At 30.6% G+C, this 57,671-nt stretch carries 51 protein-coding genes, 1 riboswitch and 1 other annotated feature (2 of these 53 only partly in view); of the genes, 28 read left to right on the top strand and 23 right to left on the bottom strand.

Annotated features, from left to right (window positions below):
• From mocA to ACWJJ2_RS10020, 4 genes are all read left to right on the top strand, one after another.
• On the top strand, positions 1-171 hold the final stretch of the coding sequence (gene mocA / locus ACWJJ2_RS10035) for a molybdenum cofactor cytidylyltransferase (RefSeq protein WP_216304261.1). The gene continues 423 nt to the left of window position 1, outside the view; 171 of the gene's 594 nt are visible here — the last part of the coding sequence; the start codon falls outside the window, past its left edge; its stop codon occupies positions 169-171.
• Positions 164-973: a selenium-dependent molybdenum cofactor biosynthesis protein YqeB gene (gene yqeB / locus ACWJJ2_RS10030; protein ID WP_462953212.1), complete on the top strand. Its 810-nt coding sequence runs from the start codon at positions 164-166 to the stop codon at positions 971-973. Before mocA ends, yqeB begins: the two co-directional genes overlap by 8 nt.
• Positions 974-1,116: 143 nt before the next feature.
• Complete coding sequence (locus ACWJJ2_RS10025; protein WP_462954330.1) at positions 1,117-2,139, top strand: molybdopterin-binding protein; 1,023 nt, start codon at positions 1,117-1,119, stop codon at positions 2,137-2,139.
• 170 nt (positions 2,140-2,309) lie between these two features.
• Entirely contained in the window at positions 2,310-3,770 is a 1,461-nt protein-coding gene (locus ACWJJ2_RS10020; protein WP_268064015.1) for an IS1182 family transposase, read from the top strand.
• 279 nt (positions 3,771-4,049) lie between these two features.
• Here the strand turns inward: ACWJJ2_RS10020 and ACWJJ2_RS10015 are convergent, their stop codons facing one another.
• The 3 genes from ACWJJ2_RS10015 to ACWJJ2_RS10005 form a co-directional block, all read right to left on the bottom strand.
• Complete coding sequence (locus tag ACWJJ2_RS10015; protein ID WP_462953211.1) at positions 4,050-5,516, bottom strand: DUF7852 domain-containing protein; 1,467 nt, start codon at positions 5,514-5,516, stop codon at positions 4,050-4,052.
• A gap of 199 nt (positions 5,517-5,715) precedes the next feature.
• Positions 5,716-6,468, bottom strand: coding sequence for a CsxC family protein (locus ACWJJ2_RS10010; RefSeq protein ID WP_216302674.1), 753 nt, complete (start codon positions 6,466-6,468; stop codon positions 5,716-5,718).
• Positions 6,469-6,623: 155 nt separating this feature from the next.
• Complete coding sequence (locus ACWJJ2_RS10005) at positions 6,624-7,430, bottom strand: CsxC family protein (RefSeq protein WP_462953210.1); 807 nt, start codon at positions 7,428-7,430, stop codon at positions 6,624-6,626.
• A gap of 278 nt (positions 7,431-7,708) precedes the next feature.
• Between ACWJJ2_RS10005 and ACWJJ2_RS10000 the strand changes: the two genes are divergently transcribed.
• Both ACWJJ2_RS10000 and clpA read left to right on the top strand, forming a co-directional pair.
• A complete protein-coding gene (locus ACWJJ2_RS10000) occupies positions 7,709-8,026 on the top strand; it encodes an ATP-dependent Clp protease adaptor ClpS (protein WP_216302676.1) in 318 nt (105 codons plus the stop codon).
• Between the two features lie 2 nt (positions 8,027-8,028).
• A complete protein-coding gene (gene clpA, locus ACWJJ2_RS09995; RefSeq protein ID WP_462953209.1) occupies positions 8,029-10,326 on the top strand; it encodes an ATP-dependent Clp protease ATP-binding subunit ClpA in 2,298 nt (765 codons plus the stop codon).
• Positions 10,327-10,386: 60 nt separating this feature from the next.
• On the opposite strand, the gene ACWJJ2_RS09990 is transcribed toward clpA, so the two are convergent.
• Positions 10,387-10,755, bottom strand: coding sequence for a VOC family protein (locus tag ACWJJ2_RS09990; RefSeq protein WP_462953208.1), 369 nt, complete (start codon positions 10,753-10,755; stop codon positions 10,387-10,389).
• 204 nt (positions 10,756-10,959) lie between these two features.
• Here ACWJJ2_RS09990 and ACWJJ2_RS09985 point away from each other — a divergent pair, with 204 nt between their 5' ends.
• The 4 genes from ACWJJ2_RS09985 to asnS all read left to right on the top strand — a co-directional run bounded on the left by ACWJJ2_RS09985 (position 10,960) and on the right by asnS (position 15,052).
• The gene (locus tag ACWJJ2_RS09985; RefSeq protein ID WP_462953207.1) at positions 10,960-11,709 is read left to right on the top strand and encodes an MBL fold metallo-hydrolase; all 750 of its coding nucleotides are present in this window, start codon (positions 10,960-10,962) and stop codon (positions 11,707-11,709) included.
• Between the two features lie 239 nt (positions 11,710-11,948).
• A complete protein-coding gene (locus tag ACWJJ2_RS09980; RefSeq protein ID WP_220286467.1) occupies positions 11,949-12,812 on the top strand; it encodes a YitT family protein in 864 nt (287 codons plus the stop codon).
• Between the two features lie 84 nt (positions 12,813-12,896).
• Entirely contained in the window at positions 12,897-13,130 is a 234-nt protein-coding gene (locus tag ACWJJ2_RS09975) for a hypothetical protein (protein WP_216302681.1), read from the top strand.
• A gap of 188 nt (positions 13,131-13,318) precedes the next feature.
• Positions 13,319-13,594 (top strand) — a binding site (T-box leader).
• Between the two features lie 66 nt (positions 13,595-13,660).
• Positions 13,661-15,052 (top strand): asparagine--tRNA ligase, encoded by a 1,392-nt coding sequence (asnS, locus tag ACWJJ2_RS09970; RefSeq protein ID WP_216302682.1) that lies wholly within the window; start codon positions 13,661-13,663, stop codon positions 15,050-15,052.
• Between the two features lie 348 nt (positions 15,053-15,400).
• Here asnS and ACWJJ2_RS09965 read toward each other — a convergent pair whose 3' ends face one another.
• The 4 genes from ACWJJ2_RS09965 to ACWJJ2_RS09950 form a co-directional block, all read right to left on the bottom strand.
• Positions 15,401-15,571, bottom strand: a complete 171-nt coding sequence (locus ACWJJ2_RS09965) for a DUF362 domain-containing protein (protein ID WP_165414303.1) — start codon at positions 15,569-15,571, stop codon at positions 15,401-15,403.
• A gap of 135 nt (positions 15,572-15,706) precedes the next feature.
• Positions 15,707-16,750: an IS30 family transposase gene (locus ACWJJ2_RS09960; protein WP_462953206.1), complete on the bottom strand. Its 1,044-nt coding sequence runs from the start codon at positions 16,748-16,750 to the stop codon at positions 15,707-15,709.
• Positions 16,751-17,201: 451 nt separating this feature from the next.
• Positions 17,202-19,193 (bottom strand): transketolase, encoded by a 1,992-nt coding sequence (gene tkt, locus ACWJJ2_RS09955; protein ID WP_216302683.1) that lies wholly within the window; start codon positions 19,191-19,193, stop codon positions 17,202-17,204.
• 150 nt (positions 19,194-19,343) lie between these two features.
• The gene (locus tag ACWJJ2_RS09950; protein WP_216302684.1) at positions 19,344-20,075 is read right to left on the bottom strand and encodes a YesL family protein; all 732 of its coding nucleotides are present in this window, start codon (positions 20,073-20,075) and stop codon (positions 19,344-19,346) included.
• A 272-nt stretch (positions 20,076-20,347) separates the two neighbouring features.
• Between ACWJJ2_RS09950 and ymfI the strand changes: the two genes are divergently transcribed.
• From ymfI to cysS, 4 genes are all read left to right on the top strand, one after another.
• Positions 20,348-21,088 (top strand): elongation factor P 5-aminopentanone reductase, encoded by a 741-nt coding sequence (gene ymfI, locus ACWJJ2_RS09945; protein ID WP_462953205.1) that lies wholly within the window; start codon positions 20,348-20,350, stop codon positions 21,086-21,088.
• 126 nt (positions 21,089-21,214) lie between these two features.
• The gene (locus ACWJJ2_RS09940) at positions 21,215-21,544 is read left to right on the top strand and encodes a hypothetical protein (protein WP_216302686.1); all 330 of its coding nucleotides are present in this window, start codon (positions 21,215-21,217) and stop codon (positions 21,542-21,544) included.
• 198 nt (positions 21,545-21,742) lie between these two features.
• Positions 21,743-21,874 carry a hypothetical protein gene (locus ACWJJ2_RS09935; RefSeq protein ID WP_258280570.1) on the top strand — a complete coding sequence of 44 codons (132 nt, stop codon included), beginning with the start codon at positions 21,743-21,745 and terminating at the stop codon, positions 21,872-21,874.
• A 370-nt stretch (positions 21,875-22,244) separates the two neighbouring features.
• Positions 22,245-23,651, top strand: a complete 1,407-nt coding sequence (gene cysS, locus ACWJJ2_RS09930; RefSeq protein WP_220286465.1) for a cysteine--tRNA ligase — start codon at positions 22,245-22,247, stop codon at positions 23,649-23,651.
• 82 nt (positions 23,652-23,733) lie between these two features.
• Here cysS and ACWJJ2_RS09925 read toward each other — a convergent pair whose 3' ends face one another.
• Positions 23,734-23,877, bottom strand: a complete 144-nt coding sequence (locus tag ACWJJ2_RS09925; RefSeq protein ID WP_165413030.1) for a hypothetical protein — start codon at positions 23,875-23,877, stop codon at positions 23,734-23,736.
• 240 nt (positions 23,878-24,117) lie between these two features.
• Between ACWJJ2_RS09925 and ACWJJ2_RS09920 the strand changes: the two genes are divergently transcribed.
• From ACWJJ2_RS09920 to ACWJJ2_RS09910, 3 genes are all read left to right on the top strand, one after another.
• A complete protein-coding gene (locus ACWJJ2_RS09920) occupies positions 24,118-24,612 on the top strand; it encodes a hypothetical protein (RefSeq protein WP_462953204.1) in 495 nt (164 codons plus the stop codon).
• 20 nt (positions 24,613-24,632) lie between these two features.
• Entirely contained in the window at positions 24,633-25,463 is an 831-nt protein-coding gene (locus ACWJJ2_RS09915; RefSeq protein WP_462953203.1) for a type I phosphomannose isomerase catalytic subunit, read from the top strand.
• Positions 25,464-25,632: 169 nt separating this feature from the next.
• Positions 25,633-26,328 carry a peptidylprolyl isomerase gene (locus tag ACWJJ2_RS09910; RefSeq protein ID WP_253198144.1) on the top strand — a complete coding sequence of 232 codons (696 nt, stop codon included), beginning with the start codon at positions 25,633-25,635 and terminating at the stop codon, positions 26,326-26,328.
• Between the two features lie 74 nt (positions 26,329-26,402).
• Here ACWJJ2_RS09910 and ACWJJ2_RS09905 read toward each other — a convergent pair whose 3' ends face one another.
• Positions 26,403-26,849 (bottom strand): hypothetical protein, encoded by a 447-nt coding sequence (locus ACWJJ2_RS09905; protein WP_220319907.1) that lies wholly within the window; start codon positions 26,847-26,849, stop codon positions 26,403-26,405.
• 65 nt (positions 26,850-26,914) lie between these two features.
• Positions 26,915-27,355, bottom strand: coding sequence for a cell wall hydrolase (locus ACWJJ2_RS09900; protein ID WP_216302691.1), 441 nt, complete (start codon positions 27,353-27,355; stop codon positions 26,915-26,917).
• 486 nt (positions 27,356-27,841) lie between these two features.
• Here ACWJJ2_RS09900 and ACWJJ2_RS09895 point away from each other — a divergent pair, with 486 nt between their 5' ends.
• Together ACWJJ2_RS09895 and ACWJJ2_RS09890 are read left to right on the top strand one after the other, a co-directional pair.
• A complete protein-coding gene (locus ACWJJ2_RS09895) occupies positions 27,842-29,050 on the top strand; it encodes a serine/threonine-protein kinase (protein ID WP_462953202.1) in 1,209 nt (402 codons plus the stop codon).
• Between the two features lie 193 nt (positions 29,051-29,243).
• A complete protein-coding gene (locus tag ACWJJ2_RS09890) occupies positions 29,244-30,482 on the top strand; it encodes a C40 family peptidase (protein ID WP_462953201.1) in 1,239 nt (412 codons plus the stop codon).
• A gap of 102 nt (positions 30,483-30,584) precedes the next feature.
• Here the strand turns inward: ACWJJ2_RS09890 and ACWJJ2_RS09885 are convergent, their stop codons facing one another.
• The 9 genes from ACWJJ2_RS09885 to ACWJJ2_RS09845 form a co-directional block, all read right to left on the bottom strand.
• Positions 30,585-31,679, bottom strand: a complete 1,095-nt coding sequence (locus tag ACWJJ2_RS09885) for a DUF3810 domain-containing protein (RefSeq protein ID WP_462953200.1) — start codon at positions 31,677-31,679, stop codon at positions 30,585-30,587.
• Positions 31,680-31,801: 122 nt separating this feature from the next.
• Positions 31,802-32,197: a large-conductance mechanosensitive channel protein MscL gene (gene mscL / locus ACWJJ2_RS09880; RefSeq protein WP_462953199.1), complete on the bottom strand. Its 396-nt coding sequence runs from the start codon at positions 32,195-32,197 to the stop codon at positions 31,802-31,804.
• 142 nt (positions 32,198-32,339) lie between these two features.
• Positions 32,340-33,440 carry a GerAB/ArcD/ProY family transporter gene (locus ACWJJ2_RS09875; RefSeq protein ID WP_462953198.1) on the bottom strand — a complete coding sequence of 367 codons (1,101 nt, stop codon included), beginning with the start codon at positions 33,438-33,440 and terminating at the stop codon, positions 32,340-32,342.
• Positions 33,441-33,485: 45 nt separating this feature from the next.
• Complete coding sequence (locus ACWJJ2_RS09870; protein WP_462953197.1) at positions 33,486-33,701, bottom strand: hypothetical protein; 216 nt, start codon at positions 33,699-33,701, stop codon at positions 33,486-33,488.
• Between the two features lie 18 nt (positions 33,702-33,719).
• Positions 33,720-34,874 carry a Ger(x)C family spore germination protein gene (locus ACWJJ2_RS09865; RefSeq protein ID WP_462953196.1) on the bottom strand — a complete coding sequence of 385 codons (1,155 nt, stop codon included), beginning with the start codon at positions 34,872-34,874 and terminating at the stop codon, positions 33,720-33,722.
• Entirely contained in the window at positions 34,871-36,370 is a 1,500-nt protein-coding gene (locus ACWJJ2_RS09860) for a spore germination protein (RefSeq protein ID WP_462953195.1), read from the bottom strand. Before ACWJJ2_RS09860 ends, ACWJJ2_RS09865 begins: the two co-directional genes overlap by 4 nt.
• A gap of 204 nt (positions 36,371-36,574) precedes the next feature.
• A complete protein-coding gene (locus tag ACWJJ2_RS09855) occupies positions 36,575-38,521 on the bottom strand; it encodes a DUF6449 domain-containing protein (RefSeq protein ID WP_462953194.1) in 1,947 nt (648 codons plus the stop codon).
• Positions 38,496-39,395, bottom strand: coding sequence for an ABC transporter ATP-binding protein (locus tag ACWJJ2_RS09850; protein ID WP_462953193.1), 900 nt, complete (start codon positions 39,393-39,395; stop codon positions 38,496-38,498). Before ACWJJ2_RS09850 ends, ACWJJ2_RS09855 begins: the two co-directional genes overlap by 26 nt.
• A gap of 2 nt (positions 39,396-39,397) precedes the next feature.
• On the bottom strand, positions 39,398-39,775 hold the full coding sequence (locus ACWJJ2_RS09845) for a GntR family transcriptional regulator (protein WP_462953192.1): 378 nt from the start codon (positions 39,773-39,775) through the stop codon (positions 39,398-39,400).
• A gap of 340 nt (positions 39,776-40,115) precedes the next feature.
• Between ACWJJ2_RS09845 and ACWJJ2_RS09840 the strand changes: the two genes are divergently transcribed.
• Positions 40,116-40,280, top strand: a complete 165-nt coding sequence (locus ACWJJ2_RS09840; protein WP_165413014.1) for a zinc-ribbon domain-containing protein — start codon at positions 40,116-40,118, stop codon at positions 40,278-40,280.
• Positions 40,281-40,365: 85 nt separating this feature from the next.
• Here the strand turns inward: ACWJJ2_RS09840 and ACWJJ2_RS09835 are convergent, their stop codons facing one another.
• Entirely contained in the window at positions 40,366-42,894 is a 2,529-nt protein-coding gene (locus ACWJJ2_RS09835; RefSeq protein WP_462953191.1) for a cation-translocating P-type ATPase, read from the bottom strand.
• A 402-nt stretch (positions 42,895-43,296) separates the two neighbouring features.
• On the bottom strand, positions 43,297-43,911 hold the full coding sequence (gene ytaF / locus ACWJJ2_RS09830) for a sporulation membrane protein YtaF (protein ID WP_462953190.1): 615 nt from the start codon (positions 43,909-43,911) through the stop codon (positions 43,297-43,299).
• A gap of 338 nt (positions 43,912-44,249) precedes the next feature.
• Positions 44,250-44,439, top strand: a riboswitch (M-box (ykoK) riboswitch).
• Positions 44,440-44,905: 466 nt separating this feature from the next.
• Here ytaF and ltrA point away from each other — a divergent pair.
• The 4 genes from ltrA (at position 44,906) to ACWJJ2_RS09810 (ending at position 50,729) form a co-directional block, all read left to right on the top strand.
• Positions 44,906-46,315, top strand: a complete 1,410-nt coding sequence (ltrA, locus tag ACWJJ2_RS09825) for a group II intron reverse transcriptase/maturase (protein WP_462952630.1) — start codon at positions 44,906-44,908, stop codon at positions 46,313-46,315.
• Between the two features lie 463 nt (positions 46,316-46,778).
• Positions 46,779-48,497: an ABC transporter permease gene (locus ACWJJ2_RS09820; protein ID WP_462953189.1), complete on the top strand. Its 1,719-nt coding sequence runs from the start codon at positions 46,779-46,781 to the stop codon at positions 48,495-48,497.
• Between the two features lie 23 nt (positions 48,498-48,520).
• Positions 48,521-49,837, top strand: a complete 1,317-nt coding sequence (locus ACWJJ2_RS09815; protein WP_462953188.1) for an ABC transporter ATP-binding protein — start codon at positions 48,521-48,523, stop codon at positions 49,835-49,837.
• 304 nt (positions 49,838-50,141) lie between these two features.
• On the top strand, positions 50,142-50,729 hold the full coding sequence (locus tag ACWJJ2_RS09810; RefSeq protein ID WP_462953187.1) for a phosphatase PAP2 family protein: 588 nt from the start codon (positions 50,142-50,144) through the stop codon (positions 50,727-50,729).
• A gap of 127 nt (positions 50,730-50,856) precedes the next feature.
• On the opposite strand, the gene ACWJJ2_RS09805 is transcribed toward ACWJJ2_RS09810, so the two are convergent.
• The gene (locus ACWJJ2_RS09805) at positions 50,857-52,077 is read right to left on the bottom strand and encodes an amidase domain-containing protein (RefSeq protein WP_462953186.1); all 1,221 of its coding nucleotides are present in this window, start codon (positions 52,075-52,077) and stop codon (positions 50,857-50,859) included.
• A 187-nt stretch (positions 52,078-52,264) separates the two neighbouring features.
• Between ACWJJ2_RS09805 and ACWJJ2_RS09800 the strand changes: the two genes are divergently transcribed.
• The 4 genes from ACWJJ2_RS09800 to yfcC form a co-directional block, all read left to right on the top strand.
• A complete protein-coding gene (locus ACWJJ2_RS09800) occupies positions 52,265-53,623 on the top strand; it encodes an MATE family efflux transporter (protein WP_462953185.1) in 1,359 nt (452 codons plus the stop codon).
• Positions 53,624-53,827: 204 nt separating this feature from the next.
• The gene (locus tag ACWJJ2_RS09795) at positions 53,828-54,562 is read left to right on the top strand and encodes a polysaccharide deacetylase family protein (RefSeq protein ID WP_462953184.1); all 735 of its coding nucleotides are present in this window, start codon (positions 53,828-53,830) and stop codon (positions 54,560-54,562) included.
• 174 nt (positions 54,563-54,736) lie between these two features.
• On the top strand, positions 54,737-56,764 hold the full coding sequence (locus tag ACWJJ2_RS09790; protein WP_462953183.1) for a sigma 54-interacting transcriptional regulator: 2,028 nt from the start codon (positions 54,737-54,739) through the stop codon (positions 56,762-56,764).
• Between the two features lie 214 nt (positions 56,765-56,978).
• A protein-coding gene (yfcC, locus tag ACWJJ2_RS09785) for a putative basic amino acid antiporter YfcC (RefSeq protein ID WP_258280750.1) crosses the window boundary here: on the top strand, positions 56,979-57,671 show its beginning. The gene runs 978 nt beyond the window's last position; the window shows 693 of its 1,671 coding nt (coding positions 1-693); the start codon lies at positions 56,979-56,981; its stop codon lies off the right edge, out of view.

Raw genomic sequence — 57,671 nt, 5'->3', positions numbered from 1 at the left:
GAAGACTTTTTGAAGTTAGAAGGGGATGTTGGTGGGAAAATAATAATAAATAAGAATTTAGAGAAAGTTAAGTTTGTAGAAATACATAATAGTACAAAATTATTTGATATTGATACTAATGAAGATTATGAGTATATTCTAAAACTAGAGGAGAATAATGAGCATGTTTAATGAGATTGTCATTGTACGTGGCGGAGGAGATTTAGCATCTGGAACAATTCAAAAATTGCATAGAAGTGGATTTAGGGTATTAGTTCTAGAAGCATCAAAACCGACTGCTATTAGACGGAAGATTTCTTTTAGTGAAGTGGTATATGAAAGTGAAGTAGAGGTAGAAGGAATTAGGGCTGTACATGTATTCAGTTTAAGTGAAATAGAAAATGCTTGGAGCAATAAAAAAGTTCCAGTAATTATAGATGAAGAAGGAAAATATATTAAAGAAATAAAGCCTAAAATTGTAATTGATGCTATTATTGCTAAGAAAAATATGGGAACAACAAAGGATATGGCAGATATAACTATTGCTGTTGGTCCAGGATTTACAGCAGGTAAAGATGTAGATGTTGTAATAGAGACGGCTAGAGGGCACAATCTAGGTAGACTTATTTTTAGTGGACAAGCTGCGGAAAACACAGGAGTTCCAGGAAATATTAGGGGGTACTCTAAAGAAAGAGTTATACATTCGATATGCGCTGGAGTAATGAAGGATGTTCTAGATATTGGTGCTGTGGTTGAAAAAGATGAAGTTATTGCCTATATAGGAGAGACACCAATAAAAGCAACAATATCAGGACTGTTAAGAGGAATTATACGTAGTGGAAGTACTGTAAAAGAGGGATTTAAGATTGCGGATATCGATCCGAGGGTGTCAGAAAAAATGAATTGTTATACTATTTCTGATAAAGCAAGAAATATAGCAGGCGGAGTATTAGAAGCAGTATTTTATTTAATGGCATCTCAGAATGAGGATTAATGGTATGGAAAAGAGAATTCTAAAAGGGATTTAAGAAAGTTTAAGAATCGAGGTCTATAGATTGTTTAATGGATGCAATGCTTTCACGTGGAGTGTGGTATTAAATAAAACTTATTTTAAAATACGAGTTAGAGGTGATTGATATAAAAAAAATACCTGTGAGAGACGCAGTTGGATCCGTTTTATGTCATGATATTACTCAAATTGTTCCAGGAGTAGTAAAAGATATAGCATTTAAAAAAGGACATATAATTAAAGAAGAAGATATACAATTATTACTTTCATTGGGAAAAGACAACATATATGTATGGGAGGAGAAACAAGGATATCTTCATGAAAATGATGCAGCAGAACGTTTGAGAGCCCTTACAGCAGGAACAGGACTTACATTTAGTGAAGTAAAAGAAGGTAAAATTAATTTTATAGCAGAGTACGATGGACTTCTTATAATTAATACAAGGTTGTTATATGGACTTAATTCATTAGGTGAGATAATTTTAGCTACATTACATGATAACTATCCTGTAAAAAAGGGACAGAAGGTAGCGGGAACAAGAGTTATTCCACTTGTAATTGAGGAGGATAAGATAAAAAAAGCAGAGGATTTAATCGGCGATGCGAAAATTGTAAGCATAATACCGTATGCACCAATGAAAGTAGGAATTGTTACTACAGGCAGTGAAGTATATCATGGCAGAATAAAGGATGCGTTTGGTCCTGTAATAAGAAGCAAAGTTACGGAATATGGTTGTGAAATACTTGGACAAACTATACTTTCAGATGATGGGAATAAGATAACGGAGGCTGTAGACGCATGGATAGAGCAGGGGGCTGGAATGGTAATCTGTACTGGCGGAATGTCAGTAGATCCTGATGACGTTACCCCTGTAGCAATTCAAAATACAGGGGCAGAAATTGTAACATATGGATCACCCGTGCTTCCAGGTGCAATGTTCTTGCTAGCTTATAAAGGAAATATTCCAATCTTAGGACTTCCGGGATGTGTAATGTACTCTAAGAGAACTATATTTGATTTGGTATTACCAAGGGTACTCGCAAAGGAAAAATTGAGTTTTGCTGATATAGCAGCATATGGTCATGGGGGACTTTGTATGGAGTGTGAGGAATGTAGGTATCCTGATTGTACATTTGGAAAGGGAGTATAATAATAGTAAAAAACCCCAAGCTACCTTGAGGCCACTGAAAAACTATATGAAAAATCGTCATCTAATTAAAGATGGCGATTTTTTTATATAAAAGACTAAAAAACAAAAAGGAATTTTAAAAGATATGTCGAATTAGTATAGTAGAATAAAATAAAAGGGGCTAAACTATTATGCTAAAAGGACAATTGGAAATAAAAATAAATACATACCATAGCTTATATTCGTTAATTATTCCGAAAGATAACATTTTAAAGCAAATTAATGACCTTGTTGACTTTTCATTTGTTTATGACGAATTGATGATTAACTATAGTTCATCTATGGGTAGAGGTGCTATTAACCCCATAATGCTATTTAAATATTTACTTTTGAAAGTAATATATGAATTGTCTGATGAAGATGTTGTTGAAAGAACTCTTTATGACATGTCCTTTAAATATTTTCTAAATTTAGCCCCAGAAGAAACAAATTTAATAAACTCAAGTACACTAACTAAATTTAGAAAGCTTCGCCTTAAAGACATGAATTTATTGGATTTATTAATAAACAAGACTGTAGAACTTGCTATAAAAGAGGGAGTTTTAAAAAGTAAAGCAATAATAGTTGATGCTACGCATACCAAGTCACGTTATAACCAAAAGTCAGCAAGCGAGGAATTATTGAAACGTGCAAAAAACTTAAGAAAAACATTGTACGGAGTACATCCTGGTATTAAAGAAGAGTTACCTAATAAAGTTACAACTGGAGTACTTGAAGATATTCTTGAGTACTGCAAATTATTAATTGATACCATAAACGAGAAGCCAGAAACTGCAGCAAATCCAGCTGTGAAAACTAAATTAAACTACTTAATTGAAGCTATTAATGATGACTTAGAAAATCTAAAAATATCAAAAGATGAGGATGCAAAAGTGGGGCATAAAACTGAGGATAGTTCTTTTTTTGGATATAAATCACACCTTGCTATGAGTGAAGAACGTTTAATTACAGCAGCTGTTATTACAACTGGCGAAAAAAGTGATGGAAAGGAGCTCATAACCTTAATAGAAAAAAGCCGTGAGGCTGGTATAGATGTAAATGAAGTAATTGGAGATACAGCTTATTCTGAAAAGAAAAACCTAGAATATACAAAAGAAAATAAAATTGCATTAATTTCAAGACTAAATCCTGTAATTTCACAAGGAATGCGAAAAAAAGAAGATGAATTTGAGTTTAATAAAGATGCTGGTTTATTTGTATGTCCGGCAGGTCATATGGCTATTAAAAAAGCAAAACAGGGAAAGAAGAATGTTGGTAAAAATCAAGTGCTAACCTACTATTTTAATGTAGAAAAGTGTAAAAATTGTGTTCATAAAGATGGGTGTTATAAAGAAGGCGCTAAATCTAAAACTTATTCAGTTTCAATAAAGTCAAATACTCACAAAGATCAAATAGAGTTCGAAAAAAGTGAATATTTTAAAAAACGAGCTAGGGAACGTTATATGATAGAGGCTAAAAACAGTGAACTTAAGCACCAACATAGCTATGATGTAGCAATATCGTCAGGCTTAATTAGTATGCAAATTCAAGGTGCATTATCAATCTTCACTGTGAATCTAAAGAGAATAATTAAGTTGAAAAGCATGAAATAGGGCTTTTAAAACTTAATTATAAAATAAAAAGCATGAGATATCCAAAATATGAATATCTCATGCTTTTTCTATTCAAGCTTGAAAACTCTACTAAATAAAGAGTGCTTTTTTCAGCGGCCTCGCTACCTTGGGGGTTTTACTGTTTAAGGTTTTTAGAGAATATGATCTAGTATAATAGAGTAAATTGTGAAATGAAGTTTATTAGGAGAGTAAAATAAAATTTAATCAACATATAACAGTTTTGCCATGTTTTTTTATTTAAACATTACTATAAATTATCTATTTAGTTTTTTTATAGTTTATGGCTACATCTTGTTCTTGAAGTAATGTTAATGAAAGATTTATTATTATGTTTTCTTTGATAGTATTAAAATTGATTTCTATAGGAAAGTCTTTATTAAATGGCGTTTTATCAACAAGGGTATATGTTTCATAAATTTTAGCTTTTTCTATTTCGCAATTTATAGGTGGAACACTGCAATCTATATATCTATCACATTCTATATTTTTTTTGTATAGATAATCACCATAACCTTTATTAACATCTAAACAATCTAATGAGACATAAATTGGTATATAATCTAGAGGATTTTGATTAGAGAAAATGGGGGGGACTTTATACTGGATCAAAGTAGTGCATTTAAAAGGAATATAAATTATAAGAGATTCAGTATCTAAATTAATTATACCATCGTGAACATCTTTAGCTATAGAGGAATCTACTTTGTTTCTTACAAAACCTTCTAAAAAAAGTTTTCCATTTAAGGAGGGAGAAATATCATCTTTTTTATACAAAGGTATAAGCTTACTATTAGTTAAGTATACGTCTTTTTTCATGTTTTTTATATCTAAGGCAGCGTTTTTTAATCTAAATGTTGATTCAATAGGAATATCTATGGTTTTTTCTGCAATTATGAGGGGGAAGGTCGATACTAAGCTTTTACTGGGGTTAGTATTTATACTTCCACGGATATCATAAATACAATCGGGAGTAGTATTAATGTCACCTTCTTTTTTTATACATTCTGTATCAGTTTTAATAATTAATTTGCGTGTAGGAAGTATAAATTTTGTAGTAATTTTATCGTTTGTATTTTTTTGTACACTTAAATTATTTTTATGCTTGATATTTGTTAACCTGTTTTTAAATATCTTATTAATATCTTCATTATAAGATGATTGTTGTAAGAGTTTTAAAATAACTAGCAGTTTTGACATAATTAATTTATCGCAAATAGGAGGTATAGAATCTGAGTCATCTTCAACATTTACTTGTTTAAGAGGCGGTATAAAATCTAAGTCATCTTCAATATTTACTTGTTTAAGAGGAGGTATAAAATCTGAGTCACCTTCAATGTTCACTTGTTTAAGAGGAAGCATAAAATCTGAGTCACCTTCAATATTTACTTGTTTAATAGGAAGTATAAAATCTGAGTCACCTTCAATATTTATTTGTTTAAGAGGAGGTATAAAATTTGAGTCACCTTCAATATTTACTTGTTTAATAGGAAGTATAAAATCTGAGTCACCTTCAATATTTACTTGTTTAATAGGAAGTATATATTCTACATTCATTCTATCTTTTGCATTTTTTTGTAAGCATAAATTATTTTTGTGATTAACATTTGTTGAGACTTTTTTAGATGATTCATTAAAAATTATAAAACAATTTGGTCGTTGCAACATATTCAAAACAATAAGTAACTTCATCAGCCTTGATTTATCACAGTTATTTTTTTCCTTCATTCAAAAATGCTCCTTTATTATAAGGGTCAGAAATATTAAATAAAACGGGCTAGATAGCATACTGTAGAGTTATTTTATTTCATATGCCTTATGTAATTAAATATTATTGAATATGGAATACGTATTATATTAATTATATATAAATAACCGTTCTTCTAAAGAATTATATTATTTTAGAAGAACGGTTATATCTAAATGTCTATAGCGGAATATTCACTTGTTGCAATTGTAATACTTTAACTCTAACATATACAACCATTTTTTCAATTACTTTATTATAAAGTTTTACATTTGAATTAGTTTTATGGTACATAGGATCTGTATTCATATCGTCCTCAAAAATTCTTACTCCTTCTAATTCACAGTATGGGCTTTCAGTAAAAGTTATATTATCTTCAAAAGATTGCTCACATGCTGATTTTCCAATAAGAGTTTCTTTGCAGTCATCATGGCACATACAACTACTTAATAAATCTATTTCGGTTTGAGCGCTGCGAACGTTAACTACTGGTGGTACAACATATTGAACTTCTGTTACAGTTGTAAATTTGACATCTACGGTTGTATGAGCTATTCTACCACTTACAATTTTATCGTCGATACAGTCAGCAGTAGCATATTCTATATTTTTTCTTACAAATCCACTTATAAATAATTTGCCAGATCTTAGAATGCCATTTTCAATTACTCCTGATCTTGGAAGTAACTTGCATTGAGTTAAATATACATTTTTCTTTATTCTTTTAATTTCATAGAATGGTTCGTTCAATCTAAACTCAGCCTCGACATCTATTTGAATTTCCCTTTCGCCGAGAACTACAGGAATTTTAGCTACTAGAGGGCCATTAATTCCAACTGGTCTGATAGTAGTTCCACTGCTTAAAGGTAATGTTTTTGAACTAATAACTTCACCACAATTATCGCAAGGGTGAAGAGTTTGATTATTTTCCAAAAGTAATTCCTCCTTTTTTTTCAGGTCTTATGACCTTCTACATACTATGTAGAAAATAAAGAAAGTGTTACTTTAAATATATAAATAACCGTGCTTCTAAAGGAAAATATCTTCTTTAGAAGAACGGCTATATCTAAATGTCTATAGTGAAATATTTACTCGCAGAAATCGCAATATTTACTCGTAGTGCAAATGGGGTTAACTGGATCATCATATGGTATATTTACCTGTTGTAATTGTAATACTTTAACTCTGACATATACAACCATTTTTTCAATTACTTTATTGTAAAGTTGTACTTTTGAATTAGTTTTATGGTATATAGGGTCTGTATTCATATCGTCTTCAAAAATTCTTACTCCTTCTAATTCACAGTATGGGCTTTCAGTAAAAGTTATATTATCTTCAAAAGATTGCTCACATGCTGATTTTCCAATAAGAGTTTCTTTGCAGTCGTCGTGGCACACACAACTACTTAATAAATCTATTTCAGTTTGAGCCCTGCGAACATTAACTATTGGTGGTACAACATATTGAACTTCTGTTACGGTTGTAAATTTGACATCTATTGTTGTATGAGCTATTCTACCACTTACAACTTTATCTTCGATGCAGTCAGCGGTAGCATATTCTATATTTTTCCTTACAAATCCACTTATAAATAATTTTCCGGATCTAAGAACACCATTTTCAATTACTCCTGACCTTGGAAGTAATTTGCATTGAGTTAAATATACATTTTTCTTTATTCTTTTAATTTCATAGAATGGTTCGTTCAATCTAAACTCAGCTTCGACATCTATTTGAATTTCTCTTTCGCCGAGAACTACAGGGATTTTAGCTACTAGGGGGCCATTAATGCCAACTGGTGTAATATTAATTCCACTGCTTAAAGGCAATGTTTTTGAACTGATAATTTCACCACAATTATCGCAAGGGTGAAGAATTTGATTATTTTCCAAAAGTAATTCCTCCTTTTTTTAGGTCTTATGACCTTCTACATACTATGTAAATAATAAAAAAATGGTTCATTCAAACATCAGTATATTTTAAATGCTAGATATGAAATATAAAAGTATAGAATAGTTGAAATAATATAGGTAAATGCAGTAATATATAAACAAGTAGGATATAATAGTCTTGGAGCAAGGTATAGAAAATAAAATAGACTAGAATGTGAATAGTTATTTTTTTAGATTATTAAACATAAATTTTAATAAAAACAGTGGGGTTGTTAATTATGTCAGAAAAAAGGACCTTCGATGAGGAAATTATTATTAAAGAAAAAATAGAAATGAAGATTAAGAAGCCTAGTAAGTACATGGTGATAATTCACAATGATGATTATACAAGTATGGAGTTTGTTGTGCAGGTTTTAGTTGGGGTTTTTAAAAAACAGGTTGTGGAAGCCACAAAAACCATGTTTGAAGTCCATAAAAAAGGTAGTGGCGTTGCAGGGATATACAGCTATGATGTAGGTATAACAAAAATTGATCAAGCTATGGATATGTGTGAAGAAAGTGGATTTCCACTGAAACTAACCTTAGAAGAGGAGTAATTATGCAATTAGATAATATAGTAAATGAGATTATTACTGCGGCTTTTAATGAAGCTCAAATGTCAAATCATGAATACTTTACACCAGAACATATTCTTTACGCTTCTTTATTTTTTGAAGAGGGAATTGAAATAGTAGAGAATAGTGGCGGGAATGTTAAAAGACTTAAAAAACAAATAACAAAATTTTTAAAGGAAAATATAGAAATCGTAGAAGATGTAGAGCCGATCCAAACAATTGGAATTCAAACCATTCTATCAACGGCTGCAGATCATGTTATGCTTTCGGGTAAAGAGATAGTTAAGATAGGCGATGTGATTGTGGCCATGTATGATGATGATGAAAGCTTTGCTTCTTATTTTTTGCGGAAACAGCAAATGAAGAGAAGAGATCTTCTTAATTATATAGCTCATGGTATCTCTGTGGTAGATACTTTTGATTTTGATTCTACAACAGATAATGAGATAGAAGAGCCGGTGAGATTTACTGACAATGAAGAAGATATAGAATACACCTATGAAGAGGAAATTGAAAATCCCAATGATAAGGAAAATTTTTTAAGTAACTTTACTGTAGAGTTAACAGAACAAGCAGGCAAAGGAGAGATGGATCCTCTTATAGGGAGACAAGATATTCTGCTAAGAACCTTACAGGTATTATGCAGGAGGCTTAAAAATAATCCGGTGCATGTAGGGGAACCTGGAGTAGGTAAGACTGCTATTACTGAAGGTCTTGCACAATTAATTGTAGAAAATAAAGTGCCAAAGTTATTGCAAGGGAGTAAAATATATTATTTGGATATGGGTGCTCTTCTCGCAGGTACAAAGTATAGAGGAGATTTTGAAGAACGTATTAAAAAAGTGTTAAGCGAAATTAGTAAGGAAGAAAAACCTATAGTGTATATAGATGAAATCCATACTATAGTTGGAGCAGGTGCAGTTTCTGGAGGATCTATGGATGCTTCTAATATTTTAAAACCCTTTCTTGCAGATGGTAAGGTAAGATTTATTGGATCAACTACTTATGATGAATATAAGAAACATTTTGAAAAAGACAGTGCACTGGCTAGAAGATTTCAAAAAATCGAGGTGCCAGAGCCTTCAGTTGAGGATACTTTCGATATTCTTATGGGGTTAAAAGATAAATACGAAACTTACCATAATGTTACATACAAAGATGAAGCTTTAAAAATAGCAGTAGAATTATCTAGCAAGTACATTAAGGACAGATTTCTTCCAGATAAGGCTATAGATATTATGGATGAAGCAGGTGCTTATGCAAGGCTTTATGCTGAAGACAATGAAGAGACTATTCTTATTACGGTGGGTGCAGTGGAAAAAATAGTAGCTTCTATTGCAAAAATTCCAGAGCAAAGTGTATCAAATAATGAAATAGATATACTGAAAAATCTAGATATTAATTTAAAGAAACAAGTTTTTGGGCAAAGAGACGCTATAGACACTTTAGTAAGATCTATAAAGCGATCTAGGGCAGGTTTTAATGAAGAAGATAAGCCAATAGCGTCGCTCCTCTTTGTTGGTCCTACAGGGGTTGGGAAAACAGAAATAAGTAAACAATTGTCGATTAGCTTAGCTATTCCACTTATTAGATTTGATATGAGTGAATACCAGGAAAAACATACTGTTGCAAGGCTTATCGGTGCACCACCGGGATATGTAGGTTATGAAGAGGGCGGAATGTTAATTGAGGCTATTAAAAGAAATCCTTATTGCGTGCTACTTCTAGATGAGATTGAAAAAGCCCACCCCGATATATTTAATGTGTTATTGCAGGTTATGGACTATGCAACATTAACAGATAATACTGGTAAAAAGGCGGATTTCAGAAATGTGATTTTAATAATGACTTCTAATGCAGGAGCGAGAGAGGCTGGCAAACATGTAATTGGGTTTGGAGACAAAATGGAGTCTGGGCAAGTAATTACTAAAGAAGTGGAGCGAGTATTCTCACCCGAATTTAGGAATAGATTGGATAACATAATTGTATTTAATAAAATTGATGAAGCTATGGCTCTTCAAATAGCTAAGAAGGCAATGAAACAATTTGAAGAAAAACTTTTAACTAAAAATATAAAATTAAAGGTTACAGATAATTTATATGATTGGTTAAGTAAAAAGGGTTTTTCCGAGGATTATGGCGCGAGAGAAATCAATAGAGTGGTCCAAAAAGAAATAAAGGCTTATTTTGTAGATGAAGTGCTGTTTGGAGACCTTTGCACAGGCGGTAGTGCAATAGTTGATATTGTGGATGGTAAACTTACAATTATTAAAGGAAATTAAAAAAAAGATGTTGCTAATAAAAATAGCAACATCTTTCTATTTAAATTTATATTATTATTTCTATTTTCTAGGAACAACCTCTGTCCAGTAACCATCTGGATCTATAATGAAATATATTCCCATAGATTTATTTTCATAGCAAATACAACCCATTTTTTTATGGTATGAGTAGGCTTCATCAAAATCGTCTGTAACTACAGCAAGGTGGAATTCATTTTCCCCTAAATTGTATGATTGCGTTCTGTCCTTAAGACAAGTAAGCTCTAACTTATGATTAGTTGTTTCATCACCTAAAAATACAAGAGTAAAACTACCATCTGATGGATGAAATCGCCTAGTTTCTATAAATCCTAAAGCATTTTTATAAAATTCCACGCTTTTTTCTAAATCCAATACATTTATATTATTATGATCGAAAGAAAACTTCATTTAATATAACCACCTTTTCATATATCGTGTAGCACACGCTACACTGATTAATATATCACATATGCCATAGAATCATTATATGCTTACTTAAATTTTATTCATAGGAGTTTAAAAATAAAAATATCTGATTTGGAATATATTTATATTTGCATAGAATGTATGATATGAGTTTACTATCACAAAATTATGAAGGAGTGAAAATATATGAGAGAAATAGAAACAAAAATATACTATATATACCATAGTGGGTTTGCCATTAAAACTAAAAATCATTTTTTAATATTTGATTACTATAAAGAACCTGTAATAAATGATAAAGCCCATAAGCAGACAGCATTGTTATCATCTGAAAATATTAAAGACATGAAAAATGTTTATGTGTTTTCATCACATAGTCACGAGGATCATTTTAATTCTTGTATTTTGGATTGGGAAAATTATAATAGTGATATACAATACATACTTAGTAATGATATAAAAATAGATAAAAATAAATCGAATTATAGATTTATAAAGGAAGGTGAAGAAAAATTATTTAAAGACGTTTATGTAAAAGCTTATGGTTCAACTGATATTGGAATATCTTTTTTAGTAAAATTTGATGGGGTAACTATTTTTCATGCTGGAGATCTTAATTGGTGGCACTGGAAAGAGGACAGTTCAGAGGAGCGATCTGAAGCAGAGGCTTCATTTAAAACTCACATAGAGAAATTAAAAGAAGAAAAATCTATCGACATAGCTTTTTTTCCAGTAGATCCAAGACTTCAAGAGTTTTATTATATAGGCGGAGAATATTTTGCAAAAGAAATTAGGCCTAAATTACTTATACCTATGCATTTCGGAGATGAAGTAGCTATTACTAAAGAATTTGCTAGTATAATGAGAAAAATTAACATAAAATCAGTTGAAATAAATCATCCTAGGCAAGAGATAATATATAAAAAATATTTTTAATATATATGGATAGAAATAGTCAGTTATGTCTATAATTTAAATAACCAAATAAAAAAGCATCACATGCAGTATTTTTTAGTCCCCCTAAATTAATATTACATGTGATGCTTTTTATATTTAGATGGATTTATGATGCAAAACTTATAAAATAATTAAAAACTATAATTTCTATTTACATAATTTTATAATTGTGATACTTTATTATTATAAAGCAGTAAGTAGAAAGTAGGATAGATTAAATGAGAACAGAAACTAAAAATGAGAACGTTTTAAATTATATTTACATTATTATCGGGACTACAATACTCGCAGCAGGCATAAATATGTTTTTGGCAAAATTTAAATTAGTAACAGGTGGAGTAGCAGGTATTGCCATTGTTATTCAATATATTGCAGAAAAGCATTACGGAATAGGAGTGCCTCTATGGTTTACTAATATTGTGATAAATATACCATTGCTTATCATTGCTAGAAAACTTAAGGGGAAAAAATTTGTCGGTAAATCCTTGTTTGCTGCGGCATATCTATCTTTCGCGTTGTTTTATACAAGCTTTATACCGATGCCACAGGTCGATATTTTGTTGGTTAGTATATTTGGTGGAGTATTTGTTGGTATAGGCTTAGGGTTTGTATTAAGAGCATCCGCTAGTACTGGAGGAACTGATTTAGCTGCAAACATCATAAAGGTTTATTTAAAAAATATGCCAATAGCTAAAATTATATTAGCTATTGATTCGATTATAATACTAACAGGTGCTTTTGTATTTGGTGTTCAAAAAGCTATGTATGCACTAATATCTACTTATATAGTTAGTAAGGTTATAGATGGTATACTTGAAGGAATAAATTATTCTAAAGCGGTATTTATTATTTCAAATAATTCTAAGGAAATAGCGGAAATATTAATGAAGGATTTAAAGAGAGGTGTAACAGGAATAAATGCTACTGGAATGTATACAAATGGACCCAAACAGGTGCTATATATAGTAGTTGGTAAAAATGAAATAGTGCCTCTTCAAAAAATGGTTAAATTAATTGATGCCAACGCATTTATTACTGTTGCAGATGTAAGAGAAGTATCGGGAGAAGGATTTACAAAATAAAATACAAGTATAATAGGCAACATTTTCAAAGTATATTTTGAAGTCTTCATGTAAAGACTAAATTTAGAAAGGAAGTGATTATACATGGATGATAGATTAAATAGTAAACCTATTATATTTGACCACCCAGAGAAACTTACGCAGGGTGTATCTTTAGAAAAAGATGATGTTGTAGCAAAAACTTTCATTAATGAAGAAGATGGATGTGTGAAATGTAACATTGTTCTTGAAAATAAGGTTACTGGAGAAACGGCAAAGAGAGATGAAGTTATTGGTGAGATAGTTGAAGATGAAAATGAAGATGAAGAATTTGATTAAATAGATATGCTTGTTTAAAAGAATTATAATATATATAATTAAGAGAAAAACTTAAGGGATGCCTAAAATGATTGAAAAATCATTTTAGGCATCTATTTTTATTATAAAAATATTTGACATTTATTATTAAAAATATTATAATTTTAATTGAATATAAAAATAATTGATACATATACTAATATTTAAATATAAAGACTGTGAAGAGAAGAGTAGATATAAAAGGGTAGTAATAGCGAGTTGGTGATGGTGAAAGACCAATACGAAGTTTATATCGAAGAACATCTCAGAGTTTCTAACCGAAATCTTTAAGGTAGTAGGCTTAGACGGCTCCAATCCGTTAACTGTTGGGCAGTATCAATTGTATAACTCGTATCAACGAATATATAATTCTGTACTGATTAGATTGGTCATATTATATGACAAAACTGGGTGGCATAGCGAAATTATAGCCTTTCGTCCCTTTATTATTAAGGGATGGAAGGCTTTTTTTATTATTAAGGTAAATATAAAATTATAAGGAGGGCAATTTTATGGAAAAATTGTTAGTAAAACAAATTTATAGAGAAAAAGAAAAATATGAAGATCAAGTAGTATCTATCTCTGGATGGATAAGAACTTTAAGATCTTCTAAAGCGTTCGGGTTTATAGAAGTTAATGATGGAAGCTTCTTCAAAAATATTCAGGTAGTTTTTGAGGAAGGCTTAGAAAATTTTGCTGAAATAGCTAAATTACCTATAAGTTCATCTTTGACTATAGAAGGGAAACTTGTTGTAACGCCAGAAGCTAAGCAACCATTTGAGATTAAAGCTACTAAAATAGTTTTAGAAGGGATGTCAAATACCGATTATCCATTGCAAAAGAAAAGACATTCTTTTGAGTATTTAAGAACTATTGCACACTTAAGGCCAAGAAGTAATGCTTTCTCAGCAGTGTTCAGGGTGCGTTCATTAACTGCTTTTGCTATACATGAGTTTTTTCAAAAGAGAGGATTTGTATATACCCATACACCAATAATAACTGGTAGTGATTGCGAAGGTGCGGGTGAAATGTTTAGAATATCTACCCTTGATTTTAGCAATATTCCGCTAGGCGAAGATAAAAAAGTTGATTACGCGCAAGACTTTTTTGGTAAAGAAACTAGCTTAACTGTAAGTGGACAGTTAGCAGCAGAGGCTTTTGCTTTAGCGTTTAGAAATGTTTATACTTTTGGGCCAACATTTAGAGCAGAAAATTCTAATACAGGAAGACATGCAGCTGAGTTCTGGATGATAGAGCCTGAAATAGCATTTGCGGATTTAAAAGATGATATGAAACTCGCAGAAGACATGATGAAATATATAATAAAATATGTTATGGAAAACGCTCCAGAAGAGATGGAGTTTTTCAATAGTTTTGTAGATAAAGGTTTAATTGAAAGATTAAATGGTGTTGTAAACGCAGAGTTTGGACAGATAACATATACTGAGGCTGTGGATATTCTACAAAAATCAGGAAATGAATTCCAGTACCCGGTAACTTGGGGCTGTGATCTTCAAACTGAGCATGAAAGATATTTAACAGAAGAAGTGTTTAAAAAACCATTATTTGTAACGGATTATCCAAAGGAAATAAAATCTTTTTATATGAGAATAAATGACGATAATAAGACAGTTGCAGCAATGGACTTACTTGTACCGGGAATAGGAGAAATTATCGGTGGAAGCCAAAGAGAAGAAAGACAAGATATTTTAGAAGCTAGAATGGAAGAATGTGGTCTTAATAAAGAAGATTACTGGTGGTATTTAGAGTTAAGGAAATACGGCGGAACTAAGCATGCTGGATTTGGACTAGGATTTGAAAGAGCTATTATGTATATTACAGGTATGAGCAACATCAGAGACGTTATTCCATTCCCAAGAACAACTGGGTCTGCTGAATTTTAACGACATTTCAGAAGGAAAGTCTCCCATTTGTATAAGTGGGAGTACCTACTATAAGTAGGCGTTATTTGCCCTAGCAAATAGAAAACTTTAGTGGGAGTATAAATCTCCTTCTGAAGTCATCAATGCATCTTCTGCGAAGCTGTCGCGGCTCCGCAGGAGATGATTTAATAGTAAATTACAATATTAAAAGCAGCTCCCTATGTGTAGAATAGGAGCCGCTTTTAATTTAGAAATCTGATAGCACATGCTAACCCTGGGGAAGGGTTTCATAATATAACAGAATAAAAAGATACAAGCTACTGACAAAAGTCAGTAGCTTGTATCTTAATCATAAGATCTATGTTCTAATTAAGCCTCAACTGGAGCGCCTGTAGGACAAACACCTGCACAAGCTCCACAATCGATACAAGTATCAGCATCGATAACAAATAGTGAATCTCCTTGGCTTATAGCGTTAACTGGGCATTCAGGTTCGCAAGCTCCACAGCTTACACATGCATCAGTAATTTTATATGACATAATAATCAACCTCCTTTTTAACTAATTTACTACATAATATCATAATTGGGCTAATAAATAAAGAGTTTTTTAGAAATAGAAGATGGTTGTAGATTGCAATATAAAATGTCCGAAATTTTCAAGAAAAATATAATGTTAAGTTGTAATGGTTTTCTGTTCCATCATATTGGCAGATAAACCGTTGAAAATCCTTCTTGGATAATTGTTGATCCAGTGCTGTATTCGCATAATTTGTTTTTTAGAGAATGCTGAAATATCCACACCTTTTGGGATAAATCGTCGTATCATTTTATTGATATTTTCGTTTGTGCCTCGCTCCCATGAACTATATGGGTGAGCATAATACACTTTAGTTCTCTTTCGTTTATTTCTTACTGAGTTCTCAATACCCTCGAAATCAAGGTTCTCACAGCCGTTATCACAGGTGATTGTTTTAAATGTTTTCGAGAATAACATTCCCATTTTACGCTCCAATTTGTCCAATTCTTTCACGACAGCCGCCTGTGATTTAGATGGTATTTTAAAGACTAACTCCTTACGAGTTACTCTTTCACTTAACACCATCAAGACAGTTTTTGTACCCTGTTTGCCAACTACAGTGTCCATTTCCCAGTGGCCTATCTCATCACGTGCAGCTACCGCTGCAGGTCTCTCCGATATGCTAGTTCCTTTGGTATTGTTATACGCTGATCTTATTTTTTTATAGTTTCTCTTTTTAGCATTCTTTTTAACAGGCAGATCTTTGTTACTTATATTTAAAAACAAATTATTATCCAAATAGTTATACACAGTTTTGAAGCAAATAGTTGTTTCAAATTGTAGATCTTTATTTGTGATATTTTGAATAGCTGCATACGGAGATTCGCCATCTATACCAATAGCTTTTTCATGATCTTTTCCTATTTTTAATGCAGGACCTTTAGCGGTACCTTGTTTGTCATGCTCTGACTGCCCAATTTCTGCGCTATATTCCATGCGAGTGGTTAAGTCACTATTCAATAGTTCTACAATTCCTTTAGCAATTTCACGCCTTATTGTACGTTCTGAACGCCCACCTATTTGCTCCGCAATACGAGTTGAATTAAGTCCCATTTTGTGTAAAGCTTCTAACTTTATGCGTTCCTCGTATGTTATGTGTTTACCTTTTCTGCTCTGTGTGATAAAATCTAATTGACTCATTTGAAATCCTCCCGTATATGTTGGTTTAGTCACTTAACATTATACAAGAGTATTTCTCTTGAGTCTTTATTTTTTGTTACTCTTCGGTCATTTCATTATACAACTTACCAAATAGAAGATGGTGGAACATATGTAATAATTAATGGGGGTATTAGTAATTCTATATGGCATAATTATTTTGCTTATTTTTATATGTTAAATTAAATAAATATTTATATTAATAATTTATAAATGCTTTTAAAATACAATATTAAATAAACTGCATTAAATAATAGTTACAGCTAAAAACTAAATTTAAAACAGTTTATTTAATACATATGGTAGTTAGTAACTTTTAGCTGTATCTATATTAATGATGAGCTCATCTATCTAGCTGTGAGTTAATAACTATTAATAATATTATGTGTAAGATTTAAAAAATTATTCAGAATAAAATTATAACTTAATTAAATTACTTACGGAGCAATTTAATTGCTCTATTAACAACATTTTCTGTTGTAAAGCCGAATATTTTGAATAAATCGTCGGCTTTACCTGAAGCTCCAAATCTATCAATAGAGATTACATCTCCGTCTATTCCAACATATTTATGCCAACCAAAGGAAGAAGCGGCTTCAACTGCCAAGCGGGATCTTAGGTCTGATGGTAATATAGATTCCCTGTACTCTTTTGATTGGGCATCAAACAAATCTAAGGATGGCATACTTACTACTCTAGCTTTGATACCACGGTCATTTAATATCTTAGCTCCTTCATAAATAAATTCTACTTCAGAACCAGAAGCCATTAAAATTATATCAGGGTTTCTACCTTTTTCTTCATAGGTTTTTAAGACATAGGCACCCTTTAAAGCTTCAATTGAGGTTTCTTCATACAAAGGTAGATTCTGCCTTGTTAGTATTAATGCAGTAGGAGTTGTTTTTGAAGTCATTGCAGCATAAAAGCCAACAGCTGTTTCTCTTGAATCAGCTGGTCTAAAGACATTGAAGTTTGGTAGAGATCGCAAAGCTGCAAGCTGTTCAATTGGTTCATGAGTTGGACCATCTTCACCAACTGCTATACTATCATGAGTTAAAACATAAATTACTGGAAGACTCATAAGGGAAGATAATCTCATTGCACCCTTCATATAATCACTAAATACAAAGAAAGTTGAAACAAAGGGTTTAAGACCTCCATGAACATATATTCCATTTGCAATAGCAGCCATTGCATGCTCTCTTACTCCAAAATGAAGGTTAGTGCCAGTTCTATCTTCCATAGAAAAATCACCTTTGCCCTCCATATAGGTTTTATTAGAAGGAGCAAGATCTGCTGAACCACCTATAAGGTTTGGTACATGTTTTGCTAATATATTTATTATTGCGCCAGAAGAGTTTCTTGTTGCTGCTGTGCCTTCAAACTTCCACATATCTTGGATCTTAAGTAAATCAACAGAAAGTTCTCCGCTTTGCCATGCTTCATATTCCTTAGCAAGTTCAGGATTTTTTTCACTATACTGCGCATAAAGTGTGTTCCAAGTTTCTTCTTTTTCCCTAAGATCTGACTTTACATTTTCCATATGATTAGTTACTTCATCGGGAACTGTAAATGGATCGAGGTTCCAGCCTAGGCATTTTTTCATTTCAGTTATATTAGATTCTCCTAGTGGTTCCCCATGTGCTGAGGCAGTACCTTGTTTTTTAGCACAACCGAATCCAATAATAGTTTTAATTTTAATAAATGTAGGTTTATTTAACTCAAGTTTTGCAGTTTCAATGGCACTACTTATTGCGTCCATATCATTGCCATCTTCTACATATAAAACCTGCCATCCATAGGCATCAAATCGTTTACTTACGTCTTCTCTAAAAGCGATATCTGTATTTCCTTCTATAGTTATACTATTTGAGTCATACATTAAAATAAGTTTTCCAAGTCCTAAGGTACCTGCCAGGGATGCTGCTTCTCCAGAGATTCCTTCCATATTACATCCGTCACCACATATAGCATAGGTATAATGATCCACAATAGTATATTCTTTAGTATTAAATTTTGCTGCAAGATGGCTTTCGGCTATTGCCATACCTACCGCATTAGCAATACCTTGTCCGAGTGGTCCTGTGGTAACTTCAACACCATTTGTATGACCATACTCAGGATGACCGGGTGTTAAACTTCCCAATTGTCTAAAATTCTTTAAATCTTCAATAGTTAGACCATATCCAAAAAGATGAAGTAGAGAATATTCTAGCATTGATCCATGCCCAGCTGACAATACAAATCTATCTCTATCCTGCCATTTTGAATTGCAAGGATTATGCTTCATATGCTTCGCCCATAATGTATATGCCATGGGTGCCGCTCCGAGCGGAAGCCCTGGATGTCCAGATTTTGCTTTTTCTATTGCCTCAGCTGATAAAATCCTTATAGTATCTACGGTTAATTGTTCAATTTTACTCAATGTAAATTCCTCCTTGTTATATATCTTAATTATTATGATATTTCAAATTATTTATAATAGATATATGTCCTATATTTAATATAAAAGATTACTCTCTGTATTGCAAGGATATATTGTTTTTTATCTGATTTGAAGTATTATTTAATGGTTTTATCCATTTTGGCCTTCTTCCTGAATTTTCTCAGTATTTTTTTTAAGATTATACTCAATTTCCAATAGTATTTTTTGCTGATAGAACATTATTAAATAACAGATGATACTTGATATAAATACTAATATAAAGGTAGAAACTTTAAAAAATATGAGTATTACAACCAAAAAACTAGCTAAATTCAAAATTGTAATATGAAATTTACGAATGGTATAGTAGGCAGCAGTTTTAAAAATATCTTTTGTACTTAAATAAAATCTTGAGATTATTGGGAACACATAAAGACTCATTGAAAAAATAAAAGCTACAACTATAAAAATAAAAACAGTTAAAAATTTTGGGTAACTACTTGAAATAACCAATTTGATGTCAATAAATAGTATAGATAGTGTAATTATTTCTAGAGACCAAAAGAATAATGATTGGAAAAAGTTAACTTTATAAGCCTTAAAAAAATCTTTCGTAATATTTATATCTTTTTCCCGGATAAGTTTGCCCATAACACTAAGAAGAGCTGTTGCGGCAGGGCCTATTGGGATACAACATATAAGGATAATAGAAATAAACCCCTGTGGAATTGTATTTGAACCATTAGAAAAGAGTGCAATTAATATGAAAAGTAGTGGAATATTGAGAAGTAGAAAGTACAGATTGCCCAAGAAAAACCAAAATATATAATTAGTTATCGTATATATAGGTCCTTCACCAAATTTTCTTTTTAAATTAGCCATTTTTCCCTCCAACTGCATTTATCAAATGCTACTGTGTAAATAGGTATAATAATTTGGATTTTTTTATAACTAACTAAAATGTAACATAAATTGTGTGAAATTTAAATAGGTAGAAGTCATAAAAAAGTTGATTGAATTTTGGAATTCTGAACAGAAGAATAATTGAATAGATAATTATTTACAAGATATTAAATGAAGGGATGTTTTAATATTTAGTAAATTAGCGGTATAATAAATAAAAAAGAAAACATTTTAAGTTAGGGGCGGTATATATGAATTTAAAAGGTAAAGTAGCTATAGTTACAGGAGCATCTAGAGGAATTGGGAAAGGTATTGCTATAGAGCTAGCTAAGGCTGGGGCTTGCGTTGTTATAAATTATAAAAGCAATGATGAAGCAGCTGAAAAAACCTTGCAGGAAATTAGAGAGCTAGGAGCTTATGCCTTGAAAATTAAAGGTGATGTAAGTGATTATGAATTTTCAAAGGGTATGATAAAAACTACTGTTGAAAAATTAGGTAAAATAGATATTTTGATAAATAATGCAGGGATCTCAAAGGTCGGGCTGTTTATGGATGATATGCCAGAAGAATGGGACAATATTTTAAATGTAAATCTTAAAGGCACAATTAATTGTTCGCACAGTGCTGTTAAAGCGATGATAAAACAGAAAAGTGGAAGCATAATAAATATATCTTCAATGTGGGGTAATGTAGGTGCCTCTTGTGAAGTGATTTACTCAGCATCTAAGGGTGCGATTAACTCTTTTACAAAGGCACTAGCTAAGGAACTTGCACCATCTAATATTAGGGTTAATGCAATAGCTCCAGGGGTTATAGATACAGAAATGAATGGTTGGCTAACTGATGGCGAACGCAAATCTTTAACTAATGAAATACCTATGATGAAATTTGGAGAAGTGCGAGATGTTGGCATGCTTGTAACCTTTTTAGCTAGTGAAAATTCAAAATATATTACTGGACAGGTGATAACAATAGATGGAGGAATGCAATAATAATATTATTAATAATTTATTAATACTTTCTTAAGCAATCTCTAATATTAGATTCTAATTATATGTTATAATTAGATTAATATTTAATAAATAAATCTTATGAAATGAAAGAAGGCTAGGATTATCATGGAATATACAAAGGGCAGAAATATAATTTCAAAGTTATTTAAATCAGTTTTATCAATTGGTACATTTATTGTTTTATTAATAACATTACCTTATATAGCTATCTTTGTTATTAAAGCCTTATTTGCAATTTTAGTTTTTGGAGCTTTAGTATGGTATAGTTTTAAACTAATAAAGGGTACTAAAAATTTCATCTACAAATTAAGTACAAAGAAAAATTTTGCTGCGAAAGCTGATATGTTTAGTAGTGATAAAGATACTTCAGATTCCATTGATATTAATTATGATGATAGTGTTATTGTTGATGTTGATTATGAAGAGATACTATAAGGCACATTCTAATTAAGATAAATCAAATATATAAATGATCTTTTAAAAACCAGTCTATATTTTAGATTGGTTTTTGTTTTCTAGATTCTATAAGAAATAAATTTATGAGAATGGGTTCTACAATTATAATTAGGTAGAATATTTTTTTTGAAAATAGCGAAACATATAAATAGCAATATAAATAAAGGAGATGTTTTTATGCCTAAAGATAGCCAACCTGACAATAAATTTTCTAGATTAGCTAAAAGTAATTATGATACTCCTATAACTAGAGAATCTGCAAAAAATCAAAATGCTACAACAAAAAAACAGTCTGCTGACAGAAAATAAAAAGAGCAGAGCATATAAACTTTTGTCTATATGCTCTGCTACTTTTATTTTATAGGAAATCGAAGAATTATAAATAATTTAAATAACGTATCTGCAAATTTTATAAATTAGAAGCAAATAAAAGATTATTAACATAATTTATTGCATTATCTTATTATTATGTTAGAATTTATATATATGTTATTGTTTTAAGATTCTAAATAATTAGAGTTACTTTTGTATTTGAAAATCTGTGCTTGTTTATACTTTGAAGTTTAAAGCTGCAGCATGCCTGTAGCTTTTTATATTTTAAATGAAAAGATTAGATTATTAGTAAGAGTTTCCGGAAAGCTTTGGATACTTTTGTACTATTTAAGAAGGAGTGAATATATTGAGTTTTAATGTTTATAATACTATGACTAGAAATAAAGATGAGTTTGTACCTTATAAAGAAGGTAAGGTGGGAATGTATACTTGTGGACCTACAGTGTACAACTATGCACATATAGGCAATTTAAGGACATATATTTTTGAAGATGTACTTAAAAAATCCTTAGAGTATTTTAATTATAAAGTTAAACATGTAATGAATGTAACTGACGTAGGGCACCTTCAATCGGATGGGGATGAAGGGGAAGATAAAATGGCATTAGGTGCAAGCCGTGAGCATAAAACAGTATGGGAAATTGCTAAGTTTTATGAAGATGCTTTTTTTGAAGATTGTAAAAAACTTAATATAAAAAGACCTACTATTGTATGTAGAGCTACAGATCATATACAGGATATGATAGATTTTATAAAAAAACTTGAAGAAAAAGGATACACTTATGTATCTAATGGAAATGTGTATTTTGAAATTGACAAATTTGAAGACTATACTAAGCTTGCAAACCTTAGCATAGATGAACTGAAAGCAGGAAGTAGAATAGAAATAGATCCTAATAAGAAAAACCCACTTGATTTTGTACTATGGTTTACAAACTCTAAGTTTTCTAATCAAATTATGCAGTGGGAGTCACCATGGGGCAAGGGGTTTCCAGGTTGGCATTTAGAATGCTCGGCAATGTCTGTTAAATATATTGGTGAATGTTTAGATATTCACTGTGGTGGAGTGGATCATATTGCGATACATCACACTAATGAAGTAGCTCAATCTGAAGGAGTATTAGGACATAAATGGGTAAAATACTGGATGCATGGAGAGTTTTTAGTACTAGATAGTGGTAAAATGTCAAAATCTACTGGGAATTTTTTAACTGTAGCAAGACTTGAAGAAGAAGGATATAGTCCTCTTGATTATAGATATTTCTGTCTTCAATCTAAATATAGAAAACAGTTAGTGTTTAGTTTCGACAGTTTAAATGACGCTAGGAATGGCTACAAAAAACTTAAAGAGAGAATTGCTACTGTTTTAAACTCTATAAATCAAAATGATGTAACGAGTGGTGAGAAAACTAACGCATACAAAGAAAAATTCTCATCATATATCAGTGATGATTTAAATATAGCAAATGCTTTCACTGTACTTTTTGATGTTTTAAAAGATGGTGAACTTAATAATAAGGAAAAAGCTATACTTATAGAAGATTTTGATAAAATATTCTCATTAGATCTTATGACAATTGAAAAGGAAGATACAAATGTAGATGAAGAGCTTATAAATAAGCTTATAATTGAAAGAACTGACGCAAGAGAGAGTAAAAACTGGGCAAGAGCAGATGAGATAAGAAATGAATTTATAGCTATGAATATCGAACTTTTTGATACTAAGGAAGGAACGACTTGGAAAGTTAAATAAGTATGAATTAATAAGGCATCTATGGGCAATAATCATAGATGCCTTGTTTTATCTAAACTAAATAGGATGGACCGAGTAGGAATTATTCTATTTTACTTCTTTTTGAAGCCGCCTGGATTTTTTCATCGCTGCCAAGTCGTTTTGGTAATCTAGCATCATCATTTTTCTTAATCATAATTTGCTCTTGGGTAGTGTAATTGTAGTTTTTTGAATCTTTTCTTGCCATGGATATTGCCACCTTTCTAAAGTTTAATGAAATATTAGTTTCTCCAATATTCAGAGTATAATGCATCTAAATTATAACTAAATTTCCAATGTTTTTACAAAATAATAGAAATTAAATTAATAATGTGATAAAATTTTAAAAAAGGAAGTGATAAGAAAATTTAGTTTATAATATTATGTATAGCTTAAGGCAGAAAGTAATATATTTTAAATAAAACAATTAAAATCTGAGGTGATAAATATGGATAGATCAGCTTTGAAAGCTTCAATATTAATTGCAGTTATTGGTATGATTTTAATATCAGTTATATATTTTAGACCGGTGAGCATTGAAAGAAACTATGGTGGATATATGTATGATGAGAATAGTGAATTTAACAAATCAACTGAAATTAAGCTTGTTGGAGAATTAAAAAAGAAATTATCTTTGAATTATGAATTTACTGGAAGTGTAGAAGTAGATGGTATTAAAGAGAAGGTTATTCTAAAGAGAATATGGGCGAAGAACAATGTTTTTAAGACTACGGGATATAGCACTTTTATAGAAGCTAAAAATAGTAAAACAGGGCAATATGAAGTGACTGGAACGCTTAATACATCAAAGAACTTCAATGAAATACTTATAAGAGTAGCTGAAGTAGATAACAAATATAATGGTAAATTTGATATTTGTGGGCCAAGTAGTACTGTGAAAGAGGCAAAAGGTATAATAACAAATATGGGGAAAAATAATTAACGTGTATTGGAGGAGTTGTATTGTCTAAAGAATTAATTTTAAAATTAAAGCCATACTTAAGTGAAAAAATATGGGGATGGGAGAAATGGGTACTTTCATGTCATGAAGAGGGAAATTCTACGGTGCAAGAAGGAATTTATGAAGGACGAGAATTGTCTGAAATTTTAGGATGTGGTAGTGATTTTCCTATACTAAATAAAATTATAAAAGCAGAAGATACCTTATCAGTACAAGTACATCCAAATGATGATTATGCTAAAAGGGTTGAAAATGCTAATGGAAAAACAGAATGTTGGTATATATTGGAAGCTAAAAAGGGAGCGACTTTAGTATCAGGAATAAAGAAAGGTTTAAATAAAGAAAAGCTAAGGCAAATTATAAAAGAAGGTAAACTAGAAGATTATTTAGAACGAATCAATATAAGCAGGGGAGATTTCATCTACATACCAGCGGGTACGGTACATGCTATAGAATCTGGTGTAAAGCTTATTGAGGTGCAACAAAATAGCAACATTACTTATAGACTTCATGACTGGGGACGAGGCAGAGAAGTGCATATTGAAAAATCCTTAGATGTTATAGATTATGATGGTAAGAATAAAGGTGGAAAAATTGATAATTTTAATAAATTAGAGACACCTTATTTTAAAGTGGAAAAAATTATTGTCAATAACAATTATATAGACATAGTTAATGATAGTTTCCATAGCTACACTGTAATATGTGGCGAGGGAGTAATAAAAGTGAGTAATGAGCAAATGAAATTAAAAGAAGAAGAAACAGTTTATATATCAAAAGGAATAGAGTATACACTTGAAGGTAATATGGAATTAATTAAATCTAGTGTGTAGAGGATTAATGACATTTAAAAGGAAGGTCTTAAACTTCTACAAGTGAGGGTTCCGTGTTATAACAAAAATAAAACTTCAGTGGGAGTGAAAATCTCCTTCCGAAGTCGTTAATATTGTAGCTTCGCGGAAGATAGTTAATGCTAGGCGAGATATGAAGGAGCGTTTAAAAATGAAAAGGATGAAGTTTTTAAAAAAAACAATGATATTGGGTACAGTGATTTTTGTGTTTTTGGCAGCTGGATGCGCTAATACGGAAAAAGATAATGTCGATAGTAAACCTAAAGCAACAAAAGAGGTAGAACCTACTCCAGTAGTTAAAAAACAAACAGAAAAAGGAGCTAATGACAAAAATCCAATGGTTACTATAGTAATGGAAGATGGCTCGACTATTAAGGTAGAATTATATCCAGAAATTGCACCGAATACAGTTAGAAATTTTGTTTCTTTAGTCCAGAGTGGTTATTATAATGGATTAATTTTTCATAGGGTAATACCAGGTTTTATGATACAAGGAGGAGACCCAGAAGGAACGGGCACGGGCGGCCCCGGGTATACAATAAGCGGCGAGTTTAGTAATAATAGTTTCGACAACCCTTTAAAACATGAAAGAGGAGTAGTATCTATGGCTAGAAGTGCTGATAAAGACTCAGCTGGTTCACAGTTTTTTATAATGATTAAGGAAAGTAGCAACTTAGATGGTGATTATGCTGCTTTTGGTAAGGTTACAGAAGGTATGGAAACAGTGGATAAAATAGTAGCTGTTGAGACTGGGAGTAATGATAAACCTAAAAAAGATCAAAAGATGAAAAAAGTTACTGTGGACACGTTTGGAGTAAAGTATGGTGAAGTTGAGAATGTAAAATAAAATTATAAGAAATGCCCCTAGTGAGTTAAGTTCACTAGGGGCATCTTTTATATGTTTCGTGATTTTAAATTACATTAATACGAAGATTTTGTCTGTTTTTCATAATTATCTGTACATTTAGATTGGTTTTTAAAAATTCTTACAAATCTAATAGAGAATATATCACACATTACCAGATCATTTGAACCACTTTCTTGAATGACAATAAAACTAATACCAACTTCTTTTAATATGCCTTCGCGATCAACCCACATACCAGTTCCAATTAAAAATTCTACTTTTATATATTTACCTATTTGGGTAGATAACCAACCTTGATTATAAAGTGGATTATCTACTATGGGTGAGACAGGTGGCATTTCACGGTGCTGGTTACTATCAGGGGTTGGCATCGCAGGTCTTTCTCTTGTATTATCATCTGTACCAAATTTTGGAATAGGTGCCATTGGGGGTTCAGAAAACACAGGAACACTGTCCCACATTGGAATTTGATTAAAATTGTTAGGTGGTGCTATAAACATAAAATATCCTCCTTAAAAATTATATTAAATTATTATCTAAAGGTATAGTTAGTAATGCTTTTTAATTAAGTAGTAAAATACTTCGCTGTGGGATTGTAAAAGCAATGTAGACCTACACTGACTTGATAGATACCACTACCATTGAAAGGGAATTCATCTGGACATGGTGCATAGGGATTAAAATACCATAAGGACTCACCTGTTGTATATAATCTATTGCCAGCTAAAGCCCAATCAGCAATATCATAATGTATCTGCTCTGGTCGACTTGCCCAAATGGTTTGTGGGTTAGTCACACCACGAATTACAGATCTTGCACAATCAAATTGTCCTTCCTGAAATATGATATTCCTTAAATCACCTTGACCTATCCTAAGATATTCACCATCTGCTACGTGCACTCTGTTCATAACTACAGAGGCAACAGCTTTCATCCCATTTTCGCCTTCTCCACCAGCCTCACATTGTAGTATTCTAGCCAATAACTCCCTAGCACTGAAAGCCATAAATAGTCATCTCCTTAATTCGCTCTACAGTGTTATTATATTCAGGGAGTTAATAATGGTACTTAAAAAAACAAAGGAATTTTTTATTTACAAGGAAACTGTAAGATTTATTGGGTATTTAATAAATTGTGAGAGATAGCTATATAGCATTAAAGAAACTTTAATAAAAATCCTATTGTCATATTGTTAGTAACATTTAACATGAATATATGGTAAATCAATGGGAAGTTTGATATAATTACCTTGTATTTGTGTTCTCTTTTGTTAAGCTATTATTATTTGTGGTAAAACAATAATAGCAAATGCATTTTATATTTGTATATACTTTCGCGTAAAGGATATTAGATACCCAATATACCTATATTTATATATATATTATTATTGGATAAGGTATGACTATAAAAAGAAAATATCACTTAAAATTTTATATTTATACATATGTTATTAGATGAATAAGTTATGAAACATTTATACAAGAGGTGAATTATGCTAAATAGTGGAGATATATTAGACAAAAAATATGTAGTAATTAAAATTTTAGGCAAGGGTGGAATGGGCACCGTTTATTTATGCGAAAATATAATTCAGGGTAATTTTTGGGCTATAAAAGAAGTAATAAAAAATACAAAAAATATAGATATTTTAACAGAGGCTAACATTTTAAAAAATCTAAGCCATCCAGGTATTCGGAGAATAGTTGATATATTTTATGAAAATAACAATCTATATATGGTTCAAGATTACGTAGAGGGTCAAACACTAAAGGAGTATGTTAAGGTAAATGGTAGAATACAGACAGAAAAAACTTGCCGGATTACATCTGATTTATGTGATATTATAGGATATTTACATAATCAAAATCCAGCTATTATATATAGAGATATAAAACCATCGAACATAATTATAACAATCAGTGAAAAAGTTGTTTTGATTGATTTTGGTATTTCGAAAATTTATAAGGGTGACAAGTCGCAAGACACAGTGTGCGCAGGTTCTAATGGATATGCGGCTCCAGAGCAATACGGCTTAGGGAAATGTTGTACGCAAACAGATATATATGGCATCGGAATGTTAGTATACTTTATGGTGAAAGGGAAGACCCCTTTCACAGGTATAGAACCTCTTTTGGACGAAAATTATGGGCCTGATATTAATGAAAAATTAAAAATAATAATACAGAAGTGCGTTAAGATTGATATTAAGGATAGATATATTTCGGTTAAAGATCTAAAAAAAGAAATTTTAGAAGTATTAAAAAAAGATAAATATGAAAAAATAGCGGGTTTGAGTGACTATAATATTAGCACAAATGTGGGGACTAAAAAAGCTAAAACAAAAATCACAAATAAAGGGAAGTTAACAAAAATTAAAAATGGGTTTTTCTGTTGTCTAGTTGTAACTCTAGCAAGCATTTATATTTTCCATGGGAATAAAAAAGAAAGTACAGTTATGAACACTATAGATAGGACCGAAATAGTGAGCCCCGTAGTAGGGTCATCAAGTATAGAGAAAGATGCTATTAAGGAGGCTATAAAGAAGTCTGTTAAGACACCTATTATAAGCCCTGTAAAGGTAGCAACTAGTTATATTACACAAGATAGCTCAATAAAAGAAAAAACGCCGCAATTATCTAAAGCAAAGGATAAAGAAAAACGAAAAAACAAACAAACAAACATAGTAAAAAAGATTAAATAAATGAGATATTTAGAAATGGATGTAGATGTATAGAGCTGGACAGGTAATAATAATTTAAATTAATTTGGACTGTTAATAAGGTTAATTTATATTAATCGTTCCAATTGCCTAATATAGTGCTATAATATGGTTAGGAAATAATAATATGAGAATTAATGATGATTTTACAACATAAGATATGGGGGGAGTAACAATGAGAAGAAGAATATTACCTTTACTTATAGCTATTGGACTAGTTATGTCAGTAAGTAAGCCGATGTTCGCAGTGTCACTAACGCAGCAGTTAGATAATCAAAAGAAGCAGCTGCTAGAACAACAGGGTTCATATAGTTTGTCACAAAAGAATTCTGACCAATTAGAGATATCTATTGAAATGTTAGATTTAGATATTGGGAACATGAACGCAGGAATTGATAAAGCAAAAAATGAGATATATAGTACTGAGAAAAAAATAGAGAAGACTACAAAAGATATAGTAGTTGCCGAGCACAATATAAAGGGCGAGGAATCTGTATTTAATGAAAGAATGAGAGCAATGTATATGAACGGAGCAGATAGTTATTTAGAGATACTACTTGATTCTGAAGGAGTCGAAGACCTTATCTCAAGAGTAGAAAATGTTAAAAAAATTGTAGAATATGATAACAAAATTATTAAAGAATTAAATGAGAAAAAGAAAATTATCGAGGATAGAAAAAAAGCTCTTAATGATAAAAAAGTAAAAGTTCTAGCGTTAAAAGCTAATAATGAAATTAAATTGGACGAGCTTAGTGCAAAGAAAAAAGAACAAGGACTACTAGTAGTAGAAGCTAATAAACAGGAAGAATTGAATAAAAATGAGATGATAAAAATACAGGCTTCAGTAGACAGTACTACGAATCAAATAAAAGATGAAGCAGATCAAAAACGTAAATACGATATGGCAATAGATACTAAAAAAACTCAAGAAAATACCCCATCAAGAGGGCAGGTAAGTACCGCAGTGAAAAATGAAACAAATGATGAAAAAGAAATAGTTGAAGAGGTAAGCAAACCAAAACCAACCTTACCAAAACCAACTTTACCAAAACCAACTTTACCAGTTGGTTCAAATGAAGTAATAGAATATGCTAAAACTTTCCTGGGAACACCATATGTGTGGGGAGCAACGGGTCCAAATTCATTTGATTGTTCAGGTTTTACTCAATATGTATATGCACATTTTGGAGTTACTACAGGTAGAGATACTTATGCTCAGATAACTCACGGATCATATGTGTCTAGAGAGAATTTACAACCAGGAGATTTGGTATTCTTTGGATCAGGAAGTCCTCACCATGTTGGTATTTATGTAGGAAATAATTCATACATACACGCACCAAGCACAGGGGATGTAGTTAAAATATCACAATTAACGAGAAGTGATTATATGTCTGCAAGAAGAGTTAGATAGCAACATGTAAAATAACATAAAATGATTCACAGAAATAATATAATAGGTTTGATTGATGATTTTTAAAACACCGTGGTTAATTTTAACCACGGTGTTTTAAAATCATTTTTCTCTGTAATCAGCAAGAAGTAAGTCGACCATTGCACCATAGCTTTTTGTTCCCGATTGTTGATTTTGAGATTTAAGATAAGTGTCGTTAATTTTATCTCCTATTTTTTCTATAGGACCGGAGTACATTTCCCAAAAAGATTGGTTGTACTTCAAGTCATTAATTACACCTGTGCTACAAGTTAAAATCAATTCTTTATATTTTTGTGAATCACTTTTTTGTAATGCATTTAATGAATAAGATAATGCTGCAAGTGTTCCAGAGTATTGAAAATCTATATACGGATGATTTATACAAGCTATATATGCAATATAGTTTGCTTCATCTTCTTTGGCAAAGCCTCTTTGATGGGCCATTTCGTGAACCGTGGTAAATGGAAGGAATGAATCAGGTTCTGCCATATTAATATTTGCTTCGTTAGTAAAAGGAAAATAAAAACCTGTAATTCCTGTATAGCACATTGGACTTGAAAGTAATATACCCTTAGGTATTCCATAGTTACCTTTTAATGCAGCATATTTAAGTGAAACTTTATCATATCCTAATTGAGCAGTTTTTAGGATATACTTTTTATTATAAGAAAGTTCCATTACACCATATTGGTTTTCGTTTGTTTTTTTTCTTAGAGAACTTGAACTATTTATAAGATGCATGCAAAGTGAAGCAAGTTCATTTGAAGATGACGAGCGGACATTTAACTGAAATATTTTATTGAGTGTAAGTCTTTGATAATTAAATCCCCATAAAAACTGGAATGAAAAATATATTAATCCGGATGCAGCAAGTATATTTAAAACAAAGTGTTTTAAAATACCTAATCTTTTATTTTCATATTTGTATAAGTCAAAAGTTGTTTTTAAAATATACAATAACGCGAAAGTTACAAAGAAAATAATTGTAAGTTCTGCAAGAGAAAATGGTAAGAAGTGGGTAATTGCACTTAAAATATTAGCAATTATTTTATAAAAAAATGATGAATAGTATTTTTCTATAATAGTCGGAAACATTCTAGATATTTGAGTTAGGAGAATACCTAAGGGTAAAAGCAAGATTAAAAATGATTTCTTCTTACAGGAAAAAAACTTCAAACGAAGCACCTCCTTTATATATTTATAACTCCCATGTTTTAGTTGTTTCTATAAATTGAATGCAAATATAATTAATTATACAAAAATCTCCAAGTGAAATGTTTACTTGGAGATTTTTCATATTATTTTTTTTGTTGTAATAAGTCTCTAATTTCACTTAATAGCACTTCTTCATTTGAAATTTTGGGAGCGACAATTTTTTCGATTTCTTTCTTTTTAACAGATTGTATAGCTTTTATAAATATAAAAAGTGAAAAAGCAATTATTAAAAAGTCTATGATAGATTGAATAAATAAACCATATTTAATTGACAATGCTACTCCACCGGCTATAGATGATGGTATATCATATTGTAAACTACTAAAATTAATTCCACCCATTAATATGCCAAGGAAGGGCATTATAATTTCATTCACTAAAGAGGTAACTATTTTAGAAAATGCCGCACCTATAACAACAGCTATTGCTAAATCTAATACACTCCCTTTAAGAGCAAATTTCTTAAATTCTTTCAACATATGTGGAACACTTCCTTTCAAAGAATATACTAATTTTAATAGTATTTATATTATATCATATATTATTTATTAAAAAAATAATTTGAAAAATATGATTGTTATACTCATTTGCATATGACTTAGGTGATGAAATACTAAATAATTATTTAGTTACGCTTGTTGTTTTTGCGCTTCTACTCCTAATCTCCACCATAATAAAAATAATTAAAGGTATTATAACTTCAAATATAAAAGAATAATATGGCCATATATTCAAAGTCCAGGATAACATTTCCATGGTACTCTCGTAAACAAAAAAAGAGAAGTTAAGCATCAAAAGAGCTACAGGTGTCGCAATAAATTTGTAATCATTAAATCCAAAAACCTTGGAAATTCCATTGCAAACTGCAAAGAGACATATAATTACTTTAACAAAGACACATACTAAGAATTCAATAGCTACTGTCATTTCAAGTCTTTCAAGTAAATTACCTAGGTGAATAAGGCTTATTACCATGGGAGAAGGGAAATATAACCTTGATAAGGTTTCATTACCTAATACTAAAATATTTCTTAATGTTACTAAAAATATAAGCCCTCCACCCACTAGTAAGCCTATCATAAATGCTTTTTTATAATTTTTAACTTTAGATATATTAGAAAATACCATTGTAAAAATTACGGTTTCACCAAATGGATAAGTAAAACTTGAGAAAGCACCTCTTAGAAGTGGAGCGGAACCGCTACTTAGTATTGGTTTTAATTTGCTTATATCAATTTGTGAAATTGAAAATATAGAGACAGTAAAAAATATTAGAATTACAATCCAAATGAAGAACTCAGACCATCTTCCTAAGACTTCAATACCTTCTTTTAAACTCCATATAAGAAGTATAGTAAAAAAAATCATAGGAACTACCACCGGTGTATCAGGTAACGCTGAAATATCAGTAAATTCTGATAAACTTCTAAGAACTAAGGATCCATCATGAAAGGCAAACCATATCATTAGTATACTTATTGTTTTTCCTATAAATGGCCCCATAACGATTTGAAGTATATCAAATAAATCTTTCCCAGGATATAAAGATAAAATTTTAGAAAACATAAGTAACAATATAATAGACCATAAAATAGCAATAATTATTGCAATCCAGGCATCTTGTTTTGCAGCGCCTCCAGATCCATTTAAAAAAGTAGTTCCAATTATAAAAAGTATTATAAGTATTGTAGCTTGTCTTTCAGAAATAACTTCATTTTTCATTTATGCCTCCCATACTATTTACTGTAATGATAAACAGTAAATAAACTAATTTGTTTTACCAAATATTGAAACTACAATATCTTTTATTTGATTTGATGGACTTGGTAACTGTACTCCTAATGTTAGAAGAGTGCTGATTATCATCGAAAATATAATCAGAGAAAAATAAAGTGCTATTTTACCAATATTTTTTTCTTTTAATAATACGACAGTTTCAAATAATATTACTATGATATAAAAAATTATTACAAGTAAAAACATTTATAAATTCTCCTTTGATTATTTTCCTATTGGAATAGGATTTGTTGTTGTACCACTACCCTTTATTTTCAGGTGCACGTTAACTTCAGTCTTTAGACTTACCCAAATGTCTTCTCCATTATTTTTGTAAGTCTCACTTACTTTTGGTTTTTCTTTTTTGAAAATCTCTCTAAAACCTAAAACGTCGCTATGGTAATTTTTCTGTAATTTACTAATTAAAGATTGTATATTATTTTCAATTTTTTTTTCTGCTTCACTCTTAAGTATTTTTAAATTTCCCTCTTTAATAAAATCTTTAGTTCCTCCAACCTCAGATATAGTTACAACTGGGTATATATCAATTGTAAGCGATGATATTCCATTGTTATAAATGGGGGTTAATTTAGTTTTATTTTCATGTATTTCTAAGGTTATGCTGGTGTCGGAACCTGAAACATCTTTCAAAGTAATTAACCCTTGTTCTATTTTGTTCTGAATCATAAGCATGTATAGGGTTTCGTCCCCATCTATATATCCTACAAGCTTATCTGACTTAAAAATAGCAGAGCCATTTAAAATAGGGACTATATTTCCAGCATTAAGCTCATTTTTAACTGTAGCTATTGCTTCAGACTTACCTTCTGAAGACATTGCATCGACAAATGACCATAACATTGAGTTAGGAAATTTAGAGAGTGTTTGCCATGAAGTCATGGCATCATTAAGATGAAATGAAGTTACGTTATTAAGATTAACCTTAGTTTTTAAAATTTCAGCAGCACTATTACCCTTTGCTATTAGAATCCACATATCTGATCTAAGGCTGGAGTCTCTATAGGCCCAATCAATTACCGGAATTACCCCCTCATTTGCGACTGGCTCACTTATTATTAGCACCTTTTCATCACTCCAAAAAAGTTTTAAACCAGTTTTTTCTATCATATTCCTCACCGCATTAAATATACTGTCACCTTCGGAGCTATAAAGCTCAGAACTAATGGTTGAGGAACCACCTTGATGTTGCGTGGTTATAATTTCTGTTGTAACAATATATTTATTTGTTGATATATCCTTATCTATAGCAACGCCAGCTACTATTGCTAATGTGTCTATTTCGCTATAGTCCCAGCACCCGCATAATATAATAGGGCATATAGCTATAATAAAAATTATTATTACAATTTTTTTTTTCATTTGGAGTCTCTCTTTCTTAATTTTTTTTGACGCTTTTTATTTTTTGTAAACAGCTTCGGTCTTAAATACATAGCCCACCAGGGAGCTCTAATTACCGTATCCTTTATATCCTGAATAGAAAAAGAAGGGATGTTAGTCATATAAGGTATACCAAAGGAACGAATAGACATCATATGAAGAACTAAACCCATTACGCCAAAAATGTAACCATATAAACCTAGGAAGGAAGATAATAATAAAAAAATTATTCGTATCTCTACTATTCCTAACACTTGAGGTAGCATAATGCTTGAAATTCCAGTTAGTGCAGTAACTATTACTATAGGGGCACTGACTAGTCTTGCGTTAACAGCGGCATCACCAAGCACTAAGGCACCTACTATACTAATTGCTCCGCCAATATGTTTAGGCATTCTAAGACCTGCTTCTTTAAGTATCTCAAATACAATCATCATGCCCATGGCTTCTATAATTGAAGGAAAAGGTAATCCTTGTCTCGCAGAATATATACTTAAAAGAAGTGGAGTTGGAATAAGTTCTTGATGGAAGGTAACAAGTGCTACATATATAGCTGGAGTACTAGTACTAATAAGAAAGCATAACCAGCGAAGAAATCTGACAAAGGAGGAATATAAAAAATTGTTATAATAGTCTTCATTGCTCTGAAAACCCTCAACAAAGATAGTTGGAAGAGTTAAAACAACAGGAGTTCCATCGCAGAGAACTGCAAACCTTCCTTCTAGAAGTTTACCTGCTACCACATCAGGTCTTTCTGTATTAAAAATAGTCCTAAAGGGAGAATAAGGGGCATCTTTAATTAATTCCTCTATGTAACCAGAATCTAAAATGCCATCAATATCAATATTATTAAGCCGCGTCATTAGCTCTTTATGTATAGGTTCCATTGCTATACCTTTAATATAACATACACATATTTGAGTTTTAGTTTGTTCACCAATTCTCATGAATTCGAATTTTAAGTTAGAATTAATAAGTTTCCGCCTAATAAGTGTAAGATTTAAATTCATTGATTCGGTAAAGCCTTCGCGAGGACCCCTAACTATAGTTTCTGATTGAGGTTCTGAAATTGCCCTTTTTTCCCATCCTATAGTACCAATAGAAACTACTTCAGCCAAACCATCTATGAAAAGCATAGTTTTTCCGTATATAATTTCATTAATGATATTATCAACAATAGATGCTTTTTTGTTGTCTGCAGTTAAAAGTATTTTTTGCATTAAAATATCCATAATGTTACTATCATTAATATCAGATAAATCACCTAACAAAAGTGGCTTTATAATATCTTCATTAATTGTTTTCAGATTTGCCATTCCATTAATATAAACAAGCGTACACTTAGTGCTAGTAGGTTTGCCAATTGATAGATCTCTATATACGACTGTTGTGTCATTAATAAAAATGTTTTTTATCATATTAATATTTTCATCTAATGATTTTACTAGGTTTATATTTGAAAAGTCATTTGCATTCATAAATTAAACATCCTTTGTATTATAATAATTAACTACATATAGATATTTTAGCCAATTTGTAAATGATTTAATCATATACATTTTGCTCAACATCCTAAAATACTCTCTCCAAATCTGAACTTTCTTTGGTAAAAATATAAAAAAAGGACGGTTAATAACTAATTGCATTCAATTAGTTATTAACCGTCCCCATATTTTCTTGTTTTATTTGAAATATTCGCGAACGAAATCAGGTACATATGCGGTTTCAATATTTAAATAAGTAATATCATCACCGTTTTTCATATATAGACCTAAAGCATACTGTCCTTCAACATTTTGTGAGTAGTTTGTTAGACAGGTTTCAAGCTTAGTTTTATCAGTGATTTTAAGTCTTTTTACATTGACGGTTTCATCCGAAAGATTAATTCCTCCATGGGGGTTGCTAGGGTTTCTTTTTTCTATAATAGCATAGTCTATATCTTCAGGCAAAATTCTAGCCTTAGAATAGTATCCATTTTGTTTTAACCAATTTTCAAATTCTTTATAGGATTTTTTCCAAGATAAATTTATTCTTTCATCATTTGATAATAATATATCAATGTTCGCCCATGAATCTCTTGAATCTATGATGCTTTCATAAGTTTCATTTAAAGCTTCTTTTTTCAAAATATCTGTTGCTTCTTTAATTTTTGTTTGGTTTGCTATTGTTATCCCATTATTTGCATATCTTGAGTTAATTGAAATTTTATCAATGGATTTATAATCGGTATTTAAAATACTATTATGAAATTTTTTATATTCCTTTGATTCATATATAGGTTTTAGATATTTTCCATACTCATCTTGTGGAATATTATATTGTCTTTTTATTTGCTTTCCATTTTTCAAGTTATATAGAATATCAAATTGCTTATTTGTATTTGAAGCGTACTTTAAAGTTTTTTTATCAGTTATAAGCTTACTATGCAATTTCACAATGTTATTAAGAGTTTGTATTTCATGATAAGCAGATATTGGGTTGTCCTCCTTTAAACTAGTTGTATAATAGAACCCATTATCTATAACAATGCTGTCGATATTTTCTATAGTAGGAATTCGTTTTTCATATCCAATAATATCAGAATTAATAACAAGTGCTAGTAGGGCGATAATACCTGCGTACATGAAATACCCCTTTATATTTCTAAAAATTCTTAGGGATTTAGTTATTATAATTTCTGCAATAATATATCCAATTACAGAGCCTATAACATATCCGAGTATAATAAAGCGTATATCATAGCCTCCGCTTTTAAAATACGTTCCACCTACTAGCATACAGCAGAAGGTTATGCCATATTTAAATACAGGTTGTAGATGTTTAAAAGCAACAACATTAGATGCAGCTTCTAAATTTCTTTTATGGTATGCGAATCTAGCTACAAGGTAAAGAATAATACATAAAATTATATATATAAATATTTCCATTGAAGTCATTGGTGTATTAGTTAAAAATCTTGTAATTGGAGAAAAAAATTCTATGCTATTATTTATAAGATAGTTACTGGCAATACCATAAATAAAGAAGTCAAGATTATAACTAATTAAGGCAGTTAATCCAAGAGGTAAATATAAAAATATATACGTAAGTATTCCCTGTGCAGTTGAAAGTCCTGTGAACATACCAACTAAAACACTTGAAAGAAAAATAACAATATTAAATAAAATTGTTAGTCCGGCCCAGAACATAACAGTATTAACCGTAAAGTGAATATTAGCAGTGTTCAAATTTAAAGATTCTTTAAGCAATAATGCAGAAAGTGCAGTGATAATTACTGGTACTACAAGAAGTAGTATTCCTATAAATATATGGTTATCATATAACTTCACCCTTTTTATAGGAAGAGCGTGAATCATATCTACAGATTTTTTGTTTTGTATGTATCTAAATAATAGTATAGCAGTTAAAACCGGTATAACTGCAGTGGACATCAATAGTATGTTATTATTAAAAATATCTTTCATTGATGAAGAATACTCTGGATGAGCTGTGTTACTAGCGTTCATCATCAATATTTTAAAAGGTACTTCAAATAATAAAAATATTGTGTAACATATGCCTATCCAGCCAAAGCGTTTTATATCATTTACGAGTACCCCTTTATTAAAGCATGATGTTTTCAATTTCATAGTTAACGGCCCCCATTTCATATATAAATATTTCTTCTAAGGTAAGAGTAAGAACATCCATAATCACAGGATTAAATTTATTAAAGTAATTAATAACATCAGACTTATTTCCTCTAACAATTAGAAGAAGCACTATTCCTCTTTCTTCCTTGTGGAGTATATTAGCACCGCTAAGAAGTTCTTTTGGTACTTTATCCTTAAAGGCAATTTGTATTTTATGCACATCAGATTTTAACGCATCTAAATCTTTTTCTACTATGAGAGTTCCTTTATGAAGAATTCCTATATGGTCACAGATATCTTCTAATTCCCTTAAATTGTGGGAAGAAATAATAATAGTCATTTCTTTGTCCGCCACATCTTGGATTATTAAGTTTTTGACCTTTTGCCTCATAACTGGATCTAAGCCGTCAAGTGGTTCATCTAAAATCATAACCTTAGGCATAGTTGATAGTGCAAGCCAAAAGGCAACCTGTCTTTGCATACCTTTAGATAAACTATTTATTTTTTTATTTACATCCATATCAAATACTTTTATTAGATTTTCAAATCTTTCATTGTTCCATTTAGGATAAATATTTTTATAATAGTTAGCCATATTATCTATTGTATATTGGGAAAAGAAATAAAGGGAATCTGGTATAAATACAGTTTCTGATTTGGTTAATACATTCTCAAATACATTTTCACCAGCTATTTGAACTATTCCCGTGTCCTGTTTATAGATACCTGCTAAAAGCTTTAAAAGAGTTGTTTTTCCGGCACCGTTTGAACCTACAAGGCCGTAAATAGAGCCTTTATTAACATTAAGGTTTACATTTTGTAATGCTTCTAAATCAGCAAAGGATTTAGAAACATTTTTTACTGAAATCATATTTATTCCTCCTTTTTATTAGTTTGTATTTGTGAAATTATTTTTAAAATATATTCTTTTGTCATCCCCATATACATCGCTTCAGACAGTATTTTTGTTAATTCATTTTCTATTTTCTTTAGTTTTTCAGAATCTGCTACTTTTGCGGAGGGAGTAACGAAACTGCCTTTTCCTTTTATGGAGTGAATATATCCTTGTGTTTCTAGTTCTTTATACGCTTTTTGAATAGTATTGGGGTTCATAGTAAGCTCCATTGAAATAGTGCGCACTGAGGGTAGTTGGTGATTAGGCTTCAATATGTCACTAATTATAAGCTGCTTAAACTTTTCTACTAGTTGTTCGTAAAGGGGCAGACGACTTCTTAAATCTAATTCAAACATCTTATTTCTCCTTTCTTTTTTATTTTAAATGTATAATCCTAGTGTGTCAACTGTATTATTGAACGCGATACAGATATAGTATAGAGGATAAATATTACATTGTAAAGGTGTAAATATAAAATTAAATTATTTATAATCGTATAGGATAAGTACAAAATTCATCGCGAACAATCAAAAATGTATTGTTATTCACTTATATGTATGGTAAAATACATTTATATTAACTGGTTAACGCCAGTTATTACTGAGACTAAACTAGATAACAACATATCCTCTTTTTAGAATATAATTGTTAATCGATTGTTAGATCTTAATATTTGAAAAAGGAGGAATGTTTAAAATGGCAGATAAAACTTTAGTATGTAAAGACTGTGGTAAAGATTTCGTATTCACTGAAGGCGAACAAGAATTCTACAAAGAAAAAGGATTCGACAATGAACCTCAAAGATGTGTTGATTGCAGAAGAGCAAGAAAACAACAAAATGACAGAGGATTCAGAAACTAGTAAAAAAAGTAATATAAACCCTATAGGATTAAACCTATAGGGTTTGTTTTTTTTGTAGGCAATTGGGAGACTATCAGTAGTTATCCTAATTAGGAAAGGGCATTTTTTTTAATTTTTTAATTTTATTGTTCTTTGGATTATTATAAAACTTAACAATTTCCCACCAACCAGTAGAAGCAGCACCAAGGATGCAGGCTAGTATAGCGGTTTTAAAATTCAGCGCTACAGTTTTAAAAATAGGATGAGCAGCTGGAATATACACTATTGAAAATAACATCATTAAGGCTAAACTATTAATGTAAAGTCTAGCTTTGCTACCTTTTTCCTTAAAAATACTAAATAGATACTTAGTGTTGGATCTATTAACTAAGACTAAAATTACATTTCCGACTATCAAGCTCATTAAAGAAAAAGTTCTTGCATAGTCTGCACTTAGACCTGAGTCAACCATATAGTGGAAAGGTAAAAATGCTGCTAAAAACATTGTTGTACCCTGTAATAAAACTTTTTTTGTTAATGCTCTCGTTAGTAGAGGTTCATCTGGCAAGCGTGGGGGCTGATCCATTATATAATCTTCTGCTGGTTCACCTTCAAAAACTATAGAACAGGTTGGATCCAAAATTAACTCTAAAAGAACGATATGAACAGGTAGTAATATTTGTGGTAAGTTAAAAACAGGTGAAAATAACGCTAAGGCCATAATAGGAATGTGAATTATCATTATATATACCATAGCTTTACGAATGTTATCAAAAACCCTTCTTCCATCTTCTATGGAGTGAACTATAGTTGTAAAATTATCATCCATTAGAATCATATCGGCAGCTTCTTTCGCAACCTCTGTTCCTCTTTTGCCCATTGCAATACCTATATTAGCATTTTTTAGAGCTGGGGCATCGTTTACGCCATCACCAGTCATTGCAACAATTTCACCGTTCTTTTTAAGTGCCTTAACTATCTTCATTTTATGTTCTGGAATTACTCTTGAGAAAATATCACAATGCTTCACTGCCTCGCAAAGTTCATAGTCGGTCATAGCATCAATTTCATCTCCAGTAATAGCAGAGTTATTAAAATTAAGACCTATCTCATGTCCTATGGCTATAGCTGTTTTAGAATAATCTCCAGTTATCATCATTACTCTTACTCCAGCTTTTTTACATATATTTATAGCATCCTGTACGCTTTCTTTCGGTGGATCTTGAAGTCCGATTAATCCCTTAAAACATAATCTATACTCTTCTAAATTATCTTTAAGGGTACAAGTTACTAAATCAGCCAGTACAATAACTCTTAACCCGTTGCTAGCCATATCATCGATAATATTTAAAATTTTGGTTTCTTCATTTGGACTTAAATTGCATAGTGGCAATATAGTTTCTGGGGAACCTTTAGCTGCTATATAATAGGTATCATTTTCTTTGTAAATGTTCGCCATTCTTTTGGTTTTAGGATCAAAAGCATATTTTTTAGCTAACTCAAGATTGTAAAGCTCATTTATGTCTATTTTATCAGTGCCAGCTGCAACTATTGCTTTTTCCATAGGATCGTAGGGATCTTTTTCGCAAGCTAAAACTAAAAGCTTAGCTAAATCTTTATCCAGAAGTTTATCTGGGTCTATAAATTTATTGTTATATATAGTTTTTACCCTCATAATATTTTGTGTGATTGTTCCTGTTTTATCTACGCAAAGAACGGTGGTGGAACCTAAAGTTTCCACAGCGGGTATACTGCGAATTAAGGTGTTCTTTTTAGCTAACCTAAATGCGCCTAGGGATAAGAAGATTGTAAGTACTACGGGGAACTCTTCTGGAATAATGGCCATAGCCAAGGTTATACCTGCGAGTATACTCTCAACAAATTCACCAGTATGCATATAGGAAAAACTTATTACTATAATGCATAAAATAAAGCCAGCAATAGCTAATGTTTTTACTAAATTAGATACTTTCTTTTGAAGAGGAGAGGGTTCCTGATTTGTTTCATTTATAGCTTTTCCTATTTTTCCATATTCCGTTTCAAAGCCTATTGTCCTTACTCTAGCAGTGCATTTCCCGAAATTAGACAAAGTACCTGCATATAAATAATCCTGTTTCCAGTATTCCTTAGAGGAATCTATAGCTCCGGTGGGTAGCTTATATACAGGTTCGCTTTCTCCAGTTAGAGAAGATTCATCCACTGAAAAGTTTGATTCCTGTATTACTTCACAATCTGCTGGAATACGATCTCCTTCTGATAAAAAAATTATATCAGAAGGTACAAGTTCGCAGCTTTTAATTACTTGTTTTTTTTCATCCCTAAGGGCTATAACATGGGGTGCCGTCAAATCTTTTAAAGCATCCATAGTTTTTTCGGTTTTCCATTCCTGAACAAAAGTTATAGTTGCTACAAAAACAACAAAAATAAGCATTATACTACCTTCGCGAGGTTCACCTAATATAAAATATAAGGTTGCTGCTCCTGCTAATAATAAAAACATAGGCTCTTTGAATACACTTAAAAATTTTATTATAGGATTAGACTTTTTAATTTTTACAAGCTCATTAAAACCATATTTTTCTCTAAGAGTTTTTACCTCTTCATTACTCAAACCCTTTAATGAATTATTTTGCATTTATTACACCTCATTATCAATTAATAACTAATACATTAATTATTATATGTTATAAACATAGAAATGTTAAGCATTTTTGAAGAATATTTTACAAGAAAATATTATCAATTGAGAATCAAATATAGTTATTAATGGGAATTAATTGTGAATAATATGCATTAACATATGATAGTCCTTATTAATTATCACTTTAAGTGCTAGTTTTTTTGCATATGTACACGTCTACAATTATCGAAAAGCAGTATGAATTTTTACAACTAATATACTTTCTTTTAATATGGTTACTGATAGTAAAAAACGAGGACTGTTATTAAGAGAATACGAAAAATAAAAATACCAAATTTTGACATTCGTGTTTTTCGTACTTAGTTTAACAAAGTCTTATTTACAAATGTAAAAATGTTAATTAAGGAATTCAGTAATACCAAGTATTATTAGCAATATACCTGAAAATAATGGTGCATATTTACCTAGAATTTCACCTAACATATGATCACCTATAGCTACACCGAATTTAATTGTAAGGATACTTAATATAAATGTAGATATGACTGTTAATTTAATACTAACTCCTGTTATACTTGCAGCTACTCCGGTTCCTAAATTGTTAAAGGTTAATCCTAATGCTAAAATGAAAGCCTCTTTCATATTTATATCACCAGAGTTATCTAAATCTGATTTTTCAGCATAATCAATCATATCAGTAATGTTTTTTAAAGCAAGCTCCTTTGACTTGGTTTTATTTGCAAATTTTATTATGCTCTGGATTACAAGATATACTCCCAAGGTAATAATAACTATAGCACCTAAAGCATTAGCTACAGAGTGAGGTAAAAATTTTGATATATATGCTCCAACTAGCATAGATAAAAGTGTTCCTATAGATGATACAATTGCTATTATAAGATTTGCAATTTTCCCTATCTTTACTTTCTTTATTCCGTAAGCTATTCCTACAACTGCATTATCTAGGTTATTGGATAAGCTAAATGATAATGCTGATAAAATTAATGCCATATATGTTCGCTCCTTTTATTAGTTATATTTCAATATATGGGTTGTAAACTTATATGGTGATTAAGTTATACTGGGAAACATTTTCTAATTTAATGCAAGAAGTTCCAAATCGATTTTGATTAATAAGACGAAACTGTAGTGAATGATATTAAAAAAACTGGATAAAATAATACTGTGGTTTATTTTATTAAATTAAAGATATAAAGTATCTGTGTGGGATATTAATAATGGTTTCTAATTGATAACAACAATTAAAAACTATTGAAAATATCATTGACATACTTTAGTTTTACGCATATTATAAAAATATAGACTAAAACTAATTGAGAATAACAATTTTATATTCTTGTTAGGTGAGGTTACTGTATAGAAATATGCTACTGCCCAGAAATGTCGAGAGACGCCAATGGGTCAGCAGGTACTACCGGATTAAGGTTTTACTTAATGTAGCTGACAACATTCATAGATAATATGAATGATTATGTTCTACGCTTTACAGTGCTAAAACTCAACGAGTGGAGAAGGTATTATTTGATTCGTATTGAATCTCTTCACTTGTTGTGGAGAGATTTTTTATTGTGCGCCCGGCATGGGCGCAATCTAATGGGTGAAAGTCCCTAGCACGGGTTAATAGTGCCAAGTGCATAGCTTAAGACAAGGGTGTCCATCGTGAGATGGAATCTGAAGGAAGTTGGCGGCCAAACTCCGGTCTGACGAACAGAAACTACATATAAGGCATATGCTTGTGGGTAAGTTTGCAATACAAAACGAAGCCCAAAACTATTCGAAACAAGTGGTGTAAATGTAGCAGATAGATGGAGTGAAAGATTGCGTTCTTACCCGGGGAGATCTGATAGGTAAGTTGTGGATATGAATTTAGAAATAACAACCCATACAGTGATGTATGGCTGAACTATCAGAAGTCAGCAGACGTCATAGTACCATGCAAAACGCGTTAGCGTGGGAAGGACTGAACAATAGGAGGTTTGGAATTTTGAAGGATACGAGAAAATATGATAAAAGCAGACAACTTCATAAAGAAGGCTCTCTACGAGAGAATAGAGTGGAACTCGAAGGTAATGTAGAAGTGCATAGTATTTCCTCTATGTCAGAAGAAGGAAGAAACGATGTGAATGAATATGATAATGGTTTACTCGAGCAGATATTATCGAGAGATAATATGAATAAAGCATATAAAAGAGTAAAAGCCAATAAAGGAAGTCATGGGATTGATGGTTTGACAGTAGATGAACTTCTACATTATCTAAAAGAGCATGGACAAGAATTAAGGCAATCATTATTAGAAAGTAGATATAGACCTCTAGCCGTAAGAAGGGTAGAAATACCAAAACCTGACGGTGGAATTAGGCTACTTGGAATACCTACTGTATTAGATAGAGTTATTCAACAAGCGATATCACAAACTCTAATACCAATATATGAAAAGAAATTTTCTGATAATAGTTACGGTTTTAGACCTTTAAGAAGTGGAAAACAAGCTGTTGAAAAATGTAGGGGATATATTAATGCTGGACATACATGGACGGTGAATATAGACCTTTCTAAATACTTTGATACGATAAATCATGATAAATTAATAAGGATACTATCGGAAGATATTAAAGATAGTAGAGTAATTTCTCTGATACGAAAGTATCTACAAAGTGGAGTGATGATAAATGGGGTATTTATGAATACAGAAGAAGGAGCACCTCAAGGCGGGCCTTTGTCCCCATTATTAAGTAACGTAATGTTACATGAACTCGATGTAGAACTAACAAAACGAGGACTAAACTTTTGTAGATATGCTGATGATGCGAATATATACGTCAAAAGTGAGAAATCAGCAAATAGAGTAATGAAGAGTATTACGAGATTTATTGAGGAAAAGTTAAAGCTTAGAGTGAATAAAGAAAAGAGTACAGTAGATAGACCTTGGAAACTTAAATTTTTAGGATTTTCATTTTACCGAGCAAAAGGTGAATACAGAATGAGAGTTCCTCAAAAACCTATAATCAAATTCAAAGCAAAGCTAAAAGAATTAACTTCAAGAAGTAATGCGATGAGCATGAAATATAGGTTTATGAAACTTAAGCAAGTGATAGTTGGATGGATAAATTATTTTGCTATTGCAGACATTAAAAGTATTCTTAAAACACTTGATGAATGGTTAAGGCGAAGAATTAGAATGTGTTTTTGGAAACAATGGAAAAAGATTAAAACAAAATATGGGAACCTTGTTAAATTAGGAATACCAAACAATAAAGCTTTGCAATATGCAAATACAAGGAAAGGCTATTGGAGAACATCCAATAGCCCTATATTAAACAAAACATTGACCAATAAATACCTTAAAAATATAGGATTAGTTTCTATATCTGAGACATATTTATTAAAACATTAATTTCTATTGAACCGCCGTGTACCGAACGGTATGCACGGTGGTGTGAGAGGTCGCTAAATAAATTAATTATTTAGCTCCTACTCGATTTATGATATTTTAGAAGGAAAGTCTCCCACGTCTATAAGTGGAAGTTGCATACTATAACAAAGAAAAAACTTCAGTGGGAGTCTAAATATCCTTCTGAAGTCATTGATATTGCAGCTTCGCAGAAGATGATTTAAGGAGGTGATTGACATGGATGATGGCCCTGCGGATAGTAATTTAATAAACAAATTTAATGAATTTTATATCATTACCATAGCCAATCGCTATTTGATAGGTATGTTTTATTAAATATGTATTAGTTATGGTAGAAATATAAGGTTGCAGCATCGAAGACGATGATTTAACTAATTAAGTTTATTTAGATTACTATGAGATGTGTTAATTTTAATTCATAATACAAATCATAGGAGGTTTTAAAATGAAACATACAGTAAGTTTTATTAAAAGAAAATTTGGACTATTTGACATTATAATATTTGCATCAATAATAGCATTATTGTATATTTTGGTGTCACCAAGTATTAACCATACTTCAACTGGTCAAAGTGTAGTGATTTCAACGAGTCTATCAAAGCTTCCAATTTATGCTCTTAAGTCAGTTGGAAGAATGACGGCAGCATATATTTTATCATTAATATTTACATTTATATACGGATATATGGCTGCCCATAATGAAAAGGCAGAGAAGGTTCTGGTACCTATACTTGATATTTTGCAATCAATTCCTGTACTTTCATTCTTGCCAGCTGTTGTTTTGGGATTAGTTGCAGTATTCCCTAATAATAACATAGGAATTGAAATTGCTTCAATTATTTTGATTTTTACTGGGCAGGCATGGAATATGACCTTTAGCTTTTATCATTCAATTAAGAATATTCCAAGAGATTTAAAAGAAGCAACTGAAGTTTTTCAATTAAGTAAATGGCAACAATTTAAAACCATGGAACTTCCATTTTCAGCTATAGGTCTTGTTTGGAATAGCATGATGTCTTGGGCTGGTGGTTGGTTCTTTCTAATGGCGTGTGAAATGTTTACCATAAAGGATAGAAATTTTAGACTTGAGGGTTTAGGATCTTATCTTCAAACAGCAGCTAATGAGGGAGATGAAAAAGCACTCTTGTGGGGAATAATTACATTAGTACTAGTGATTGTACTGCTAAACGAATTGGTTTGGAAACCTGTAATTGTATGGGCTGATAAATTCAAAGTAGAGCTTACTGGGAATGATGAAAAATCCCACTCCTTCATTCTTACAATGATAAGACGTTCAGTGATTATTGAATTTCTATCAGAAAAGGTATTTAGTAAAATTAAATTTTTTGCTAATAATATTATTGATAATTTAATAGGCAGATTTAGTAGTAGCAAATATTCGAGGGTTAGTATTTTAGGGAAGTTTATAAGCATAATAGTACGAATTATAATAATTATTTTACTTTGTTATTCGTTATTTAACGCGTTAAAACTTGTATCTACGGTTTCTCTTAATGAATTAAGCAAGTTTATTCCAGCAGTAGGAGCATCACTATTAAGAGTACTTGCTGCACAAGTTATAGCACTTTTATGGACAGTACCAGTTGGAGTTGCTATAGGAATGAATAAAAAGTTAGCAAATATATTTCAACCAATTATCCAAGTTATAGCATCGGTTCCAGCTACTGCACTATTTCCTGTAGTATTGGGATTATTTATGAGTGCTGTTGGAGGATTAAGTATAGCATCAGTCTTTCTGATGTTAATGGGAACGCAATGGTATATATTGTTTAATGTAATTGCAGGAGCAATGGCAATACCAGAGGATTTGGTAGCAGCTAGTAAGACTTTTGGACTTAAAGGCTTTAAAAAGTGGAAGATACTAATACTACCAGCAATATTTCCTTATCTCATAACTGGAATGATTACAGCTACAGGTGGATGCTGGAATGCCACTATAGTATCTGAATATGTGAATTTTGGGAACGAAACATTTAGCACTATAGGAATTGGCGCATTAATATCAGATGCAAGTAACAGCGGAGATTTTCCAATGCTTATTCTTAGTACAATCGTTATGTGTATAATGGTAGTTACATTCAATAAGTTGATTTGGAAACCATTGTATAATTTAGCAGAAGTGAAGTATAAAATAGAACTATAGTAAGATAGAAAGAGGTGTTAGTAATGGCAAAGGTAAAAGAGTTTATTAAAGTAAATAGAATAACTAAATATTTTGGAGGTTCAGATAAGCCTACAATTGAAAATATAAATATAGATATTAATGAAGGAGATTTTGTTGGGATACTCGGACCATCTGGATCTGGTAAATCAACCATATTAAGAATAATAACAGGTCTAATTCAGCCTGATAAAGGTGAAGTTTTATTTGATGGAAAAAGGATTAACGGCGTTAACCCCTACGCATCTATAGTATTTCAAACATTTGCTTTATATCCATGGCTAACTGTACTTGAAAATGTAGAACTTGGGCTTAAAGCTAAAGGGTTTCCTAAAGAATATACAAGAGAGAAAGCAGAAGATTTAATAAATCTTATAGGACTAGATGGATTTGAAGAGGCATATCCTAAAGAATTATCAGGTGGTATGAGGCAAAGGGTTGGATTTGCTAGGGCGCTCGCCGTTGAACCTAAACTTCTATGTTTGGACGAACCTTTTTCTGCACTAGATTTTTTAACCGCTGAGAATTTAAGAACTGAACTTATAGATTTATGGACTGATAAAAGAATGCCAATGAAAAGTGTGATAATGATTACTCACAATATTGAAGAAGCAGTACTTATGGCTAATAAAATAATAATATTAAGCAAAAATCCTGCAAGGGTAATTGCAGAATTAAAGGTAGACCTTCCTCACCCAAGAAATAGGAAGTCTCCTGAATTTGAAAGTATTGTAGATAACATATATAAGGTTTTAACCAGTGGGAAATTGGAAGAAAAGATAGAAGACAAAGAAGTAACTGAAGCTATTAATGAAAATAAAGAAAAACCTGTTCTAATACCGAAAGCTCCTATAGGAGTTATGTCAGGTCTTCTTGAGCTTATTGACGATAATGATGGCAAAATGGATATCTATCAGCTTGGACGTGATTTAATGATGGAGAGTGATGATTTACTTCCAAATATTGAAGGTACATGTATGCTCAATTTCGCTGAAATAAAAGAGGGTGATATAATTATTACGACGCTTGGAAAAGAATTCGTTGAAGCTGATATAGAAGATAGTAAAACTATATTTAAAAATCAGATTAAAAATATTTCAACTTTTAGGGTTATTGAAAATGTGTTAAATAGTAAGAGAAATAAGACTATGAAAGAAGAATTTTTTAAGGAACTATTTATGCAGCATTTTTCAACTTATGAAGTAGAAAATACAATGGGCTCAATAATTGATTGGGGTAGGTATGCAGAGGTGTTTAATTACGATCATGACTCTGAAGAATTATTTTTAGAAAATGAGGATAATAACGGTTATATCAATTAGTATTAAATTCACACCAGGAAAAAAATAAATGTTATATTAAACATCTAGATTTCAGATTTATTTGTTATGTAGGTGTTTTTTTATTATAAGCTATCATAATTCTTAAGATAAATCTAAGGATTTTTTAATCTATTTTTAATCTTACAGGTATACAATATGAAATATGGTAAAAGTTTAAAGATCCATATAACGAAAGGGGAAAAAACATGGATATTTAACTGTATAAATTACAATATTTCAGGAAGGGTATATGAAAAATATAGCTATTTTTTATAAGAATATATTATAGAAGGAGTAGTCGGAAATGAATATGATATTTTTTAGATTAATAAATAATTTGGCAAGTAAGAGTATGACATTAGATTGGATTATGATTTTCTTTGCAAAATATGTACCGTATATATTTATGGCAGTTATTGCAATAGTATTTGTTATAGGAATTATAAAAAATAATTCTGATTATAGAAAAGTTGCTATTAATACTTTTATTATTACAGTAATTAATTTAATACTAGCTTTTATCTTTGGAGGTATATACTACGTAGACAGACCATTTGTGCATAATAAGGTGAATTTATTATTACCTCATACGAAAAATGCATCATTTCCAAGTAATCATGTTATAGGAACAATGAGCGTAGCATTAGGAATTGAAAAATATAACAAGTTGGTTAGTATAATATTGATAATATTATCAATTATTATGGGTTTTTCAAGGGTATATGTTGGGCATCACTATCCTATGGATATTATAGGAGCGTATGTAATTGTTTTTGTAACAAGTTATATTTATAATTTAAAATTAAAGAGCAAAGTTGAAAAGTTATATGAAATGGTTGAAAAGAAAATAGCAACAATATTAGGGACTAAGTCATCATATAATGAAATTTGATATTTTTAAAATAGTATCAATTAGATAAATATAAAACACCCCATCAAATGGATCCTACAACTTTTTTTTAGTTGTGCCCGTTAAATGGGGTGTGATTTTTATAAAAATAATGAATATGAGTTTAAAACTATTTGACATGTATTAAGTAGAAATTAATATTTTTATCGCCCCAACCTAAATCCCAAGGTACATGATATCTATCAATAGTGTGAGTATTAACAAGAGGATAACCATGAGAATCAAAACCGGTAACCATAGCAAAATGATCTATATCGCTACCTTTGGCATAACATATAAGATCGCCTATATCCAATTTTTGTACTGCACCACATGGATAACCAGGAATGGGAGAAATTAATTCCTTAAATGTCCCTTTTCCTAGTAGTTTTCCTCTGCCACTATAAAGTAAATAATTTTTAAAGGCATCAGCATTAACCCATGCCGAGCTTCCGTCAGCTCCGTCATATTTTTTGTAAGTACAGTTCCAAGTGCCATCAAATTTTAGGCCACCACCCTCTTTATCTCCCATTGATTGAGATACGTAATTTGTACAATTTCCACCAATACCGGTATAGTTTGTGTACCTTTTATTATATTTTGTTGAATTTCCACTTGCCCATGGTATTCCACAATATTTATCTGCGTATTTAACAGCATTTATTTTGTCATAATGACCTTTGGTAATAACTTTTAATTCAGATGATATTTTAGGGCAATTTTCCAGCTTATAAATAGGCTGTTTATCAGCATTAAGTTTAACGTCTTTTATTTCACCTAAATAAGATTTTAATGCATCTTCAAAGCAATCTAAATACCAATCGGAATAAACTACCCATTTCCCTTCTTTTTTGATTAATTCAATAGAGTGTGTTAATCCTACTCCAAAAACATTTGTAGTGGGTGATATATCATTTTTATAAGAATACTGAAATTTGTAATATTCATCCACTAATAAGCGAATGCCTCTTTTGGTACTAGTTATTTTTCTAACTTTGGGGGTAGATTCAACTTTTATAAAATTCATATCTCTTTGACTTGACCAATCATTAAAATAACTTAATCTTTTTACTTCATGTTCTAAACTCCATTTCCCAAGTTTTTGAGAGGTATCAAAATAATTAGGGAGATTAGTAAGATCTTTAGTAATAAACATGGAGCAACGTTCTTTATAAATATCTTCGAGTGCTTTTGTAACTTCAGTTTTATCAGAATCTACTAAAGATATTGTAGGAATAGCAGTATCTTTATTGATATAAAAAGTATCTGGTTTATAGCAAAATAAACACAACAATAAAATAAAAGGAAAAATTATAATAGAAATACGAATTCGGTTAATGCTTTTTCTCATGAATTAATACACCTCCAATCTATTTAAAGCAATAATAAAATAAGTACTAATTTAGTATTCCACATTATTAAGATTTCTTGCAACATTTAAAAATAAATTATTGTTAAATGTTGAAGAATTATTCATCAAAACTGAGTTAGCTAATATACTTTATAATGGCAATTAATTTTTGTGAGGTAGATTATGTATGGCATATAGGGATACAACAAATGAAGTCCTTAATATTTCTTTACCTGTAGTTGCGGAGATAACAGTATATACATTAATGTCCATTTTTGATTTGATGATGATTGGCAAATATGGCGGGAATGTAGCAGTAAGTGCTGTGGGATTAAGTAATAATTTAACAAATGCATTCATAGGAATATTTGTTTCAGGAGGTTTTTGTATAAGTATTGTTTCACTAGTTTCTAGACTGGTAGGTGCAAAGCAGTATAAAACCGCTGAAAAATTCGCAGCAATAGGATTAATTTTAGGTGTTATATTTTGTTTAATTATTACAATTTTTATTTTTAATTTTGGAAAAGAGCTTCTTTATATACTTGGAGCTAGAAATAGAATTTTAGAAATAGGATATTCATTTATAAAAGTTAACTCTATAGCTATGTTTTTTTGTATGAACATGAGGCTTTTAAATTCTATTTTAATAGGATACGGAAACACTTTTATACCATTCATATGCTCCTTAATTGTAATTTCTTTTAAAATGATTTTTAATTACTTATTAATTTTTGGTATCGCATTTAAAGCAAGGGGGATAGAAGGGTTGGCTATAGCTTCTATAATTGCTTATTTAGGTGGTTTTATTTTTTCCCTTTACTATACTGTTTTTAAGTCTAAGATTAGGTTTAAACCCTTTTTTATTTTCAGTATTACTTTTAGTGATGTCAAAAAAATATTAGCACTCGCCATTCCTTGTTCATTGGAAGAAACAGTTTTTAGCATTAGCAAATTGATATGTGTTGCCATTATAATTCATTCTGGAAGCGTTTCCTATGCAGCGGATGAAATAGCTAATATGATAGAAGGAATTTCAGTTATGCCCAGTACTGGATTTGGAATCGCAGTTATTACTTTAGTAGGACTTAATATAGGGAAAAAAGATTATAAAAAAGCAAAAATAACTGCGTATAATTGTGTTTTTTATGCTGTATTTATGATGAGCATATTTGCAATAATATTCTTATTTATGTCCAACATTCTGGTAAAGTTTTTTGTGAATGAAAATGAAAAGAGGGTTGCTTATTTAGCAGGGAAATGTCTTGCCATCGGAGCAGTAGAGCAACCATTTATAGGTATATCGGTAGTCTTTGCTGGTGCATTAAAGGGGTTAGGAGACGTTAAAAGCCCATTTTTTATTTGTTGTTTTACAAGTTGGATTATTAGATTACCATTAACATTTTATATTATTTATATTTTAAAATACCCAATTACAGCGGTATGGTGGATAACTGCGGTGCAATGGGGAATTGATGCATTGCTCATGTTTTGCCTCTTTAAATACAAATTTAGTAAATTACCGAAAAGGTCTACAAGGATAATATAAAACATGTATTATGATTGCTATACATATGGAATTTAATTATAGTAATTAGTATACCTAATTTATTATATGTTATGTATACAATAAGTTAAGATAACACAATTTCTTTAGGACAATACAGTAAATTCCACTTATTATATAGATTACTTAGGGTAAAATAAATTTAATGAACAATATATGTTTTATTAAATTTAAGGAGGGAATAATGTGAAAAAGAAATGTTTAATTAGATTTATAGTTTTATTCCTTGGGATATTTTATTTATCTGTTAATTCTTGTTTATTAGGTAGCCAAAGAGCATCAGGATATTCTATAGCAAATAAAAAAGATGAAAAAGTTATATATTTAACCTTTGATGATGGGCCTAGTGTTATGACAGATAAAGTTTTGGATATACTTAAAGAGAATAATGTAAAGGCTACTTTTTTTCTTATAGGAAATCAAATTAAAGGTCAAGAAGCTGTAGTAAAGAGAATATATAATGAAGGGCATAATATAGGTCTGCATTCCTATACGCATGAATATAAGAATATATATCCCAGTAGAAAAGGGTTTATATCTGAAATGTTACAAACTCAGAAAGAAATTAATGAACTTATAGGAACTAATCCAACAATAATAAGATTTCCGTCTGGTAGTAGTAAACATTTAACTAAGGCTTTTTTAGAACAACTTCATAGCTATAATTTTAGAGTATATGATTGGAATGCTACCATGTCTGATGGAATCAACGCTAAATTTTCCGCTGATAAGTTGTATACAGAAGCTACAAAAAATACTGGTATAAAGCATCCTATAATATTGCTTATGCATTGTGATTATATGCATAAAAACACATGTAAGGCACTACCTAGGGTAATAAAATTCTATAAAGATAATGGATACGAATTTAAAGTTATTAATGATCAAACTCCTGAAAATTATTTTCCTATTAAAAAGTAATATGCAAATAAATTAGTTAAATAATATTATCAAAAAACAAAATAACTGTAATATAAGCTTAGATTTCGATTTTTTTTAATTGATATTTAAGCTTTATATTATGCAATACTAGATTGTTTATAAAGTAGTGTATAATATGATATATATTATTTAATACATATTGGGGGAATACATATGATTAGAGGTATAAGTTTAGTCGCAGGTTCAGAATCTACAAAAATAGCTTTGTTAAAGCAACTTGAAGAATACATAGATATCAAATATGTAAAAAGCTATGCCACAGAAAATAACAAAATTCATGACATAATAGAAAATGATTTGGTAATTCTTTCAGGTGAAATTGTTAAGCGGGAGTTAATTGATAAGAATTTGTTAAATACTAAATGTGATATTATTATTGCAAAGAGAACTATAAATTATGACCATATTGATGAAATATTCTTAATACCAGAAAATACTGAAGTGCTCTTTGTGAATGATTTAAAAGAAAGTACATATGAAATGATAGAAATATTTAAGGAATTGGGTATTGACCACATTAAATGCGAACCATATTATCCAGGAATCTTAGAAATTAATGAAAGAATAAAAATCGCTATAACTCCAGGGGAGACAGATAAGATCCCTAGTTTTATAGAAAAAAATTATGATATAGGACCAAGAATAATGGATCCTACTACTATAATAAAAATTTTAGTTAAGTTAGATCTATTAGAAAAAAAATCATTTGTATTTTCTCAAAATTATCTTTTCAAAATAATAAACATTGCAGAAAAATTAGGTAAATATAATAATAAAATAATCAAGATGAATTCACATCTTAATTATGTTATTGATGGACTTCATCAAGGGTTAATTGTATATGATAAAAATGGAATAATAAATGTATTAAATGAAGAACTAAAATGCAGTTTAAAAATAAATAATAATAAATTAGTAGGTAAAAGACTCAAAAATGTGGTGTATAATAAAAAACTTTTAGAATACCTTATGGATAATACAGAGTTTGGTGAAAAAGGGTTTAATTTAGAGGGGATAGATTTATCGGTTAATAAATTTCAAATTGAAGATAATGATTATACAGTAGCAGTATTTAAGAAGTACTATGATACAACAAATGATAACAAGGAAAAAAATCTTATAACAAAAGGATTGGTTGCTAAATATTCCTTTGATGATATTATAAGTGATAATTCAAATATGCAAAAAACAAAAAACATAGCAAGAAAATTAGCAAAGACAGATTTAACTATATTAATTGAAGGAGAGAATGGTACGGGAAAAGAACTTTTTGCTAGTGCTCTACATAAAAGCTCAAGACGTAGCAAAGAACCGTTTCTCGCCGTAAATTGTAGCTCATTACCTGATGAGCTTATTGAAAGTGAATTATTTGGGTATGAAGATGGAGCATTTACAGGTGCAAAAAAGGGTGGAAAACCCGGGTTATTTGAGCAAGCAAATGGAGGGACTATTTTTTTGGATGAGATAGGAGATATTTCATTAAAAGTTCAAATAAGATTACTTAGAGTGCTTCAAGAGAAAGAAGTTATGAGGATAGGCGGTAATGGCATAATACCTGTAGACGTTAATATAATAGTAGCCACTAATAGAAATCTGTTTAAAATGATAGAAGAAGGCCAATTTAGAAAGGATTTATATTACAGATTAAAAATAGGATACCTTAAAATTCCTCCTCTACGTGAGCGTAAAGAGGATATAGAACCGCTGGTGAAGTGTTTCCTAAATATGGAAAGTAGACAAGAGATTAAAATTGAATGTGATGTAATTGAAATATTAAAAAACTATGATTGGTACGGGAATGTACGCGAACTTAGAAATACAATAAACTATATGCTTGCTATAAGAGATAGTGATACTATAACATTAAATGAACTGCCAGATATAAGTTTCTTTCAAAATTATGATACTAAAATTAATGAAAGTTCATGTTTAACTATTGATTATTTAGATAAGGAACTTAAGTATATACTAATGCAGGTACATAAATTGAGTAATGAAAGAATAATTGTAGGAAGAAAGATTATTTCAGAAGAAAGTAAAAAAAATAACTTTAATATGAGCGAATCAATGGTTAGAACTAGATTAGAAAGGTTAGAAAGAAAGGGCTTAATTGTAAAAGGTAAAGGGAAAAAAGGTACATGCCTTACAGAGTTAGGTGAAAAAGTAGTATTACAAAAATAAAATAAAATTTAATATGATAATTTAAAGATATATTATAATGAATGGTGACCATTAAGCATAATTGGATGCTATGTGGTCACCATTCATTTTTAGTTTATAAAAATAATTGAGGCTATGACTAACGTATATATGCAATTAACTCAATTTAACAAAAATATAAATTGGCATATAAATTGCTACTATATAAAACATATGAATTAAAGGGGGAATCATAATGGTGCAAAATAAAAAGAAAAACTGTGATTTTAAAATGCCGGACACTTATGTAATCGTATTCTTTGTTGTCTTATTAGCGGCACTATTAACTTATATCATGCCTGTAGGCAGATTTGAGATTAATTATAAAGCTTATGATGCTAATGGCAAAAAAATTGTTGAAGTTGCAGATGGGCAAAAAGCTTCTTTTCAGGTACATAACCAAAATTATATTATTGACTCTTCAGGTGAAAAAACTTTATTAATTGAAGAAGGCAAAGACGAACCAGTAGGTGAAATAAATAAGGGCAAGGCTAAGGCTTTAGAAGTAAAAAAAGATGATAAGGTATCTTTTAAGATAGTACAGGAATTTGGTAAATTTTTTTCGACGGGAGAAAAAAAAGGAGTTAAACTATTTGCAAGTGGTGGAGAGATGGGCTTCCTTAATTATATATTTGAGGGTCTTGTAAAAGGAGACAAGTGGGGAAGTGCAGTAGGTGTTATAGCATTTATTTTAGTAGTCGGTGGTTCATTTGGAATTATATTAAAAACTGGCGCTGTTGAGGAAGGTATTCTTTCAATGATAAGTAAAACCAAAGGGAAAGAGGTTATACTTATACCATTAATCTTCTTATTGTTTTCATTGGGAGGTGCTGTATTTGGTATGTCGGAGGAAGCAATTCCATTTGCTATGATTATTATTCCATTAGTA

The sequence above is a fragment of the Clostridium sp. CM039 genome (assembly GCF_055081075.1).
The sequence above is the reverse complement of the archived record's forward strand: the minus strand, read 5'-3'. Positions and strand labels throughout refer to the sequence as shown.

Bases quoted from the DNA above. Each gene is read 5' to 3' on its own strand.
- ACWJJ2_RS09895 (WP_462953202.1), top strand. From the start codon at position 27,842: ATGCTAAATAGTGGAGATATATTAGACAAAAAATATGTAGTAATTAAA.
- ACWJJ2_RS09790 (WP_462953183.1), top strand. From the start codon at position 54,737: ATGATTAGAGGTATAAGTTTAGTCGCAGGTTCAGAATCTACAAAAATA.
- ACWJJ2_RS09835 (WP_462953191.1), bottom strand. From the start codon at position 42,894: ATGCAAAATAATTCATTAAAGGGTTTGAGTAATGAAGAGGTAAAAACT.
- ACWJJ2_RS09975 (WP_216302681.1), top strand. From the start codon at position 12,897: ATGGATGATAGATTAAATAGTAAACCTATTATATTTGACCACCCAGAG.
- ACWJJ2_RS09800 (WP_462953185.1), top strand. From the start codon at position 52,265: ATGGCATATAGGGATACAACAAATGAAGTCCTTAATATTTCTTTACCT.
- ACWJJ2_RS10000 (WP_216302676.1), top strand. From the start codon at position 7,709: ATGTCAGAAAAAAGGACCTTCGATGAGGAAATTATTATTAAAGAAAAA.
- ACWJJ2_RS09820 (WP_462953189.1), top strand. From the start codon at position 46,779: ATGAAACATACAGTAAGTTTTATTAAAAGAAAATTTGGACTATTTGAC.
- ytaF (WP_462953190.1), bottom strand. From the start codon at position 43,911: ATGGCATTAATTTTATCAGCATTATCATTTAGCTTATCCAATAACCTA.
- clpA (WP_462953209.1), top strand. From the start codon at position 8,029: ATGCAATTAGATAATATAGTAAATGAGATTATTACTGCGGCTTTTAAT.
- ACWJJ2_RS09865 (WP_462953196.1), bottom strand. From the start codon at position 34,874: ATGAAAAAAAAAATTGTAATAATAATTTTTATTATAGCTATATGCCCT.
- asnS (WP_216302682.1), top strand. From the start codon at position 13,661: ATGGAAAAATTGTTAGTAAAACAAATTTATAGAGAAAAAGAAAAATAT.
- ACWJJ2_RS09805 (WP_462953186.1), bottom strand. From the start codon at position 52,077: ATGAGAAAAAGCATTAACCGAATTCGTATTTCTATTATAATTTTTCCT.
- ACWJJ2_RS09815 (WP_462953188.1), top strand. From the start codon at position 48,521: ATGGCAAAGGTAAAAGAGTTTATTAAAGTAAATAGAATAACTAAATAT.
- ACWJJ2_RS09855 (WP_462953194.1), bottom strand. From the start codon at position 38,521: ATGAAATTGAAAACATCATGCTTTAATAAAGGGGTACTCGTAAATGAT.
- ACWJJ2_RS09940 (WP_216302686.1), top strand. From the start codon at position 21,215: ATGGAATATACAAAGGGCAGAAATATAATTTCAAAGTTATTTAAATCA.
- ACWJJ2_RS09875 (WP_462953198.1), bottom strand. From the start codon at position 33,440: ATGAAAAATGAAGTTATTTCTGAAAGACAAGCTACAATACTTATAATA.
- ACWJJ2_RS10015 (WP_462953211.1), bottom strand. From the start codon at position 5,516: ATGAAGGAAAAAAATAACTGTGATAAATCAAGGCTGATGAAGTTACTT.
- ACWJJ2_RS09810 (WP_462953187.1), top strand. From the start codon at position 50,142: ATGAATATGATATTTTTTAGATTAATAAATAATTTGGCAAGTAAGAGT.
- ACWJJ2_RS09920 (WP_462953204.1), top strand. From the start codon at position 24,118: ATGGATAGATCAGCTTTGAAAGCTTCAATATTAATTGCAGTTATTGGT.
- ACWJJ2_RS09900 (WP_216302691.1), bottom strand. From the start codon at position 27,355: ATGGCTTTCAGTGCTAGGGAGTTATTGGCTAGAATACTACAATGTGAG.
- ACWJJ2_RS09980 (WP_220286467.1), top strand. From the start codon at position 11,949: ATGAGAACAGAAACTAAAAATGAGAACGTTTTAAATTATATTTACATT.
- ACWJJ2_RS09870 (WP_462953197.1), bottom strand. From the start codon at position 33,701: ATGTTTTTACTTGTAATAATTTTTTATATCATAGTAATATTATTTGAA.
- yqeB (WP_462953212.1), top strand. From the start codon at position 164: ATGTTTAATGAGATTGTCATTGTACGTGGCGGAGGAGATTTAGCATCT.
- ACWJJ2_RS09935 (WP_258280570.1), top strand. From the start codon at position 21,743: ATGCCTAAAGATAGCCAACCTGACAATAAATTTTCTAGATTAGCTAAA.
- ACWJJ2_RS09905 (WP_220319907.1), bottom strand. From the start codon at position 26,849: ATGTTTATAGCACCACCTAACAATTTTAATCAAATTCCAATGTGGGAC.
- ACWJJ2_RS09910 (WP_253198144.1), top strand. From the start codon at position 25,633: ATGAAAAGGATGAAGTTTTTAAAAAAAACAATGATATTGGGTACAGTG.
- ACWJJ2_RS09850 (WP_462953193.1), bottom strand. From the start codon at position 39,395: ATGATTTCAGTAAAAAATGTTTCTAAATCCTTTGCTGATTTAGAAGCA.
- ACWJJ2_RS10020 (WP_268064015.1), top strand. From the start codon at position 2,310: ATGCTAAAAGGACAATTGGAAATAAAAATAAATACATACCATAGCTTA.
- ACWJJ2_RS09860 (WP_462953195.1), bottom strand. From the start codon at position 36,370: ATGAATGCAAATGACTTTTCAAATATAAACCTAGTAAAATCATTAGAT.
- ACWJJ2_RS09950 (WP_216302684.1), bottom strand. From the start codon at position 20,075: ATGGCTAATTTAAAAAGAAAATTTGGTGAAGGACCTATATATACGATA.
- ACWJJ2_RS09925 (WP_165413030.1), bottom strand. From the start codon at position 23,877: ATGGCAAGAAAAGATTCAAAAAACTACAATTACACTACCCAAGAGCAA.
- ACWJJ2_RS09890 (WP_462953201.1), top strand. From the start codon at position 29,244: ATGAGAAGAAGAATATTACCTTTACTTATAGCTATTGGACTAGTTATG.
- ACWJJ2_RS09845 (WP_462953192.1), bottom strand. From the start codon at position 39,775: ATGTTTGAATTAGATTTAAGAAGTCGTCTGCCCCTTTACGAACAACTA.
- ACWJJ2_RS09965 (WP_165414303.1), bottom strand. From the start codon at position 15,571: ATGTCATATAAAATTACTGATGCATGTGTAAGCTGTGGAGCTTGCGAA.
- ACWJJ2_RS09840 (WP_165413014.1), top strand. From the start codon at position 40,116: ATGGCAGATAAAACTTTAGTATGTAAAGACTGTGGTAAAGATTTCGTA.
- ACWJJ2_RS09990 (WP_462953208.1), bottom strand. From the start codon at position 10,755: ATGAAGTTTTCTTTCGATCATAATAATATAAATGTATTGGATTTAGAA.
- mscL (WP_462953199.1), bottom strand. From the start codon at position 32,197: ATGTTGAAAGAATTTAAGAAATTTGCTCTTAAAGGGAGTGTATTAGAT.
- ACWJJ2_RS09960 (WP_462953206.1), bottom strand. From the start codon at position 16,750: ATGAGTCAATTAGATTTTATCACACAGAGCAGAAAAGGTAAACACATA.
- ymfI (WP_462953205.1), top strand. From the start codon at position 20,348: ATGAATTTAAAAGGTAAAGTAGCTATAGTTACAGGAGCATCTAGAGGA.
- ACWJJ2_RS09985 (WP_462953207.1), top strand. From the start codon at position 10,960: ATGAGAGAAATAGAAACAAAAATATACTATATATACCATAGTGGGTTT.